A 57,293-nucleotide genomic window follows, 5' to 3' on the forward strand; every position below is an offset into this window, starting at 1 on the left:
CGGCATCCTGCTCGGCTGGGCGGCGGGCGCCTGGATGGGGCGCGGCATGACCGCGATTTACGCCGACTATTACCGCTTCCCCTTCCTATATTACCGGATCTCGACGAGCACCTTCGCGATCGCCGCGCTATTCGCCGCGGGATCGGCCGTTCTCGGCGCGCTGGGCGGCGTCAGGACCGCGATCGGCCTGACCCCGGCGATCGCCATGGCCCCGCCCCAGCCGCCGATCTACAAGACGGGCTTCCTCGAACGTGTCGGCCGGAAAGCCGGTTTCACGAGCATAGGCCATATGATCGTCCGTCATATCGGACGCTGGCCGGTGCGGTCGGGCATCACGGTATTCGGCGTCGCCCTGTCGCTCGGCCTGCTGTTCAGCACGATGCAGTTCATCGACGGAACGGACGAAATCCTCGAGGCGAATTTCTTCCGGTCGCAACATCAGGACCTGACAGTGTCGCTGATCGAACCCGGCAACGAGGAGGTGCTTCACAATCTGGCCGGCATCCCTGGTGTGCTGCGGGTCGAGGCCACGCGGGCGGCGGCGGCGCGACTGCGCAACGGCCATCGCTCGGAACGCGTGGCGATCGAAGCGACGCGGAGCGACACCAGGCTGTGGGCCCGGATCGACGGGGCGGGGCGCGCGGTCCCGCTGCCGCCCGCCGGGCTGATGCTCAGCGGACAGCTTGCGGCGAAACTCGACGTGCGCGCCGGCGACCGGATCGAGGTCGAGATACTCGAAGGGCGCCGGATACGGACGCAGATTCCGGTAGTGACGACGATCGACGAATATATCGGCGCGCGCGCCTATGCCGACAGCGCGACGCTGGAGCGCCTGATGCGCGACGATTCGCCGGTCGGTTCGGCGCTGTTGCGGATCGACCCGGCGGCGCGCGCCGACATTCTCGACGAATTGCGCGAGATGCCGGTCGTGCTCGGCGTGACCGAACGGCGCGCGACGCTCGACAAGTTCCGCGAAGTGGTCGACCGCAACACGCTCACCATGATCAGTTTCTATATCGCCTTCGCCTCGGCGATCGTGATCGGCGTCGTCTACAACAGCGCGCGGATCATCTTCTCCGAACGCGCGCGCGAACTCGCGACGCTGAGGGTGCTCGGCTATCACAAGCAGGAGGTCGCGCTGATCCTGCTTGGCCAGATCGCGCTGCTCGTCGCGCTGGCCATACCGGTTGGCTGCCTGACCGGCTATTGGTTGGGCCAGAGTCTCGCTTCGGCGTTCAGCTCGGACCTGTTCCGGCTGCCCTTTGCGCCCGCGCGGGCAACCTACGGCTTCTCGGTAATCGTGGTTCTCATTGCCGCCGCGCTGACCGCGCTGATAGTCGCCCGGCGGGTGGCCAGACTGGATATGGTACGTGTATTGAAGGCGCGAGACTGATGCTCGACACACTCAAACGCTGGCGGTGGGCGATCCTGATCGCCGCCCTGTTCGTCCTCGGCCTGGGCTACGCCTTCTGGCCCGAAGCCGTGCCGGTCGATACCGGCGACGTGACACGCGGCGCGATGACCGTCGGGATCACCGATGACGGGGTGACGCGGGTCCACGATTCCTACATCGTCTCGGCGCCGGTCAGCGGCTATGTGACGCGGATCGAGATCGAACCGGGCGATCCGGTCGTCGCGCGCGACACGGTCATCGCGCGCATGGCCGGCCGGCCCTCGACCCCGCTCGACACTCGTTCGCGTCGCGAACTTCAGAATGCGCTGGCTGCTGCCCGAGCCGCCGAACGCAGCGCCCGGGCGCAGGTCCAAAGCGCGATCGCCGCGCTCGACCTTGCCCGGCGCGAGCTGGCGCGGGCCGAAGCCCTGGCCGAGCGCGGATTCCTGCCGCAATCGCGGCTCGACGCGGCGCGCACCGAGGCCGATTCCCGCCGCGCGGCGCTTGCGGCCGCCCGGGCGAATGTCGAGCAGAGCCGTTCGGAAGTCAGCCGCATCCGCGCCTCGCTCAACGAACCGGCGGCCGGTACGCCGTCGGGCGAAGGCCCGGTCGCCGTGCGCTCGCCGATAAGCGGGACGATGCTGCGCGTGTTGCACGAGAGCGAGGGCGTCGTCGCCGAGGGCACGCCGCTCGTGGAGATCGGCGATCCCGAACAGATCGAAATCGTCGTCGACCTGCTGTCGCGCGAGGCGGTGCGCGTGCGTCCCGGCGCACCCGTCGCGATCACCCGCTGGGGTGGCGATGAGGTGCTGGCCGGGCGGATCCGCCGGATCGAGCCGTTCGGCGAGCTCAAGATCTCGGCGCTCGGCATCGAGGAACAACGGGTCAACGTCATCATCGATTTCGACGAACCGCTGGAGAACTTCGCGCGGCTTGGCCACGGCTATCAGGTCGATGCGACGATCACCGTATGGAGCCGCGAGGATGCGCTGCGCGTCCCGATCGGCGCGATCTTCCGCAGCGGGGCCGACTGGCACGTCTATCTCGTCTCTGGCGGCCGCGCGGTCGAAAGGCCGGTCGAGATCGGCCAGATCAACGACGAGCATGCCGAGATCCTGGGCGGTCTCGAAGAGGGCGACGAGGTGATCGTCAATCCCGGCAACCGCGTCGCCGATGGACGCCGGGTTACGCGCCGCAATTGACGGGCATCAACCGCGCGAACCCGATTTTCGGCCACCATCGTCGCCGCGCGGGGCTGGGAGATGAACGATGAAGGTAAAGGATGTAATGCATGACGGCGTGGCCTGGGTAGAACCGGACACGCTGCTGTCCAAAGTCGCAGTAACGATGCGCGACGAAGATGTGGGGTCGATTCCGGTCGGCGAGGATGACAGGCTTGTCGGAATGGTCACCGACCGGGATATCGCGATCCGCGCGCTTGCCGACGGCAAGGACCCGCTCCAGCTGACCGCCGGCGACGTGATGACGGACGAGATCTTCTATTGCACGGCGGACGAGGAGGTCGAGGACGCGGTGCGCATCATGGAGAATAACGAGATTCGCCGCTTGCCGGTGATCGATCACAACAAGCGGATGGTCGGCATGCTGAGCATGGGCGATGTCGCGGCGCGGGCGCCCGCATCGCTGTCAAGCGAGATGCTGAAGGCGGTATCGGCGCATCACCCTTGATCGGGGCGGCCGAACATAGCTGGCAATCTTCCATCTGCGACCGGCGTGTGATTTAGTGCGCGTGCAACGCGAGGAAACCGCACGGGTCCGGAGAGATGGGATGGATGCAGGCGAAACGGGCGATTTCTTCGCTGCGCTGATGGATCGCGCAGCCCAGAGCGATCCGGTACCTACCGCGGTCGTCCATCCCGTCGACCATCGCTCGCTGGGCGGTGCGCTCGCCGCGGCCGAAGCGGGGTTGATCGCGCCGATACTGGTTGGTCCGCGCGGCAAGATCGAGGCGGTCGAACTCGATCTCGGCACCCACCGGATCGTCGATGTACCGCACAGCCATGCCGCGGCGGCGCGCGCGGTCGCGCTCGTCCATCAGGGCGAGGCCGCCGCGCTGATGAAGGGCGCGCTGCACACCGACGAAATGCTGGCCGAGGTCATCGCGCGCGACACCGGCATCCGCACCGAGCGCCGGATCAGCCATATCTTCGTCATGCGGACGCCCGCCTATGCCAAGCCGCTGCTGATCACCGATGCGGCGATCAACGTGATGCCGGACCTGCTCGCCAAGCGCGACATCGTCCAGAATGCGATCGACATGGCGCGGGCGATCGGGATCGACGTGCCGAAGGTCGCGATCCTCTCGGCGACCGAGGAGGTCAATCCGCGGCTGCCCTCGACCATCGACGCCGCCGCGCTGTGCAAGATGGCGGACCGGGAGCAGATCGCAGGCGGCCTGCTCGACGGGCCGCTCGCCTTCGATATCGCCGTGTCGCCGGACGCGGTGGCAGCGAAGAAGCTGACGTCCGGAGTGGCGGGCGCGGCCGACATTCTCGTCGTGCCCGATCTCGTCGCGGGCAACATGCTCGCCAAGCAGCTCGACTATCTGGGCGGCGCGGACGCGTTCGGCATCGCGCTCGGCGCGCAGGTGCCGATCATCCTGACGAGCCGCGCCGACGGCGTCGAGGAGCGGAAAATATCGGCGGCACTCGCCAAGCTGGTCGCGGAGCGGGCGCGGCTTTGACCGACGTCATCCTCGTCCTCAACGCGGGTTCCTCGAGCGTCAAATTCGCGCTGTACGATTCGGCGGCGCCGAGCGAACCGTCGTTATTCGCGGGGCAGATCGAACGGATCGGCGACGATCCCAGCCTCGCAATCGGCGATACATCCCGACCTTTCGGCCAACCCGGAGACGGGCACGCGGCGCTGATCGGGCAGCTGCTCGACGCCTTGGACGATCTGGCGCCCGCCGATGTCCGGATCGTCGGCGCCGGGCACCGGGTCGTCCATGGCGGCGCCCGGTTCGACGCGCCGGTTCGCATCGACGGCGCCGTGATCGCGGAGCTGGAGGCGCTGACGCCGCTGGCGCCGCAGCATCAGCCGCACAACCTTGCCGGGATCGGGGCGATCGCCGCCGCCTATCCGGACATTCCGCAGATCGCCGCCTTCGATACCGCCTTTCACCGCACGCAATCCGAAATAGCCGAGCGCTACGCCCTGCCCCGCGACTATGCCGAGCAGGGCATGATCGCCTACGGATTTCACGGCCTATCCTACGCGTCGATCGCGCCGCGTCTGCCGGCGCTGCTCGGACCGGACGCGCGCCGGGTGGTCGTCGCGCATCTTGGCCATGGCTGCTCGATGGCGGCACTGCGCGACGGGCGCAGCGTCGCGACGACGATGGGCTTTACCGCGCTCGAAGGCCTGCCGATGGGCACCCGCTCCGGCAGCATCGATCCGGGGCTCGTGCTCCATCTCCTGTCCGAGCGCGGCATGGACGTCGAGGCCGTCCATCGCCTGCTCTACAGCGAATCCGGCCTGCTCGGCCTGTCCGGCATCAGCGGTGATATGCGCGACCTACTCGCGAGCGACGCGCCCGAGGCGCGGTTCACGGTCGACTATTTCGTCGATCGCTGCGCGCGCGCCGTGGGTTCGCTCGCTGTATCTCTGGACGGACTCGACGCGCTGGTCTTCACCGGCGGGATCGGGGAAAACGCTGCCGAAATCCGTGAGGCCGTCGCCGCCCGCCTCGCTTGGCTCGATATTCCATCGCCGCTGGCGATTGCGACGGACGAGGAAGGCGTTATCGCCGAAGCAACGGCGCGCCTGCTCTAGTGATGCATCATTAGCGGGAAGCGATCCTGGCCGAGCATCGCGCGCGTCACGCCGCCGAACACCGCCTCGCGCAGCCGCGAATGGCCATAAGCACCCATCACGATATAGGCGGCGCCAATCGCCTCTGCCTGCGCCAGCAAGCTGTCCGTCGTGCGCCCCTGCTTCTCGACTTCCGTAACCTCGACATCGAGCCCCAGCAGGTCGAAATAGGCTTTCGATTCGGCTGCGTCGAAGCCCCGCCGCATTGATTTTCCGACGCTCACCAGGTGCACGGAAACGGCGCATTTGAGCAACGCCACGGCGCCCCGGATTGTCCGGGTGGCTTCCATCGATCCGTCCCAGGCGACCATAACCGGCCCGGTCGGATCGAAATTCTCGAAACCGGACGGCACCGTCAGCACGGGCGCGCCGGCCGAAAGAGCGACTTCGCCGACAAAGGCGCGCGCGATTTCGGGATGATGGTCTTCGTCCGGCGCGCTCAGCACGATCAGGTCGGCGAGCACCGATTCCTCGACCAGCGCCTGGACCGCGCCGAGCGCGCTGCGCCGCCACGACCAGGATATGTCCGCATCCCGCAGCCGCGCTTCGATCCGGTCCTGCAAGGCGTCGGCCTGTTGCGCGGCCGCATGGACGATATCGCCGACGACCCCACCATCACCCCAGCTCGCCACCGGATAGCGATCGGAGACGAGGTTCGCGACGGTGGACGGCTGGGAACAGGTCAGGTGGCCGTCCAGCAGCCGCACGACCGTCAGCGCCGCATCGAGCCGGCTGTCCATCCCGGCGTCGCTATCGACATACAAGAGGATCGTTTTCATCTTTGCCTCCGTGGTGAGACCGTGCTTCGCCCTATCGTCATCGCTCTTCCGCCGCGTTGACGCGGATCAATGCGAACAGCGGATGCGCTTTCGCACCTAGTTCCGGTCTTCAAACTGACGCAGCACGGCGAGCACGCTGTCCGGCGTTACGCTGATGCTGTCGATACCCTGTTCGACGAGCCAGGCGGCGAATGCCGGGTCGTCGGAGGGCCGCTGCCCGCAGATACCACAGCTCCGACCATGCTGGTGCGCACCCTCGATCGCCATCATTATCAGTTTTTCGACGGCCGGATCGCGTTCGTCGAAACCCTCCGCCAAAAGGTCGGAATCGCGATCGATGCCGAGCGTCAACTGGGTCAGGTCGTTCGATCCGATCGAAAAGCCGTCGAAATGCCGGGCGAAATCGTCGACCAAGATCACATTGCTCGGGATTTCGGTCATCATGTAGATTTGCAGGCCGTTCTCGCCTCGCTTCAGGCCGTGACCGGCCATGATCTCGAGCACCTGCCGCGCTTCTTCGAGACGCCGACAAAAGGGAATCATCACGATCAGGTTGGTGAGCCCCATCGTTTCGCGTACATGGCGCAGCGCCCGGCATTCGAGCGCAAAGGCTTCCTGATAGGCCGGGTGCGCATAGCGCGCCGCGCCGCGAAAGCCGATCATCGGATTTTCCTCGGCGGGTTCGAAATCCTTGCCGCCGAGCAGCGCCGCATATTCGTTGCTCTTGAAATCGGACGTCCGCACGATGACCGGCCGGGGATAGAAGGCCGCCGCGATCGTCCCGACACCCTCGGCGAATTTGGCGATGAAGTAATCCGCGCCATCGCCATAAGGCGCGACGAGCTTGTCGATGCGCTGGCGCGTCCGTTTCCCAGTGGTCCGTTCCGGCCGGATCAGCGCCATCGGATGCACGCGAACCGCCTCCGCCATGATGAACTCGCTGCGCGCCAGGCCGACGCCGTCGACGGGCAGGCGGGCCGACTGGAAGGCGATATCGGGGTTGCCGACATTGACCATGAGTTTGACCAACGGCTTGGGGAGTTCCTTAAGGTCCACCTCGTCGACCTCGAACGGCACCGCGCCCCGATAGATGCGTCCAGTTCGCCCCTCGGCGCAAGAAATGGTGACCCGGTCGCCGTCCTTCAGGCGGTCCAGCGCATCGGTCACGCCGACGACCGCCGGTACGCCCAGTTCCCGCGCCACGATCGCGGCATGGCAGGTCCTCCCGCCGCTCTCGGTAACGATGGCGGCAGCGCGTTTGAGCACCGGTTCCCAGTCGGGCGAGGTCGCTTTGGAGACCAGCACATCCCCGTCGCCGACCTTCTCCAGATCCGCCGTCGACGCGACAGGCCGCACGATACCGCAGGCCACCGCATTGCCGACCGCCTGCCCCTCGGCCATCACTCGGCCCGTGCCGGTCAGCCGATACTGCTGAAGACGCTGCTCGGCGCGCGCATGGACGGTTTCGGGCCGCGCCTGGATGATGAAAAGTTCGCCGTCAGGGCCGTCCTTCGCCCATTCGATATCCATTGGCGTATCGGCGCCCATGGCCGCGCTGTAATGCGCCTCTACGGTCAGCGCCTGTTCGGCGAGCTCCACAATCTCGGCATCGCTGAGGCACGGGCGCTCGCGCTGTGCGTGCGTGGTGCGGCGCAGTTCGGTGCGGTCACCGCCGGCCCGCCGCGCATAGACCATGCGGCACTCCTTGGCGCCGATCCGCCGGCGCAGCACATAACGGTATCCGGCCCGCAGAGTTGGTTTGTGGACGTGAAATTCGTCGGGCTCGGCAAGTCCCTGAACGATCGCCTCGCCCAGCCCCCAAACGCCGGTCACCATCACGACATCGCGAAAGCCGGATTCGGTATCGAGCGTGAAGACCACGCCCGAAGAGGCCTGGTCGGCGCGGACCATCTTCTGGACGCCCGCGGAAAGCGCAATCTTCAGATCGGCAAGGCCATGATCGGCGCGATAGGATATCGCGCGCGCGGTGTAGAGCGACGCGAAACAGCGCTGGACCGCCCGGACGACGTCGTCCGCGCCGCTGATGTTAAGAAAGCTATCATGCTGGCCGGCGAAGGACGCTTGCGGCAGGTCTTCGGCAGTCGCGCTGCTGCGCACGGCTACCGCGACATCCCGCCCATATTGCGCTTCGAGGCCGGCATAGGCCTCGCGGATCGCCGCGGCGACCGGATCGGGCATCGGCGCGGCAAGAATCGCTTCGCGGATCGCCCGCGCCGACTTTTCAAGCTTCGATCCGCTCGGCGATCCGAGTTCTGCGAGCGTTTCCGCGATCATCGGCGCCAATCCGTTTCCGTCGACGAACAGACGGTAGGCTTCCGTGGTCGTGGCGAACCCCTGGGGCACGGAGACCCCTTTTTCGCCCAGTGCACCGATCATCTCGCCCAGCGACGCGTTCTTGCCGCCGACTTCGGCGATATCGGCCAGCCCGATCTCGGAAAATTCCCGAACCAGCGCCGCAGTCACCGGCTCACGCCACCTGATCCCGGGATGCCTGCTGGATCGCTTCGCACAATTCTGCATCGCTCACGGTGTCGAAATCGCGATAGGCTTCATCGACCATCTCGATTTCGTCGGTGCGATGAAGGCAGATGAACTCGTCGGCCAATCTCACCACTTCGCCAAGGGAGTCGTCGACACATATGGGAACGGCCAGTGTGATATCCTTGGGCCGGTGCTTGCGAAGGGCCTGCAGCACGGCCCGCATGGCGGCGGCTGGCGCCGACCCGTCATCGACCAGGATGACGTGTCGTCCCGCAACCGAATGCAATGTGCACTCGCCGATAAGCGTACGGAGCCGTTGGAGTTTCGTTTCGGCCTTTTGAAGAGCGTCTTCGAGGCAGGCCTCGCTCGCGCAGTAAGCATGCACGACGTCCTCATGCCACACGATCTCAGGCGCATCGGCATGGACGATCGCGCCCAAAGGCAGGTCCGTTTGCGCCGGCGCGGAGATCGATTCAATGATGGCGGGAACAAGCGGCGCGTCCAGCAAACGGGATACTTCGCTGGCGACCGGAATCCCGCCGCGAACCAATCCCACTACAATCGGTTTCTTTGGCCGCATACCGATCAGGCGTACCGCAAGCTGCTTGCCGGCGTCACTGCGATCGCTGAAATGTGCGTACTTCCAAAACCGCATGACTCACCTCTCACCACATCCTCGCGAATAGTATCGGACAGCCGGGGGAGAGGGATGTTGACCGGCATCAATCCACGCACATTTCCCGGAGACTAGTTTTGCAGCCTCCGCCGCCACAGGCGATCATCGGGAGACCGCCGCTGTGAGCCTCGCGCTACTCTGGACCCAGTTCCTGGCCGCCGCCCTGCTGATATTGTTTGCGGCGCCGCGGTTGACCCGCAACGCCGAAATCATAGCCGCGCGGCGGAATATCTCCGACAATTGGATAGGACTCATCCTGCTCGCTTCGGTCACGTCGCTACCCGAACTCGCGGCCGGGATCTCATCGGTCAGCGCTGCAGATGCACCTGACATCGCAGTCGGCGCGGTTTTCGGAAGCTGCGTATTCAACCTCGCCATGCTGGTGGTGCTGGATTTCGCAGTTCGTGGCGAGTCGGTCTACCGCCAAGCGCGGCAGGCGCATATCCTCTCCGCGGGCTTCGGGACGATGCTCATCGGCATTGCCGGTCTTACGCTGATGGTACGCGATCTCGGGCTGACGCTCGCCATCGGCCATGTCGGGGCGACGTCGCTTGTCATCGCACTCGTTTACATCGTCGCGACCCGCGCAATTCACAATTACGAGGCGCGTATCCGCGAACGCGCCGGCGAAGAAGTCACGAAAGCGCCGAGCCGATCGTTGCAGACGGCACAGGCGATGTTCGCGATTGCCGCGTTTGCAATCATTCTCGGCGGCTTGTGGCTTCCCGTCGTCGGCGCGAGGATCGCCGACCAGACTTTTCTCGATCGCAGCATCATGGGTACGATCTTTATTGCGGCGGCCACGTCGCTACCGGAGCTTTCGGTGTCGCTCGCGGCGCTTAGGTTGGGCTCGGTGAACATGGCCATCGCCAATCTGCTCGGCAGCAACCTGTTCAATATCCTCATCCTCGCAATCGAGGATGCCGTCTATACTGCAGGCCCGCTATTAAACACGGCCTCCAATATCCACGCGGTGACTGCCATGGCAGCCGTCATCATGTGCGGGGTCGTGATTGCGGGTCTGCTCTATCGCCCGAAGACGCGCCTGTTCAAAATGGTGGGCTGGACGAGTATCGCGCTGTTTTCGATCTATATACTGAACGTCTATCTCATCTTTTTCACGATGCGCTAGGCGCTCTCGTTATGTTTGGCCTACACGGTTCGGGCGCGGCCGGACGCCGTGCTCACACCTTGTCGGCGTAGATCAGCCGGCCCGGCCCCAGCCGATTCAATACCAGCGCGATATCGGCTTGCGAAAAGGTGAAACACCCCTCACTCCGGCCGAGCTTGCCCTGTTCGCGGATGACTTCAGGATTGGCATACCAGGCCGAATGAATCACGATCGCGCGCGCTTCGGCATTGCTGTTTTCGGGATCGAGCCCGGCCAGCCGGCGCGACGGTCCATGGCTCCCCGAATAAGCGTGCAACGTCAGATACGCGCCCGAAGAGGTCGCGTTCGACCCAGGAACGTTCGAAAAACGCTGCACCCAGCCGCTATGGGCGGGATCCGACCCGCGGCCATGCGCGACATGGAGACGCTGCGTGTCTCCGCTTTCCAGATCGACGATCGAAAAGCGCCGTTCGCGCGAATGCTCGCTGAAATCGGCAATGCCGATCACATCGCGATGGACGATTGCATCCCGATGACGCTCCATCGCTGCGCGTGCGCGTTCGATCAGACCGTCGGGTGGCGGTATCCTCACGGGCGTGCCCCGTGGCGGAGCAATTGCGACTGCCGGGATGCTTGCGGCCATCGCGCCACTTGCCGCGATAAACTGCCTGCGGGAAAAACTGGCCATCGAAAATACTCACCCTATCATGGCGAAACCGGGAATATCCGTATCCGGCGCGCAGCCGCCTATAAGTATAAGCCCGTATTTGTGCGATCGAACTGAGCGCGGAGACACCGCCGTATGAGAAAGACATTTTCAGCACTGGCCGGCCTGTTGATAGCTCTGGCCAGTCCCGTCTGGGCGCAGGACCATAGTGCCGTAGAGCCCGAAGAAACGGCGCCGGTGCTCGCGAACCACCCTTATCACGAAGCGTTGCGTGAAGCCTTTGCGCAAGAAACGGACGCCGGCCGGCGCGCGACGCTCGCCGCCAATCTGCGGCGCTGGGAGCGGATGCCAGCCGCGCTCGGCGAACGCTATCTGCTCGTCAACGCGGCGGCTTTCGAACTGACCTTGTGGGAAGGCCGGCGCGAAATGGGACGCTGGCGGGTTATCGTAGGAACACCGCGCACGCCCACCCCGATTTTCCAGGCCGAAGTTTCGGGCGTGATCTTCAACCCGTGGTGGGAGATACCGGCGAGCATCGCGGCGGAAGGCATCGCGGCGATGGTTCGCAACAGGCCGGCGGCAGCACGGCAACGCGGCTATGTCTATCAGAACGGCCGTTACCGGCAGCGGCCGGGGCCTGGCAACGCCCTTGGGTTGATGAAGCTTGTCATGCCCAATCCCTATAGCGTGTTCCTGCACGATACTTCGAACCGGACGCTTTTCGAACGCGACGTCCGGGCACTCAGCCATGGCTGCATCCGCGTGGGCGATGCGCTGGGCTTCGCGACGGAGCTGCTCGCTGCCCGACCCGACTGGAACCGGGCGCGTACCGACGAGGTCGTTGAGTCCGGCAGGACAACGCAGATCGACCTGCCGGAATCCATACCGCTCTATATCGGCTATTTCACGGCCGAACCCGGCAGCGATGGAGAGATGCGCTATTTCGAGGATATTTACGGCCGGGACAGGAGCGTGTCGGCCACGCGCCTGATCGATCGGTATCCGGCAGAGGGCGAACAGGAGTGCCGGTCCTGACCGTTGCGAGCCTCATAAAGTGGAAGGGCCTGCGGTTTGGCCGAATCTCGTTCCGCTGGGGAATATCGAGCCGGCGCCCGCAGGCCCCCACCTGATAAGTCTTCGTCTGTCGGCATCATTCCGCCAAACTCGCGCTTGGAAGAAGGGGTAGCCTTCGACTCGTCATCAGGCGGTTTCGATTATGGCGATTCGGCCGGCGGTGCGATTGATCCCGCTCAAGTCCGGCGGAATTTTATTGGGCGACCTCCTCGACCGGCCAGAGCCGACGGATGCCTTCCGGCAGACAGCTCTTGATATCGCCTATTTCGCCGGCCGAGACGTGCGCGCTGATAACCGAGAATACGGCGCGCACCGTCCCTTCGGGATCGGCGTTCGGATCGGTGTCGAATGCCGCCTCGACCGCCGCGACGAACTCATCCGCGTTTTTATGGTCCGAGCGCGGACGGGCCGGTTGCCAGCCCTCATAGTAAATGCCGCGAATGAAGATCGGGAGTTCGGCGGCGAAATGAACGGCTTCGTTGATCTGCAACCGGTCGCGCAGCACATGCAGTGCCGATCGCAGCAGCCTGTAGGCACGCTGCTTATCATCCCAGTCGAGGATATCCATCAGCTCGTCGAGCCAGATATTGGCGTCCTTGATAGCCTTGTCGAATATTCGCAGTCCCAAAGCGCTCATCACTGATCTCCTTTTCTCTCACCAGCCGGCCACGCAATTCTCTCAGGCATTGACTGGACACGTTCCTCGGGTACGCGCGGCCCCGGTCTCAGCGGGCATGCCGACGGCATCCTCCTCGATGAAGATCGTCTTCCACTGCCCGCTTTCTCCGGGGAAATTGTCGAAAATCGCGGCCACCAGATAGGGCATGATTTCGTTCAAATGGCGGTTGAGGCCGATGCTGATCGTACGGCCTTCGAACAGCGGTTGGCCGTCCGGATCAGCCGCAGCGCGAATGTCCAACCGCAGTTCGCGGACATATTGCGCGACGGTCGAGACAACCGGCGGTTCCCAGCAGCGATACCCGTACCATTGCGGACCAAAGGGCTCGCCACGGCGATAGAAGTACCGATAGGAGCATCGCGGCCACGAGGATATGACACGCGGCTGGCCCTCGCGGATACTGTAATCGATTTCGGCGACCAGCGACGCGTCCCCGGGATCGGTGACCGGTGTATAGCCGGCACGGCTCAGCTGCTCTTCGAAAAGGCTGCGATAGCTTTCGAATTCAAGACTCCGCTGGACGTCGGGATCGCTGGCTACAACGGCCACGGCCTCTCCCGTAGGCGGTGGCAGCCGGTGCAGGCGATACACGTCGCACGACACACCGGGCGTGCACCCGAGCAACGCAAAAGCGAGCAATATGAGCAGCAACACCTTGAGCAGCGTGTGTCTCGATGCGATCGTCATGAGGGGATAATGTCAGTGATCCGCGCTCACCGGATTGCGCTCGATCAAGTCCGCCGGACTCTGATTTTCGCGTACGAGCAAAAACTTTCGAATAATTGATCTCACGCAATTTCGGCGCGCGGTAAGTCCAGCAGAATGCGCTCACTGGAAAGTGTGGCCGTTCAAAGCATGAGCGGCGGGGGGATGAGTGTAATGAGTATGATGAAGGCTGCCATATTCGTCGAACCGAACCGTATCGTGATCGACGATAAACCGGTGCCGGACATCGGCCCGACCGATGCCTTGGTCAAAATATCCACGACGACAATCTGCGGCACGGATGTCCATATTCTGAAAGGCGAATATCCGGTCGAACCCGGCCTTACTGTGGGACACGAACCGGTGGGGGTCATCGCAGCGCTCGGTTCGGCGGTTAACGGATTTCGGGAGGGAGAACGGGTCATCGCGGGCGCGATCACACCATGCGGCCAGTGCTTTTCCTGCCTGGATGGACATCTTGCCCAATGCCGGGGCGAAGCGATCGGGGGGTGGCGGTTCGGCAACACGATAGACGGAGCGCAAGCCGAATATCTGCGCGTTCCCGACGCCGCAGCGAACCTGACGCGCGTTCCCGAGCATCTGAGCGACGAACATGTTCTGATGTGCCCCGACATCATGTCGACGGGATTCTCAGGCGCCGAAAGCGGCGGAATCCGGATCGGCGATACCGTGGCGGTCTTCGCCCAGGGGCCGATCGGTCTGTGCGCGACCGCCGGCGCCAAACTTTCCGGCGCGACGCGGATCATCACGGTGGAAACCGTTCCCGAGCGTATCGCGATGTCCAAGGCCATGGGCGCCGATATCGTCATCGACTTCAAGGCCGAAGATCCGATCGAGCGGATCATGGAACTGACCGACGGGCGCGGCGTCGATGTCGCTATCGAAGCGCTGGGTACGCAAGAAACCTTCGAGGGCTGTCTGCGTGTGACCAAGCCTGGCGGAACCGTATCGAGCCTGGGTGTATATTCGGGAAAACTGTCGCTGCCCGTGGATGCTTTCGCGGCCGGGCTGGGCGATCACCATATCGTGACGACCCTGTGCCCCGGCGGCAAGGAAAGGATGCGGCGGCTGATCGAGGTTGTCGCTTCGGGCCGGGTCGATCTCAAGCCCCTGGTTACGCACCGGTACAAGCTCGAAGATATCGAAGCGGCTTACGACCTGTTCGCCCATCAGCGCGACGGCGTGCTCAAGATCGCCGTTACCCCCTAATGGGTGGCGAGACTCGTTATCCGCGCAAGATCGACGATGCGGATACGGTCATGCTTTTCGATCCGTACGGCGCCGGTCTCCTTGAGCGTCCGAAACGCACGGCAAACGGTTTCCGGCGTTAGCGATAGATAGGCGGCAATGTCGGTTTGCGGCATCGGCAATATGGCGTCTTCGCGCTCGTCAAGCTGCCCGCACACATAGGCCAGAAAGGCGGATATGCGCGCCAGCGCTCCCTGCTGGCCGATCAACAGGCTGCGCATGTAGCTGGCCTCCAATTCGGGCCCGATCGCTCCGAAAACGGTTTCATCGGGATGCGCGGTACGGCGCAGTTCTTCGGTCCAGCAATCGACGGCCTTCGTCGAATAGCGAACATCGGTGACCGCCTCCGCCGTGTAGCGATACTGTCCGCCAGACGGCAGGCCGATGACGTCTCCAGCGAAGAAAAAGCCCGTAACCTGGCGTTCTCCCTCCGCGGAGAAATTCACACCGCGGACTACGCCGGCTTCGATCTTGAACAATTGCCGCGCCTCTTCGCCTTCCCAGAATAGCGCGTGGCCAAATGGGACATGTGTCGACAATATCCTGCTATCGGCAGGCTCCGGACGAAATGGAATGACATTTTCCGCGAGTTCCAGTCCCATGGCGTGTTCCCCGATATCTGAGCCGAGCCACACCAATGTGCGGTTCTCTGGGGTAACCGGGGAGTCGTGATTTATACCTACAAGCGGGCCTCGGCCGCCCATGCGCGTAAGGGCAATACGCTATGCGCCGCTCTGGATGCCGAGCCGAAGGGCTATGCGGACGATTTCGGCGAGGTTTTTCGCCCCCATCTTCGTCATGACTCGGGCACGATGAATCTCGACGGTACGGGGGCTGCAGCCGAGATTGTACGCGATCACCTTGTTCGGCTGGCCTGTCACCATTTCGCGAAACACGTCCATTTCACGCGGTGTCAGAGTATCCATCCGATCCGTTAGCTCGGTCTGTTCGGCTGTTTGTGCGCGCTCGGTCTCCCGCTGCGCAGCGGCCTTGTCGATCGCATCAATAAGCCGGGAATCGCGAAACGGTTTTTCCAGAAAATCGACCGCCCCCTTGCGGATCGCGGACACTGCCAGTTCGACATCGCCATGCCCGGTCATCATGATGACCGGCAGGTTCGGATCCCGGCGTTGAAGCTGTTCCAATATGCGCATGCCGTCGCTCTTGGGCATCCGGATATCGAGCATCACGCAATCCGCATCCGCCAGATCGGCATCGGCCAGAAACTGCTCGGCATCGTCATAGGTTTCGATCGCATGGCCAGCGAGCGCCAACCGGCTGCCGAGCGAGTCGAGTACCGCCGGATCGTCATCGATGAGGATGATCGCGGCCATCCCTTAGCTCGCGGTCGCCGCGGGAACCGCAAAACAGAGCCGGGCGCCGCCCGCTTCGCCGTCTTCCGCCCAGATCGTGCCGCCATGGGCCGTTACCACCGAACGGCAGATGGCAAGGCCGATGCCCAGCCCGTTGCTGTTGCCGCTCACGAACCGGTCGAACAGGCTGTCGCGCAGCTTGGGATCGATGCCGGCACCATTGTCCTCGACGCACACCTGGACATGCGTGTCCCGGTGCGGCTTCGCGAAAATCCGGATATACGGCGCTTCGATACCGTTCAAAGCTTCGACGGAGTTTCGGAGCAGATTGTGCAGCACCTGTTGAATCTGGACGGGCTCGACCCGAACCTCGGGCAGCGTATCCGGGATGTCCAACTCGATGGTGATCCGCCGCTTCTCACTTTCGAGCAGCGATAGATCGATCGCTTCGCTGATCAGCGGCTCGAGGGCGCAGTTCGTCTTGTCTCCCCCGGCAAAACGCACGAACCGCCGCAACGACCGTATTATGTCGCCTGTGCGCTCGGTCTGCCGGTTGGCTTTCTCGATGAAATCCTGCGCCGACGCGATATCGGGATCCTGCTCGGAAAGTTGATGGGTTGCAGCGCTCAGATACTGGTTGATAGCCGCCAGCGGCTGGTTGATCTCGTGCGCCAGGCCAGTTGCGAGCTCTCCCATGGAGGCGACGCGCGCCATATGCTGCATCGCCGTGCGCATCTCTTCTTCCCGCGCTTTCGCCCGCTCCTCGTCGGTCAGGTCATGCAAAAGGCCGACGAATAAGGGCTCTCCCCCATCCCAAACTTCCGCAACACGCAAAAATACCGGGAAAAGCGACCCATCCTTGTGTCGAGCCTGGAGTTTGCGGCCGACACCGATGATATGCGGCTCGTGGGTTTCCACGTAGCGTGCTATATAATTGTCATGCTTGGCGGCATGCGAGCTCGGCATCATGATATTGACGCTCTGTCCGATCAATTCGTCATCCCCATATCCGAACATGTCGGTGGCGGCAGAACCGATTGCCTGGATGATCCCCCGGCGGTCGATCGTAACGATCATATCGGGCGACAGCGAAAGGAGCGCATTGAGCAGCAAGTCGCGCCGTGCAAGCTCGGTTTCCGGTTCTTTGGGCGCAATCATAGCTAGCTCCAGCCGATTCAAAGCTTATCTCGAGCGAACCGACGCAATTGTCCTGAACTGCACGGTCTCGCCTACTCACAGGCCAAGCGATTGACTCCGATCAATTAGCGCACCGCCTCTTTGATACACAAATATTTGAGCCGGCAGAAGGAGCGCGTGTTGGGCGTCTCCATCTGGGCCGGTGCCGTCTATAGATGCAGGAGGCTTTTCATGAACGATGTATCCCCCGTTCCGGCATTGCGAGGCCGCCATGGTTTCCAATTGCACCCCTTTCGCAGACTCCAGGACCAGATTGATCGGCTGTTCGACGATTTCGGCGGTTTTTCGATCGCATCGGACGATCTGGCGCTTAAACCGAAGATCGATTTCCGGGAAACCGAGACGGCGTTCGAGATGACCGCCGAACTGCCGGGCGTCGGCAAGGACGACGTCGATCTGCGCGTAACCGAAGACAGTCTCAGCCTCAGGGCCGAAAAGAAAAGCGCGCGCGAGGAAAAGGATGACGACTACCAGCTCATCGAGCGGCGCTTCGGCACGTTCCAGCGCGCGATGCGGCTTCCGGCACCGGTCGATCCGGACCAGGTGGATGCGCAATTCGCGGACGGCGTCCTCACCGTGACGCTGCCGAAAAGCCCGGACGCCGAGCCGGACTCGCGAAAGGTCGACATAAAGTAGCCCGTATTGGAGCGCGGTCATGGCCCTTTGCATGATCAGCGCTCCATAGGAGGCGGCAGGCGATGATCGCGTTCCTCTCGCGACCCGGACGCGCTCACGGCTGCCGCCTTCTCTTTTTCGCCGGGTTTTGATGGCAATCAAACATCGATACGATGCGGATCAATATCGTCCACGCGTCAATAGGAGCGATCGCATAATGACCGGCAAACAGGATACCGACACGGTCGCCGCCAAGGCCCGGTCGATCATAATGGCAGGCCGGGAGAACAGCGCAGCGCGCCCGTCGGTCCACTGTTTCTTCGATGAGCCGACCTTCACGGCCAGCTATGTCATACACGATCCGAACAGCGCGAAAGCCGCCATCATCGATTCCGTTCTCGACTATGATGCGCCGTCGGGGCGCACGTCGCACGCCTCGGCAGACGCCATCATCGCCTACGTAGAAAAGCAGGGGCTGGAGGTGAAATGGCTGCTCGAAACCCATGCGCATGCCGACCACTTGTCTGCGGCTCCATATCTGCAGAAGCGGCTGGGCGGAGCGATCGCCATCGGCCGGGAAATCTTGACCGTGCAGGAAACCTTCGGCGCGCTGTTCAACGCGGGGCCCGATTTCGCCCGGGACGGATCGCAGTTCGATCGGCTCTTCGACGACGGTGATCGCATCACCTTGGGTGAAATCGACGGTGTCGTAATGCATGTGCCCGGTCACACCCCAGCCGATCTCGCCTATATATTCGGCGACGCGGCTTTTGTCGGCGATACGCTGTTCATGCCCGATTATGGGACGGCGCGCGCCGACTTTCCGGGCGGCGACGCGCACACGCTCTATCGTTCGATCCGGCGGCTGCTGGCGTTACCCGCCGAAACCCGCCTGTTTCTGTGTCATGATTACAAGGCACCCGGCCGCGACGAATTCGTCTGGGAGACGACGGTGCAGGACCAGCGCGATCATAACATCCACGTTCATAATGGCGTAACCGAGGAAGAGTTCGTCGCCATGCGCACCGCGCGCGACGAAACGCTCGCGATGCCGACGCTGATCCTGCCATCCATACAGGTCAATATGCGCGGCGGGCATCTGCCCGAACCCGAGGACAACGGCACGCGCTATCTCAAGATTCCCTTGGACGCCGTCTGACGATGATCCCCGACTATGCTATCCCGGTGCACGGATTTGTCGGCGGCCTGATGATCGGCCTTGCCGCAGCGATCATGCTGCTGGCGCTGGGACGGATCGCCGGGGTTAGCGGACTGTTGGCGCGCACGATGCGGATCGCGGACAGCGGGCCGCCGATACTGCTGGCCGGCCTGTTTGTCGCCGGCCTGCCGCTCGGCGCACTCATCGTTTCGTTGCTTGCAGGTCCGGTCGAAACCCGCTTCCCCGAATCGTCGCTCATCTTGATTGTCGGCGGGCTGGTCGTCGGTTTCGGTACGCGCCTGGGCAGCGGTTGTACCAGCGGTCACGGCGTATGCGGTCTCTCCCGTTTATCGAAACGCTCGATCGTCGCAACGCTGTGTTTCATGGGCGCGGGCTTCGCAACCGTCGCGGCAATGAATGTCACGGGACTGGGCTGGTGATCCGGACCGCGATCCTGGCACTGGCATCAGGCGCGCTGTTCGGCGCCGGACTGGCGATATCGGGGATGGCCGACCCGACGCGCGTGCGGGACTTTCTCGACCTGCTCGGCCGTTGGGACCCGACGCTCGCTTTCGTCATGGCCGGTGCGATCGTGCCGATGGCCATAGCCTGGCGGATACAGCGCCGGCTCGCCGCGCCGCTCGCCTCGACGGATTTCAGCATTCCTTCGACCGTGAAGATCGACGGCAAGCTCATTGGCGGATCGCTGTTATTCGGTGTCGGCTGGGGTATCGCCGGCCTGTGCCCCGGCCCCGCGATTGCCGGTTTGGCGCTCCGGCCGTCGGCCGCATTCATTTTCGTTGTGGCGATGATCGCGGGGATGATGGTGCACCGAAGCCTCGACCGCATGACCGCAGCATCATCCTGACGCCGGCCCGTTCCTGAATATGCGATTGGACCGTTACTTCCCGATCCTCGATTGGGGCCGGCACTATACCGGCACCACGCTGACCAGCGACCTGGTCGCCGCGATCATCGTCACCGTCATGCTGATCCCGCAAAGCCTGGCCTATGCGATGCTCGCCGGCTTGCCTCCGGTCGTGGGGCTCTACGCATCCATATTGCCGCTCGTCGCCTATGCGCTGTTCGGGACGAGCCGGACGCTGGCCGTAGGCCCGGTCGCCGTAGTCTCGCTGATGACCGGCGCCGCCGCCGGAACCGTCGCTGCTGCGGGCTCCGCTGATTATATCGCGGCTGCGCTGATCCTCGCGACGCTATCGGGCCTGTTCCTGCTCGCCATGGGGCTCATGCGCATGGGTTTTCTGGCAAATCTCTTGTCGCACCCGGTCGTGTCGGGCTTCATCACCGCCAGCGGCATCATTATCGCGACGAGCCAGCTCAAACATATTCTCGGCATCGAGGCGAGCGGGCACGCCATGCCGGAACTGCTCTTCGGTCTCTGGACGAATATCGGCCAGATCAACGGACCGACCGTGGCGATCGGCATCGCCTCGCTGCTTTTTCTGTTTTGGGTCAGGCAGGGGTTTAAACCGCTGCTGGTCCGCGTCGGATTTGCGGAGCGCCCGGCCGATCTGCTCGCCAAGGCCGGACCCGTCTTTGCCGTGATCGCAACGATCGCAGCGGTCGTCCTGTTCGAGCTGGAAGACAGTGGCGTCGATACCGTCGGCATTATCCCGACAGGCCTGCCGCCGCTCGGTGCGCCTCTGTTCGATCCCGATCTCTGGCTTGCGCTCGCGATACCCGCTTTGCTGATCAGCATCATCGGGTTCGTCGAGTCCGTCTCGATCGCCCAGACGCTGGCGGCCAAGCGCCGCCAGCGGATATCGCCCGATCAGGAGCTTGTCGGCCTGGGGGCGGCGAACATCGCGGCCGGTTTTTCGGGCGGCTATCCGGTCACCGGCGGATTTGCGCGTTCGGTCGTCAATTTCGATGCCGGGGCGGAAACGCCGGCCGCCGGCGCATTCACAGCAATCGGCATCGCGGTCGCCGCGCTGCTGCTGACGCCCTTGCTGCAGGCCCTGCCCGTCGCGACGCTCGCGGCGACGATCATCGTCGCGGTGCTGAGCCTTGTCGATTTCAAAACGCCGGTCACGACATGGCGCTACTCGAAGGCCGATTTCTCGGCGATGGCGATCACAATCGCCGGCACCCTGCTATTGGGCGTCGAGACCGGCGTAATCGCCGGAGTTGCGCTCAGCCTCGCGCTCTTCCTGTGGCGTTCGTCTAGGCCGCATGCGGCGATCATCGGCCGCGTCCCCAACACCGAACATTTCCGCAACGTCAAAAGGCACACGGTGATCACCCTGCCCCATGTCTTGATGATCCGGGTCGACGGCAGCCTCACCTATCTCAACGCACGCTGGCTCGAGGATTATGTTCTGGGTCACGTGGCCGATCGCCCCGAACTCAAACATTTCGTGCTCATGTGCTCGGCGGTGAACGAGATCGACGCCTCCGCGCTCGAAAGCCTGGAGGCGATCAACCGGCGCCTGGCCGATGCCGATGTCGAATTCCATCTGTCCGAGGTGAAAGGCCCGGTGATGGACCGGCTCAAGTCTTCGCATTTTCTCGACATGCTGACCGGCGACATATTCCTGTCGCAGGACCGCGCTTTTCGCGAACTGGCACGCCGCAACGGAGACGCCGATGTGCCGTCGGCCGATACGGATCCCAACGGACCGCGCGGCCTGATATAGCGATGTCGGGGGACGCGTTATGAAGCTCGAACACAGCCATGACCCGGCAGCGATTTCTGCGCGCCTCGCCAAGGGATCGCAGCCCTCCTATGTCCGCGATTTTGTCTATGGCGGGATCGACGGCGCCATTACGACCTTCGCCATCGTGGCCGGAGTCGTGGGCGCGGCGCTGTCCTCGAACATCATCCTGATTCTCGGCCTTGCAAACCTGCTGGCCGACGGTTTTTCGATGGCCGCGAGCAATTATAGCGGGACCAAGACGGTCATCGACAATGCAGAGCGGATCCGGGAGACCGAGGCCCGGCATATCCGGAACGATCCCGACGGCGAGCGCGAGGAGGTCCGGCAAATCCTCGCCAAGACAGGACTATCGGGATCGACGCTCGAAGACGCGGTCCAGTCGATCACCGCCGATCGGCAGCGCTGGATCGATTTCATGGTGACGGAGGAATATGGCCTGGCCCCCATCAATCCATCGCCGCTGCGCGCCGGACTGGCGACCTTCACGGCATTTGCGATTTGCGGCGCCGTTCCGCTGGCGCCATTCCTCCTTGTCGACAGCGCCCCGCTGACATTGTCGATCATCATGACCGGTATCGTGTTTTTCGCGATCGGCGCGGCGAAAAGCCGCTGGGCGCTGTCCGCCTGGTGGCGTTCGGGTCTAGAAACGCTCTTGATCGGTAGCGCGGCCGCAACGCTGGCCTTCGGCACGGGCTGGCTGTTGCGCTCCATATGGAATGTAAGCGTCTGACCCACACGCTGCCATCAATCTCCGACGCGATTCTAGGTCAGAAATTGAAGCCCGCTTCGACGCCGATGATGCGGCGTGGGCCGGGCGAGATGAAGGATCCGCCGAACTCGATCGCCGGGATTACTTCGGCCGGATATTGTTCGTCGAACAGGTTTTCGGCGAAGAACATCAGCCGCCAGCGATCGTTCTGGAAGCCGGCGCGGAAGTTGAACACGGAATAGCTGTTGCGCTGTGTCGCACTGTTGTCCGCATCGCCGACGAAGCTTGGTAGCCCGAGCGCCGAGCCCGGCAGCAGTCCGGAGAAGAGCGTCGGCGTGATCTGGTCCTGCACCGTATGGAACCAGGTCGGCCCGACGATCCGGTAATCGGCACGTACGAGGATATCGAAGTCGCGATGGATCGGCGCGACAACCTGCGTGCCGAGGTTGATCGTATAATCGGGCGTATAGGGCGATTCATTGCCGACCGTATTCGGGCGGGAACTGTTCGCCTTGATTTCCGAATCCGTCCAGTTGAACGAACCGAACACGTCCCAGCCGGGTACGATCTCGACATTGGTGTTGAACTCGACGCCCATCACCTCGACCTCGTCGATATTCGAAACGACGCGCAGCAGACCGAACGGCCCGACGAAGAATTCGAAGAACTGCATGTCGTCGATATCGGTGTAATAGCCGGCGAGATCGAAGGTCCATGGGCCGGACGACCCGCGCAGACCGACTTCGAACGCGCTCGACCGCTCGCGGTTGAACTGGTCCTGGATCAGGATGTTCGTGCCGAGGAACTGGTTGAAATTCTGGTCGACAATCGCGGCCGAACCCTGGTTGTTGAAGCCGCCCGACTTAAAGCCGATGCCCCAGGTCGCGTAGAAATTGATATCGTCGGTCAGCGCGTAGTTCAGGCTGAGCCGCGGCTGGAGCTGGTCGAAACTGGCGTCCTGCGGCTGGATCGGTCCGAAGATCTGGCCCGGGTTGATCGGGCCGCCCGTGATCGGATCGAGCACATTGGGTACGAGATTCTCGACGCTCCGTTCCTCGACATCGTAGCGCAGCGCCGCGCCGAGCGTCAGGCGGCTGGTGACCTCCGCTTCGACCGACCCGAACGCGGCGAACACGTCGGTCGAGAAATCGTCATGGAAGAGCTGCGACGTCGGATTGGCGCTACCGGGCGGATTGAAGAGCTCCTCGATAATGCCCTGGCCGAGGTCCGCACCCAGGCTGACGCCGACCTGGCGGTCGATATGAAGATAATATGCGCCGATCTGCCAGTCGATCGGCCCGTCGCTCGACGAGAGCCGGATCTCGACGCTGATATCCTCCTGATCCCGGATCTGATACTGCGTGCCGTCGCACGTCGTCGGCGAGTAGGGCCCGAAGGTCGAGCCCGTGGCCGGTGCGAAGATGAACGGTATCGGTGTCTGGCCGATGAAACCGGGCTGGTTCACCGGGAATCCCGTCAGCGCCGCCGTGCTGGCGAAACAGGCGTTGGAGACGGCCGTGGAGGTCGCGCTGATCGGCACGGGCGACAGCGCAGCGGAGATATAGCGCGCGAAATCGGCCGACGTCCCATCAGCGGTCAGGCTGTTCTCGATATTCGAATAGAGCGCCCAGGCCGTAAGCTGCATATTGCCGAAATCATGCTCGAGCTTGATCGACGCTTCGAGCGTGTCTTGCGAGTTGGTCGGCCGGATGTTGCTGTAATAGCGGAACTCATGGTCATCGACATCCTCAAAAAAAGCCGGGTTCGCGCCCGCGAAATTCGGCAGGTGGAACGCCGCGTTGAAGTTGATAGACGCGCCCCGCAGCTCGCCATAGCGAACCTTGAAGTCGAGCTCGGTATCGGGGCCGAGTTCGGCCAATAGCCGGCCATTGACGTTCCACACTTCCTGATCGTCGACGACATTGCGGTTGTTGAGGAAGATATTCTCGAAGAAGCCGTCGGTGGAGCGATAGTCGCCGGACAGAACGAAGCCGATCCCGTCGGTCAGCGGCCCGGCGATATAGCCATTGGCCTCCCATGTATTCTGGCTGCCATAGCTGCCCCGCACGCTGCCTTCCAGCACGTCAGACGGGCGCACGGTCGTGATGACGATCGCGCCGGCCGCGGCGTTGCGGCCATAGAGCGCACCCTGCGGGCCTTTGAGTATTTCGACCTGGCGAAGCGTGCCCTGGTCCTGGTTGAGCGCGGCGGTGTTCGTCCGCAGGATGCCGTCGACGACGAGCGCGACCGAGCTTTCCGCGTCGCGCGTGCCGTTGATACCGCGGATGTTGATCTGGCTGTCGCCGGCCTCGGCCGTATTGGTCACGATCGTGACGCCCGGCGTCAGGCCGATGAAATCTTCCGCGCGGCGGATATTCTGGGTTTCGAGCTGATCGCCGGTGAATACCGTGATCGATGCGGGAACATCGGCAAGCGTCTCTTCCTGGCGGCGCGCGGTCACGATGATGGGTGCATTGCCGGAATCCGTTTGCGCGCCGGCGGCGCCGGTCGTCTGCGCCTGGGCCGAGGTTGCGATGGCCATCCCCGCCGTGGCCGCGAGAAGCGTCGGTGCGATCCGGTTGAACATGATAGTCTCCCTGTATCCTTCTTATTCTTGCCGTGTCAGACGAGGACGTTGGCCCCGCTCATGTAAACGTAGACTTCCTGGAACTTGTCGCCCCTGACGCGCCAGAAATTGGTGTTGTAGAGCCGCGTGACGTCGCCATTTTCGTCGGTCAGCACGGCCTCGAACGAGGCGGCGATCCGGCCGTTCTTCTCGTCGACCGTGCAGGTGAAGTCCTTGTGCACGATGGTTTCGTAGCTGCCGAAAAACGTTTCGAACATTTCCCGGATGCCGACCTTGCCCTCGTGGATCGTGTGATCGGTCTGGATCGTGAAGAGCGCGGTGTCGTGGAAGCAGTCGAGCGTCGCGTCCATATTCTTCTGATCGACATTGCCGAAATAGGTCTTGGTCGCGAGTTCGATCAGCTCGTCGCGGTTCAATGTGCTCGGATATTGCATCGCCCTCTCCCCTATTTCAGCAGATTGTCGCCGCTCATATAGACGAACACATTCTGGAATTTGTCGCCCTTGAGGTAGAAGCGGTTGCAGTTCTGATAGACGAGCTCTTCGCCCAGCTCGTTGGGTTCGATCTCGACGGTGAACTGCGAACAGACGGCGTTTTCTTCCGGGTCGACGGTGTGGACGAAATTGCCGTGCCAGATCCGGCCGTTCGTCGAGAACAGCCCTTCGAACATGGTGCGGATGGCATCGATCCCGTCATGCCTGGTGTCCGACGTCATTTCGTGGAGCACGGCGTCGTCATGGAAACAGTCGAGCACCTGATCCATGCGCTTGTTGTCGACGCCGTCGAAATAGCGCTTGGTTACGATATCCACATAATAGGGATAAGGATTGCTCATGCCGTTATCTCCGCGTCTTTGGGCACTTCGGGCGTCGGGAAAGCCTTTTTGCTATGCGTCAGGCCGAGCTCGATGAACGTCTCGAGCATCTTGTAGGCGACGACGCCGGGGTTGATCACCGGGATCGGCAGCTTGGCGTCGAGATGCGCGGCCGACTGGTGCATCGTCGTCGAACCGAGCACGATGACATCGGCGCGATCCTCCTCGATGCAGCGCGTGGCCGCCTCCTCAAGCTTGCCGAAGATCACCTCTTCCTTGCCCGCGAGCAGTTCGGTGACGTCCGGGCGCGTATCGATCGATCGCATCGAAGCGAGCCGCTTTTCGAGGCCATATTCGGTGATCGTCTTCTCGTAGAGCGGGAACCATTCGTCCCACATGGTGAGAATGGAAAACTTCTTGCCCATCATGCAGGCCGCGTAAAAGGCGCTCTCGCCGGGGCCGGCAACCGGGATCGAGAGCCGTGAACGCAGGGCGCGCAAGCCGGAATCGCTGACCGTGTCGATCAGCACGCCGGCATAGCCCTCTTCCTCGGCCTTGATACCGGCCTGGAAAACGGTCCAGTCCATCAACAGCATGTCGTGATAGCTGTCGCCGAGCGCCGCGCCCCAGCTCACCGCCTCGAATACCGGCTCGAATCCGTCGCGGACCAGCGGCGGCGGCAATTGCTCGGCGCGATTGGCGACGCCCGCTTCGTCCATCGGGATCGGAACGATAACCTTGATGCGCTTCACGCGACCCCCTTATGCTGCCTCGTTGATCGACCAATTTGTATATCTAGCGGCCGACACCCGTTTTGTATACAATTTTCACGGAAGGGGACAAGACGGTGATGTCGAGCGCTGCGGATAAAGCCTATTCCGGGATCCGGTCTTTGATCCTCGACGGGACGCTTGCGCCGGGCGAACAGCTCAAGGAAGAGGAGCTCGCCGAGCGAATCGGCGTATCGCGCACACCGATCCGGGACGCGCTCAGGCGGCTGGAAGCCGAGTTCTTCGTCACGCGCAGCGACAGCCAGCGCAGTTTCGTCGCCGACCAGTCGGTCGAGGATATCGACGAGATCTTCACGCTACGCGCCATGTTAGAGGGCCATGCCGCGGCGCGTGCCGCCACGGTCGGCGGGCCGGCGCTAGCCGCCCGCCTGCGCGAAATTGTCGACAAGGCGGGCAATGGCGGCGATGTCGACGCCTTTCTCGATCACAATGCGGATTTCCATGCCGAGATTATCGCGGGCGCGGGATCGGACCGGCTCGCGACCATGCTGGCCAGGCTCGTCAGCCAGCCGATCGTCCATCGCACCGCGCGCGTTTACGACAAGGGCCAGTTCGAGCGCAGCCTGTTCGAGCATCGCGAGCTGGTCGACGCGATCGAGCGCGGCGATGCGGAATGGGCGCGCTCGGTGATGACGAGCCATATTCGGCGCGCCTTCCACGTGTTCGAAGAAGCGGCTCAGGCGCTCAAGCGCGAGAAATAGGCGAGCGTCTCGTCGACGCTCAGCATGTCGGCATATTTGGCCTTGAGGTCGAAGATATTGGCGTCGTGCACGGCCTGATCCCGATCGCCGCACGCCTCGGGCACGACAAGCGGGATAAAGCCGTACTGCAGCGCATCGAGCGCCGACGCGCGGACGCAACCGGAGGTCGACAGCCCGGTAATCACGCAGCAATCGACGCCCATCTCGCGCAGGGTTTCCGCGAGACCGGTATCGAAAAAGGCGCTCGGATATTGTTTCGTCACCACGCGCTCGTCTGGCGCCGGTTGCAGGGACGGCGGAAACGCACCGAGCGGACTCCCGCGATCGAACACCTTGAGCGCGTCGATCTTGCGGTAGAAATGGCCGCCATTGGCGCCGCCGGGTTCATATTCCACGTTGGTCCAGATCACGGGAATATCGGCGTCGCGCGCTGCGCGCACCAGCTTCTCGTTGACCTTCAGCTCGGCCTCAACACTCGCATAGAGCGGTGAATCTTCGTCCAGATAGGCCATGACGAAATCGATGACGAGCAGCACGGGGCGTTCCCCGAAGCCCAGGCTCTTGTTGAAACCCGCTTGCGCATAATCCGCATCCAGCGCGGTCATGGCCAGATGATCCCGCGCGTGAGATGAGCGATACATGTCATCAGGTAATCCCTTCCCGCTATAGCACCCGGCAGCCTAATCGAAGGAAGGGGACGCAACAATGGCGCGCTTGGAGCCGACCATTTCGCCGCGCCTGAGTGATCAGCACACACCTTCGCAAAGCCTTGATTTCGGGGCGTTTCGCTAGTCCCCGTCAGGCTCCTTGCGCGCTTCGGCGAGGGCCAATATCGGCAGCAACACGAAGCCGCCCACCATCGCCGCGAAGACACCGAGGGAAGCGTTGGCCCTCATGCCGAAAGCATCGGTTACGAAGAGCACCGCGGCGACGGGCATCAGCGTGCGGCTGCCCCAGCGCATCAGGAATGTTACGAGCCCGCGCTTCGGCAGCACGAAGCTGAAAGCGACGAGCGCCGCCGCCGCGACATGCAGTTTCATGCCGGAAACGAAAACGTGAAGCGCCACCCGATCGCCCGTGATTTTCTCGCCCGCACCGGCCAGGCCGAGCGAACCGAGCATCAGCAGGTTTTCCGAAATGTCCAGCATCATGGCCGCGATAATGCCGCCCCCCGCGGCCCACGCCGCAGCCGGGCAATGACTGCGAAATCCGATCGCGGCGAAGGAGGTTGCACCGGTGTAGGCTAGCGCGAACAGACCGTCGAAGAACAACGCGTAACGCAGCGCCGGTTCCGCACCGCTGAGGATTGCCGCGAAGCCCGCCGGGTCTGAAAAGACTTCGAGCGGATCCTGCGCCCCGGCGCCCGACGTGGCGATGATCACCGCCGTGCCGGCCAGGGCCAGCACTAGCGCCACGACGCTGAAGGCGGCGGCGGCGCGTAGCGATGCGGCTGGCGTCATCCTGTCCTCCTCCGGCGCAATCTTTCGCCAATGCGCGGTGTCTGACGCTATACCAGATACAGGCAGACAGGGCACTACGGAGCATGGGGGGGGGGGGATGCCCCGCGCAGCCTTTGTGCTCCCTAGATAATGCCGCGTTCTTCGAGATCGGCCCGTGTGGCCGAATCCATGCCGAGCAGCTCGCCATAGACCGCCTCGTTATGTTCGCCGAGCTCGGGCCCGACCCATTCCACCTTGCCCGGTGTCGCGGAGAGTTTCGGCGCGACATTCTGCATCACGAAATTCTCATGTTTCGGATGATCGACCTCGATCAGCGCCTCGCGCGCCTCGAACTGCGGATCGTGCAGCATTTCCGGCGCGCGATAGATATTGCCGGCGGGTACGCCATGCTCCTCGCACAGCGTGAGCACTTCAGCGCTCGTTCGCTCCTTCGTCCATTCGCCGATCAGCTCGTCGAGTTCGGCCTGGCGCTCGCCGCGCGCCATATGGCTGTTGTAGCGCGGATCATCGCCGAGTTCGGGCATGCCCATCATCGCCGCCATCCGCTTCCAGACGCTGTCCTGATTGCCCGCCACGAGCACGCTGCCGTCCTTGGTCGGATAGACGTTGGACGGCGCAACCTTGGGCAGGATCGAACCCGTCCGTTCACGGATATGCCCAGCCACCGTATATTCGGGTACGGTCGATTCCATCATCGCCAGCACGGCCTCGTAGATCGCCGAATCGACGATCTGGCCCTGCCCCGTATTGTGGCGATGGTTGAGCGCCATCATCGCACCGAGGCACGCATAGGTCGCCGCCAGCGAATCTCCGATCGACAGGCCCGCGCGGCTCGGCGGCCGGTCCGGCTCGCCGGCGATATAGCGCATGCCGCCCATCGCCTCGCCGATCCCGCCATAGCCGGCGCGCGCGGAATAAGGGCCGGTCTGCCCATAGCCCGACACGCGGATCATGATCAGCGCCTCGTTGATCGCATGCAGCGTGTCCCAGCCGAGATTCCATTTTTCCATCGTGCCGGGCCGGAAATTTTCGAGCAGGAAATCGCTCTTCGCCGCCAGTTTCTTGACGATCTCTTGGCCTTCCCTCTCGCGCAGGTTGAGCGTGATCGACTGCTTGTTGCGCGCGACGACCGAGAACCAGAGCGGGATACCCTGCCCCCAGGCGCGCATCGCGTCGCCCACCTTGGGCGGCTCGATCTTGATCACTTCGGCGCCGTGATCGGCCATCAGCTGGCCGCAGAAAGGGCCCGCGATCAGCTGGCCCATTTCGATGAGTCGCAGCCCGTCCAATGCGCCGTGCGCCATGCCCCTAATCTCCTTCAGCGATGGAACGGCTATACAAGCCGATACCCTCTTTGTATACAAAAGCGATGTCCAAAAAAGTCCGCCTGGTGGAAGTCGGCCCGCGCGACGGGTTGCAGAACGAGCCCGAGATCGTCTCGACGGCGGACAAGATCGCACTGATCGAGAAGATGTATGAAGCCGGCCTGCGCCGTTTCGAGGCGGCGAGCTTCGTCCATCCGAAACGCGTGCCGCAAATGGCCGATGCCGAGGAAGTGATCGCCGGCCTGCCCGACCATGCAGACGCCAGCTATATCGGGCTGTGCCTGAACAAGCGCGGCGTGCTCCGCGCGCTTGCGACGCGCGAGGGCGGAAAACGCGGCGTCGACGAAGTGGGCTGCGTCGTCGTTGCCAGCGACACGTTCGGGCAGAAGAATCAGGGCCAGACGATCGCCGAGGGGATTGCCGAGAACACGGACATGATCCGTTTCGCCAAGGCCGAAGGGATGATCGCGCAGGTGACGATTTCGGCGGCATTCGGCTGCCCGTTCGAGGGCGATGTGCCGCAGAGCCGCGTCGTCGACATGGCGAAGGCGATGGCGGAAGCCGAACCCGCGGAGATCGCGATCGCCGATACGATCGGAGTCGGCGTGCCGCAGCAGATGACGGATTTGGCCGGCGCGGTACGCGAAGCGATACCCGCGTCCATTCCGCTGCGCGCCCATCTGCACGACACGCGCAACACGGGCATCGCCAATGCCTGGGCGGCGGTCGAGGCCGGGATCGAGACGATCGATGCGTCGCTCGGCGGGCTGGGCGGCTGCCCGTTCGCGCCCAACGCGACCGGCAATATCGCGACCGAGGATGTCGTGTATCTGCTGGAACAATCGGGCGTCAATACCGGCGTCGATCTCGACAAGGCCATCGCCTGCAACCGCTGGTTCGCGACCGTGATGGGCCGCGAACTCCCGTCGCTCGTCGCGCGGGCCGCCTGAATTCAATGAGGGGATAAGACCATATGAGCTACCGTTTGGGCTGCGATGTCGGCGGCACCTTTACCGACCTGCTGATCATCGATGAGGAAACCGGCCATACGGTCCGAGACAAGCTCCCCTCGACGCCGCACGACCCGTCCGAAGCGGTGGTGAACGGCGCCAAGGCATTATGCGAGCGCGAGAATATCGATCCTGCGTCGCTCTCGCTCTTCCTGCATGGTACAACGGTCGCAACCAATGCGGTGCTCGAAGGCAAGATCGCCCGGGTCGGGCTGGTCGTCACCGAAGGTTATCGCGACATTCTGCAGATCGCCCGCAGCCTTGTGCCCGGCGGCCTCGCCGCCTGGATCATCTGGCCCAAGCCCGAACCGATGGCGCCGCTCGAATGCACGATCGAGGTGCCCGAACGGATCGGGGCCGACGGATCGGTTGTCCGCGAACTCGACGAGGTGGCGCTCAGGCAGCGGCTGGAGGCGTTGAAGGCCGACGAGGAGATCGAGGCGCTGACGATCTGCCTCATCAACAGCTATGTGAACGAGGCGCATGAGCGTCGCGTGGCCGAAATCTGCGCCGAGGTCTTCCCGGACCTTCCAGTGTCGGTATCCGCCGACATCCTGCCGGAAATGCAGGAATATGAGCGCGCGGTGACGACCGTAGCGAACAGCGCGGTGCGCCCGACCGTCGCCCGCTATGTCGGCAATCTCAAGGACGAGATCGCCGATTGGGGCGCGACGGCGAAGCTGAACCTGCTGCGCTCGGACGGTGGACTGATGTCAGCCGACAAGAGCAGCGCGGCGCCGGTGAACCTCCTCATGAGCGGACCTGCCGGCGGCGTCGCCGGAGCGGTCTGGGTCGCCAAGAATGCGGGCGTCGAGAATGTGCTCACGCTCGACATGGGCGGAACGTCGACCGATGTCGCGCTGATCGAGAACGGCCAGGCACGGCTCCAGCGCGAGACCTCGGTCGGCGATCTCAACGTCCGCGCCTCCTCGGTCGATGTGAAGACAGTCGGCGCGGGCGGCGGCTCGATCGCGTTTGTCCCCGAACTCACCGGCGCCTTGCGCGTCGGCCCAGAAAGCGCGGGCGCAGTGCCCGGCCCGGTCGCCTATGGCAAGGGCGGCGAGGCGCCGACCGTGACCGATGCCAATGTCGTGCTCGGTTATCTCCCCGAAGCGCTGCTGGGCGGCAGCTTCCAACTCGACCGCAAGGGCGCCGAGGCCGCGGTGCAGACGATCGCCGACGCGCTCGATATCGGCCTGATGGAGGCGGCTGCGGGTATAATCGACATCGTCAACGAGAATATGTTCGGCGCGCTCCGGCTCGTCTCCGTCCAGCAGGGCTACGACCCCCGCGATTTCGCGCTGATGGCGTTCGGCGGCGCGGGGCCGCTGCACGGCAACGCGATGGGCAAGCTGATGGGGAGCTGGCCGGTTATCATCCCGCCCTCCCCCGGCGTGCTCTGCGCCTATGGCGATGCGACGACGCGCCAGCGGGTCGAAACTCAGCGTAGCTTCAACACGCTCGCGCAGAATACGAGCGATGCCGATCTCAAGGCGCTGCTCGACGAGCTCGGCGCGCAAGTCAGCGAAGAGCTGGTAGCCGAAGGTGTGGAGCCCGGCGATGTCGAACTCAAATACGAGGTCGATATCCGCTATTCGGGCCAGGCCTTTGAAATCCCCTTGTCGATCGACCCGGACGGTTTCGCCATCGCGGCGCTGACCGGCGAATTCGATACCGAGCATGAGCGGCTCTTCACCTTCAACCTTTCCCTGCCGCACGAGCTGGTCAACATCCGCGCGGTCGCGCTCGGCAAGGCGGCCAATGTCGCGGCCGAGACGATCGAAAAAGGCGATGGCGACCCTTCCGCCGCCAAGCTGCGCGACCATGAGCTCTACATGGAGGGCGAGATGCGGCCCGCAGTGATCTACAATCGGGCCAAGCTGCGCGCGGGCGATATCGTGCCCGGTCCGGCCGTGATCACGGAAATGGATTCAACAACATTGATCTACAATGACCATGAGGCGCGCGTCGACGATCATGGCAACCTCTTGATCAACCCGGCATAAAGGAGGCGCGCGATGCCAGCCCAGATTATCGAAACCAACACCGCCCCCTTCGCCACCGTCGATGTCGACCCGGTAACACTCGACATCATGGAGAATGCGCTGCGCAATGCGCGGATCGAGATGGATGCGACGCTCGTGCGCACCGCCATGTCGCCCGGCATCCGCGAACAGGGCGACGCCTTCCCGCTGATCGCCGACCGGTCCGGCAAGATGATCGTCGGCCAGTTCGGCAGCTTCATCGACGGCTTCCTGCGCGCCTATGACGGGACGATCGAGGAAGGCGACATGATCTTCCTCTCCGATCCCTATAGCTGCGAAGGCGCGGTCAGCCACAACAACGACTGGCTCGTGCTGCTGCCCGTATTCCGCGGGGGGAGACTGGTGGCCTGGACTGCGATGTTCGGCCACCAGTCCGACATCGGCGGCAAGGTTGCCGGCTCGATCCCGATCGACAGCCGCAGCGTCTATGAGGAAGGCGTCCGCATCCCGCCCGTGAAGATTTACAAACAGGGCGAGTATAACGAAGACCTCGTCAAGCTCGTCCTCCACCAGAGCCGCAAGCCAGACTGGTGTGCGGCCGACCTCAACGCACTGATCGCCTCCTGCCGCGTCGCCGCACGCCGCGTCGACGAGATGTGCGAACGGTTCGGCGAAGACATGTTCGCCTCGGCGACGGACATGCTGCTGGAGCGAAACTACCGCGCGATGAAGGCGTTGATCGCGGAATCGATCGGCGAGGAGAAGGTCAATTTCTCCGACTATATCTGCGACGACGGCGTCGGGAACGGGCCGTACAAGATCAGCTGCACCATGTGGCGCGAGGGCGACAAGGTGATCCTCGATTTCGAGGGCACCGATCCGCAGGCGCCGAGCTCGATCAATTTCTATCTCAACGAAAACATGTTTAAGATGTTCTTCGGCATCTACATGATCATGGTCTTCGACCCGCAAATTCTGTTCAACGACGGCTTCTACGACCTGATCGAGGTTCGTATTCCCGAAGGGTCGCTGCTCAAACCGAAATATCCGGCGGCGCTCGCCGGGCGCACCCATGCGCTGGGCCGCATCTTCGATATTCTGGGCGGTCTGCTTGGCCAGAAAACGCCCGAATTCCTCAATGCAGCGGGTTTCTCGTCGAGCCCGCATCTCATGTATTCGGGCTTCGACAAGAAAGGCGAGTGGTTCCAGCTCTTCCAGATCGGGTTCGGCGGAATACCCGGCCGGCCGCTCGGCGACGGGCCGGACGGGCATTCGCTCTGGCCGGGCTTCACCAACGTGCCCAATGAGTTTCTGGAACGCTATTTTCCGCTCAGGATCGAGCGATACGAAGCACTCGCCGATAGCGGCGGAGCCGGCCTCCACCGCGGCGGTAACGGTATCAAGATGACCTATCGGTTCCTCGAACCGGGCACGGTCGCGATTCATGACGATCGCTGGTTTACTTATCCCTGGGGCGTGAATGGTGGAGAACCGGGGCAGCGGGCAACGAAGATCTTGGAACGCGCCGATGGCAGCGAAGAAGTCGTCGGCAACAAGCAGGACGGGATCGAGGTGAAGGAAGGCGACCTCCTGCACTTCATCACCTGGGGCGGCGGTGGCTGGGGCGATCCGCTCGAGCGCGATCCGGCATTGGTGTCACTCGAAATCCGCCAAGGCCTTGTCACCCCGGACGGCGCGCGCGCCTATGGCGTTGTCGCGGATGCAGGCGGCACCGTTGACGAAGCGGCTACCGAAACGCTCCGCGAAGAGATGCGCGCCGCGCGGACCGAAGGAAACAGTCCGTTCAACACCGGACCCGACATCGCCACGCTGCGCGCCAACTGCGAAGCGGAGACGGGGTTGCCGGCGCCGAAGCAACCGGTCTGGTCCACTTAGCGAGCGAGTTACAGCCAGGGCACGGCCAGTGCCGACACAAAACATGACGCGCTGCTGGGCGTCAGGATCGGCAGTATCCTGATATTGACCTCGACCGCATCTCCTCGTAACTGACTATTATTATAATAGAGGGGATGGCCATGCGGAATATGTTGGGGCTCGCGACTGCGCTCGCGTTGGGCATAGCGGCTCCCGTCGGCGGAGCAGCAGCTTCCACTGACACGCCCGCACTTTGCGCCATCAATGGCGATCCGGTTCGGCCGAGTTTCGATGATGCGATGCATGCGCGGCTCGCGGCGACGCTGCGCGACATGGTCGATCGCGGCATTGCGCCTGGCGTTGTGATGATGGTCGAGCAGGATGGCGAGCGTGTGTTTTCGTTCGCTTACGGCATGGCCGATGCCGAACACGGCCGCGAAATTGCCGAGGACACGATTTTCCGGCTCTATTCGATGACCAAGCCGGTGACGTCTGTCGTTGCGCTGCAGCTGGTATCCGAAGGCCGCCTATCGCTCGACGATCCTGTGGCGCGCTACCTTCCTGAATTCGCCGAAGCTACCGTCTATTCGGGAGACGACGGATCGGCGCCGGTCCCGCTGGACCGGCCGGTTACGATCCGCGATCTGCTGCGCCACAGCGCCGGCCTCACCTACCGGACCGCTGAGGACAATCCGGCCGGGCCGGTCTATGCGATGCGCGGCATTCCCGCCGGTCCCGGCGTCGACCAGCCGCCGGCAGACGGCAGTGCACCCGTCGCTTCGCTGGACGAACTCGTCCGGCGCGTCGCGCAGATCCCTTTGCTCCACCAGCCCGGCGCGGACTTCACCTATGGCAATGCGACCGATGTGCTCGGACGCATTATCGAAGTCGTGACCGGCGACACGCTCGGCACGGTGTTCGAGCGCCGGATATTCGATCCGCTGGATATGGCGTCGACCTACTTCCAGGTGCCAGCGGAAGATACCGGGCGGCTGTCGAGCGCCTATGTCGCGCCACCGCAATTTCCCGAACGCACGCGGGGCGTGATGGGCAGTGTACCGCTCGCCGAGCTCGGCGCGGCAACGCTCACCCCCGTCGATGACGCCGAAAACAGCATGTTTCTCGGATCGCCGACCATCGAATATGGCGGAGCCGGACTGGCCGGTACGGCTGGCGACTATCTGCGCTTCACCCAAGCCGTGCGTGAGAACCGCGTGAGGGAAGGCATGCAGCTTCTGCCGCCCGAACTCGCCACCATGATGCGCAACAACCAGCTCGCGCCAGAAGCGCGGTCCGACGATCCGACCTTGCGCGGATTGGGCTTCGGCTATGGCTTCGCTGTCCGCCTCTCCCCGACCGAGACGGCGCCCGCATTCCCGCAATGCGGCTATTTCTGGGGCGGCGCGGCCTCGACCAATTTCTGGATCGATCCGGGCTCGGGAACCTCCGGCGTATTCATGACACAGGTCTTTGGCGGCGATGTGAAGAGCTATTGGATCGAGGTGCTGCGCATTCTCTATTCTAGCGCGGAATAGCTGGCAGCGTCAGGCCGGCTGATGCGCCGCGGCCGGCAACGAGGCATCATCGCTCTTCCGTGCGTCGAGCTCGGCAATGATCGCATCGTGATGGCTGCGCGTCAGATCGTAGCGCGCGTAGAAGAGGATCGAAATCAGGGCGACGAAGCCCATAACCGGCCCTGCAACGATGCCGAGCCGAAAAACGATATCGCTCTCTATTTCGCCGGGCACCGCCTCGAACGGCAGTATGACGATGAGGTCGAGCATTACCCCCGCGATCAGATGGCCGAGCGAAACGGCCGCTTTGCCGATCAAGGCGCGGGCCGAATAGAACAGCCCCTCCTCCCTCTGACCGGTGACGATCTCATTCTGGTCGATCACGTCGCCGAGCATCGAATAGATCGCGACAGCGGCCGTGCTGATCGTGAAGGTCTGCACGCAGAAATTGCCGATCAGCAACGGCAGCAGGATGGGCGAATCGTTCGCCGGGAACAGGCCGAGCAACCGGAGGTCGACCGGCAGCTGCGCCGTAACGACCATCACCGTGAGCGCGCCTAGGAGCACCGGTTTGCGGTCGAAACGCCGCATCAGGATCGGCGAGGCGATCGCACCGGCGACAGCCGCTGGGGCAGCGAACAGGCCGAACCATCGAATATCCTCGGGCAGCAGCTCCCAGAAATAGGTGTTCACGAACACGGTGAAGGTCTCGTAGAGCCCCGTCGCGATCATGAAGAAGAAGACCCCGCCAATCAGAAAGGCGTAGTTCCCGTTTCTGAGCGCACCCAGAATGCTGCGATAGAATATCGGGATCGAGAAACGCGGCTGGCCGGGTTTGGGCTGGCTCAGCCGCGGCACCTGATCGAGCGTGCCGATCGCGCTCAGCCAGATTGCGCCGAGCAGGAAACCGCAGGCGGTAAGCACGAGCGGCATATAGGCGTCCGGATCGAGATGGCGCGGAATCTCAAGGCCTTCGGCGTTGACCGTCGTCCCGGCCAGAAAATAGCCCCAGGCAGAAAAGGCGAAGAGCGCGCCCATCGCATAGCCGAAGATCGCATTGATGCTGAACAGGCGCGAACGCTCGTTATGATCGCGTGTCAGCTCGCCGCCGAGCGCGAGGTGCGGCACGATATAGAGCGTTATCGCAAGGCGGCTGATCACCGTGAAAATGACGAGCCAGATGAACAGCAGCGTCTGGTCCGCACCGGCCGCCGCACTGTTCGTCCAGGCCTCGGGCGGATTGAAGATCAGGTAAAGCGCGATCGCCAGCGGCACCGGCGCGACGAAGAGAAACGGATGCCGCCGTCCCCAGCGCGACCGCCAGCGGTCCGAAACCACCCCCATCACCGGATCGGAAATCGCGTCGACGAGCAGCGCGAGCATGATCGCCAGGCCGATCAGCGAGTTCGAAAGCCCGATCGCCTGATTGTAGTAGATGCCGATGAAGGTGTTGAACATGCCGAGATAGAAGATCTCGCCGATAGATCCGACACCGAAGGCGAGCTTGGTGCGGAACGGCAGGATATCGCGCGGCGCTGTCATCCGTTCAGCCGTACAGCATTACGGGCGGATCGCGCAGGCTCTCGATCAGGTCGGCACGCCGCAAAAGGAACGGAGAGAAGCGCATCGCACTTCTCTCCGTCAGGTTCGCGGTCCCAGGCTCTCAGGTGGAGAGAGTGACGCACCCGGTCAAAAGCCCACCCGCAAGCTGGCACCGAAGATGCGCGGATCGAGCAGGAAGGCACTTCGGAAGCTGCCGACCAGATTCGAGTTCGTCTCGAGGAAGGTAATGCTGTCCTGGTCGAACAGATTCTTCACGAACAGCGTCAGGTCCCACTGACGGTCCTCATTGGCGATCTGGATTGATGCGTCGAACTGTTCCCAAGCACCCACGCGATCGGCAGGGACATTGAACTCGCGCGACCAGAAACCGGTCTGCGAATAGAAATCGATACGCGGCCGGACCGTCCAGCCGCCGCCAGCATCGATCGTATATTCGCCGGCGAGCTTCAGCGTACGCTCCGGCGCATTGGGCAGTTCGTTGCCCTGAATCTGGAAAAAGGCTTGGCCGCGCGCCGGATCCGACGAGAGGAAGTCCGAGCGGATCTCGGTGTCGAGCAAGCCCAGGGCCGCTTCGAACCGCAACTCGGGCACCGGTGTCCAGACCGTTTCCAGCTCGAAACCCTGGACGCGCGACGAAGGAATGTTGACGTTCGTTGCGAGCGTGCCGACGATATTGCCGACGATGAGATTGCTGTAATCGTAGCGGAACAGGGCGGCGTTGAGCGTCAGCGTATTGTCGAACAGCTCCGTCTTTGCGCCGACTTCGTAGGAATCGATGAATTCGGAATCGAAAGTCGGGTTGACCGCGTTGCCTGGGTTGAACCCGCCCGATTTGAAACCGCGCGAATAGGACGCGTAGAGATTCACATTGTCCGTCGGCTCCCATTCGATCGCCGCGCGGCCGGTGACCGCGTCGAACGATGCCGTGCCGTTGAAGGGCGGCGGCAGTACGAACGAGCCGCTCGCCGTCGTGATCTCCTTGTCGTCCTGCGTGTAGCGTAGGCCGCCGAGAATGCTGAGATTGTCGGTGAGATCGACATAGACTTCCCCGAAAACCGCGTAGGAATCGACGATTGCGTTGGTCGTATTGCCGCTGGCGATGAAGCCGAAAGTGCGGTTCGCTGGCATATAGGTATCGACGAATCCGCCGCCCGTCGCGTGCAGATAGTAGCCGCCGATCAGGAAATTGAACGGGCCGTCTAGATCCGTCGCGAGGCGAAGTTCCTGACTGAACTGTTCGCGCTCGCCGGCCGCATATTGCGCCGAGCGCCAGTCGGTCGAGCTGATCTGCTGGCCCGGGCCGAGCAGATAGGTCAGCACGCCGTTGCCCAGGCCATTGTCAGGCACGGTCAGCGGACCGAACAGAGTTGCGAAATCGCCCGGATTGAAGGCATTGGGCCGCGTGCCCTGGTCGAAATCGCGTTGCGAGCTGTTGCTGCCGTCCCGATAGCCGGTCACCGACGTTATCGTCACCGCACCGATCTCCTGGTTGATCTCGAGCGTCGCGAGGAAATCCTCGACATGCTGGGTCGGCAACACGTCGATATTCACCGTCCTGAGATCGGTCGGGTTGGCGCCGAAAGTATCGGCGCGCACGATGCCCGGCAGGAAAATATTGTCGATCGTGAAGTTGGCGGCCGGGAAATCGGTGTCGACCGAATTGGGCGAACAGCCAAAGGCCGGATCGGGCGTGCAGAGCGTTTTCACGGCGTTTGCCCGATTGCTGTCTTCCTCGAAATAGGTGAGGATCAGATCGATCGTCGTCGTGTCGCTCGGTTCGAAACGGGTGCTCGAGCGCAGTGTGTACTGATCGCGCCCGTCGATCTGGCCGCCGTCGAAAAGGTTTTCCGTGTAGCCGTCGCGCTTCAGATAGTGGGCGGCGAAACGCTGCGAGATGCCGTCAGCGATCGGAATGTTGATCGCGCCTTCGGCGCGGATGCCCTCGAAGGATTCAAGCTGCAGGCTGACATAGCCCTCGAACTCGTCGGTCGGCCGCCGGCTCACGAAGTTGATCGCGCCGCCCGTCGTATTGCGGCCAAAAAGCGTACCCTGTGGCCCGCGCAGCACCTCGATCCGCTCAAGATCGAAAAATTCGCCGAAGGTGCTTCCCTGCTGAAGGAATACGCCGTTGATGAGGATGCCGATATTGGTGTCGTTGCTGCCGCCGAAGGACTGCGAGCCGACGCCGCGGATCGTAAGATTGCGATTGGCCGAGAGGATGACGTTGGGTGCGTTGAACTGCAGATCCAGCGAATCCTCGATGCGCGCGGCTGCGAGATCGTCCGACGTCAGCGCGGTGATCGCGATCGGCACGTCCTGAATATCTTCCTCGCGCAGCTGCGCCGTAACGATGATGGGCGTGTCGGTGAGATTTGCCGATGCCGTCTCCTGCTGCGCATGAGCAACGCCCGTCGACCCCGCCCAGGCAAGCGCGCCCGCCGAAACGTACCGGAACAAGGATGTGCGGAACCCGTATGTCATATTGTCCTCCCCAACTTATTTTTGGGCAGGGTTCGCACTAATTATAAAATTAGTCAATACTCTTATAGAAAAGGTCAATAAGCATTCGGACCGACTGTTGCGCTGCTGCACTATCGGTGCAGCCCACGACGCCGTGTGCCCGGCGCTATCTACCTGAAATACAATGCGGCCGGCGCTACTGCCGATTGGCCAGCTTTTCCGCCGAGCCGACGATCATCTGAACGGTCGTGTCGACGACCCGGTCATGATCGCTCTCGTCGCGCAGAAGGATCTGCGCCGCGGACCGAGTAATGCCCATACACAGTTCGGCGATGAGGTCGCCGCTGCCCTTGGGCACGTCGAACTCCTCTTCCATGAGTTCGCCGAAGAACTTGACCGTCGCCTCGCGGCCTTTCGCCTGTTTTTTGAGCACGTCCGCTGCGACCGAGGGTTCGTTCAGCAAGCGCTGGATTAGCACGCCCTTGGCCACGAAGCGGTCGATGAAATCCAGCGTCGTGCGGCGAATCAGATCCTCGAAACTCTCATCGTCGCCGCGTTTGACCGGGCTGCCTTGGAACGCGGGATATTCGCGCACCAACAAGGTGCTCAGCAGGTTCGACCGATTGTCGAAATAGGCGTAGACGAGCGGCTTCGAGACCTCGGCCTCGCTCGCAACCCGGTCCATGCTCGCCGCGGAAACACCCTCTTCGACGACGATGCGGGCCGCCGCGTCGAGGATCAGCTCCTGCCGGTCCTCGGGCGCCATCCGGCGCCTGCGCCGGGATGCCGATTTTGCGGGGGCTGCGCCGTCACTCATAAGAAGCGTCTAACACGCGGCCCTCCGATTCCAAGTTCATTCTCCGATGCGCACCGCCCCGGCCAGTTGCGCATGGGCGGGCACGCGCACAATTGACTATTTATATAATAAAATATAGGCGAGGGGCAAATTCCATGGCGAGGGGCGTGTATGACCATGAATGACGGGAAGCCATTGGCTGGCCAGATCGCGCTTGTGACCGGAGCCACCCAGGGCATCGGCCTTGCCGTCGCGACCCGCCTCGCGCGCGACGGCGCCGATATCATCGCGCTCGATCTTCCGGGCGGCGATCATGACGCACTGGCCGAAAAGATCGCGGCATGTGGCCGTAAGGCTTATTCGGTCAAAGGCAGCGTTTCCGACGCCGACAGCTGGACTGAAGCGCTGGCGATCGTCGCCGAACGGGGCGGCAAGCTCGATATCCTCGTCAACAATGCGGGGATCGCCGGCTATCTCGGCCTGCTCGCCGACTATCCGGACGACCGGTTCGACGAGATCATGGACATCAATGTCCGCGGCGTCTTTCTCGGCCTCAAATATTGTCTGCCCGCCCTCCTCGAAGCACGGGGCAGCGTCGTCAACATCTCGTCCATCGCCGGCATAAGGGGCGGCGCGAATATCTCGGGCTATGCCGCGAGCAAACATGCCGTAATCGGGTTGACCCAGGCGGCGGCATCCGAAAATGCGATGCGCGGCGTTCGCGTCAACGCCGTATGTCCGGCGCCAATCCAGACCGATATGATCGACGAACTGGCGCGCAACCGGATGCCGGACAATCCCGAAGCTTTTGCCGAGTCCTTCCGCTCCGGCTTGCCGATGGGCCGCTATGGAGAACCGGAAGAAGTCGCCAACGTCATCGCCTTTCTCGTCGGCCCGGAAGCGAGCTTTGTGAACGGCGCAATCGTGCCGGTGGATGGCGGTGCTACGGCGCGCTGAATCCACTGTGGCGGATGGCGGCCTGATCCGCGTCTGCAACGGCGATATCGAACTCGCCGTCGAAACGCTGGGACGTCCGGACGCGCCGCCCATCATCTTCCTGCACGGCTTTCCCGAACATCGCGGGGCCTGGCGCAAGGTGGCGCAGCATCTTGCCGAAGACTATCGCTGCCTGCTGCCGGACCTGCGCGGCTATGGCGAATCCAGCCGGCCGGCCAGCGTCGAGGCCTATCGCATCGACGCACTGATCGGGGACGTCGATGCGCTGGTATCGGCATGCGGCGGACGCAAGCCTATGTTCGCCGGCCATGATTGGGGCGGCGCGCTCGCCTGGTGGTATGCAGCGGCACATGGCGACCGTCTGGACCGCCTCGTGATCGCCAACGCTCCGCACCCGGCAATTTTTCAGCAACGGCTGATCGATGACCCCGAGCAGCGCGCCGCATCGGGCTATATCGATCGCTTGCGCGCACCGGGCGCGGCGGACGCGCTGATGGAGGGTGGCCCAAAAGGCTTGTGGGACCGAATGTTCGCCGCCAATCCGGTTTTCGACGAGGCCGCGCGCGCCGAATATCTTTCCGCCTGGTCGCGCCCGGAGGCGATGGACCGGATGCTAAACTGGTACCGGGCCTCGCCATTCGTCTTACCCGAGACCGACGGCGCGCCCGTCCCCGAATGGGCTGAAGGTACTGCAATGCACGTCGATCTTCCCGTGCTCATCCTGTGGGGCATGGCGGACAGGGTTTTCCTGCCGCACCTACTCGACGGGCTCGATACCGTCGCGCCGGGTAACCGGATCGCGCGCTTCGCGGATATCGGCCACGCGATAATTCACGAAATACCGGCCCAACTCGCCGACGCCATCAAGGAGTTCGCAGAATCATGAGCATTCGTCTCCACCATATCGCTATCGCCTGCCCCGACCCCGGCGCTACCGCCGCATTTTATCGCGAGACGGCCGATCTGATCCCGGTAGATCTGACGGAGGACAGCAATGCCCAATGGTTGGCCGGCCCCAACTTCTACCTCGCACTCTACAAAGCGGATGACACGGAGCCGCTGCCCGACCGGCAGGTGTGCGACCCCGGCATCGGGCATTTCTGCCTCCAATCGGGCGACGGCAACCAGCTGTGGCGGCGCCTTGCGGATGGCGGGATGCGGTTCAACGACAAGCCCGTGGCGCTCGGCACCGGGGCGATCTACGCCTATGGCCGCGACCGCGATGCAACGCTGATCGAGGTGGAGGGCGTGCCGAAAGCCGACCCAGAAACGCCGATCTGGTTCGCCCATGTCGCGATCGTCACGCCGGACATCACGGCGCTCTCGGCCTTTTACGCGCGGTTGATCGGACGCGATCCGCACCGGACCGGGCGATTCGACAATCCGCTATTCTCCAACGTCACCGGCATGCCAGATGTCGATGTGAGCGCGGCGTGGATTAAGACGCCGAGCATCCAGCTTGAAATGTGGCAGTATCACCATCCGCCGACCGGACCGGCGTCGCCGCCCGAAAAGGACGCGACCGGCTATCGCCAGGTCGGCTTTTGCTGCGAGGATATCGACGCGGAACGCGCGCGGCTCGAAAGCCTCGGGATAACGCTCGAGCCCGGCGAAGATATCGTCGGTCATCCGGCCTTCTGGACGCGTGACCCGGACGGCAATTGGATCGCACTGATCGAGATCGCGCCGGACGCCGATCTGGCGCTCGGGCGCCTCGCCGATCCCGATGTCGTCGCGCGCCGCCTCGCGGCCTGAAGAGCGCGCTCTAAGCCTTTAGAAGTTGGCGGTTTTTATCAGCCCGCCGTCGATGCGGAGATTGGCACCGGTTGTGAAAGACGATGCCGGGCTGGCCAGAAACGCGGCGGCATTGGCGATTTCCTCCGGCGCGCCGAGGCGGCCAAGCGCTGCCATGCCGGCGGCCCGCTGATAGGCTTCGGGCTGCGCCTGCTTGATCTGGTCCCACCAGCCGCCTTCGAAATCGATCGGACCCGGCGATATCGCGTTGACGCGAATGCCTTGCGGCGCAAGCTGCACGGCCCATTGGCCGACAAGATTGACCAGCCCTGCCTTCATCGCACCGTAAGCCTCTTCATGGGGCGGTAACGCGGTGAGGATCGAGGCGATCGACGCGATAAAGATGAGCGCCGCATCATTGCCCTTGGCGAGATGCGGAACAGTCAGCGTCTTCAGCCGCACATGCTGCATTAGGTCCGTCTCGAACGTGTCCGGCCACCAGTCCGCGCTGGACGGATCGATCCGCGTCGAGACATTGCTGACCACGATGTCGATCCCGCCCATCGCTTCGGCCGAACGGGCCACCCAAGCGTCGAACGCATCGGCGTCGCGCACGTCAAGCGCTTCACCATGGGCCTCGACACCCTGCGATCGATAGCCTTCGAGCGCGCGTTCGAGATCCTCCGTACCGCGCGCACAAGTCGCGATCGCCGCGCCCTCTGCCGCGAGCGCCGTGCAGATAGCCGCGCCGATGCCGCGACTGCCACCGGAGACCAGCGCGCGTGCGCCTTTCAGACGTAAATCCATCTATCTCGCTCCTTTGTCAGGCGACTGTCTGGGTAATCTCGGGAACATGCGCATAGTCCGGCCGCTCCGGCGCTTCGCGCAGAAGGTCATATTCCGCCCGCACCTCTTCGAGGGGCCGTTCGAGCATCGTTTCGAACTTCACGAACTGGATCGAACGCGCCTTCCGGCCGTAGCCCCAGCCGTCGGTCAACGCGTCCATCGCGGGATTGATCAGCCACGGATCGAGCAGCGTCATATGCGCCGTCACGGTCGCGATGATCATCGCCGAATAGGGATAGTTCATCTGGGCAAGCTGAAACCCTTGCAAGGCCAGCTCGCCGAACGGCGTCGCCGGATAGCCGGTCAGCACATGATGAAGATCGTGCGTCTGGAAGCCGCGCAACACCTTGTACTGCATGAGCGGCGGCATCGCATCGAGCTTGCCGTCGGCTGCGAACTTTTCGTGCAGCTCGCGATAGCCGAGCGCGAGTTTCTCGGCGAGGTTGTTGGACACCATGAAATCGCGATAGGCATGGCCGAGCGATCCGGCCGGATATTGGGCCAAGTCGGCGAGATCGAGCGGCTCGGTATACCATTGTTCCTGCGCGAGCGCCGCCTGTTCGGGATGGTTCTCGATCGCCGCGACATATTTGTCGATCGCATCCTTGGGCGCAGTCGCCCACCATTCGTTGAACAGCTGATCGGTGCCATATTCGTAGAAATTGTCGACGCTGGTGAGAAATTTCTCGCCAAACTCCCGATCGACCGTAGCGGACATGGCTGATCCTCCCCGTGCTGTTCTACAGACCGGTGTTTTGACCACTATTATACGATTCGTCAATAACAATATCAGAAAGGAAGCGAGGCGGTGTACGCGATCAAGCCGGGCTAACGCCGCCAGACAGCGACATCGGCGGGCTGCAGGGTCTCGCCGCCCAGCAGTTGGCGGTCGGGATCGGACGATGCCCCAAGGCCCGCTACCGATATCGGCCGCTCCGAATAGTTGAAGGCGAACATGTGACCGGCGCACGACCGCAGCCGCAGGCCTTCGGGTAGATCGATAAGCTGTAAGCCCGCCTCACCCGCCATTCGGCCGAAGATCGCGCGCAACAGCGGCTGATCCGGCCAAGCCGCCAGGTAGCGATACGGTCCGTTGGCGAACACGATCCCGCGCCCATCCTGCAATGTCCATTCGGCTTGGATGTCGGTCTCGACATGCTCGAGCCAGCGGTGAACGGCGAACCCCTCGCCTGCTTCGGCAACTCCGTCCCGCAAGCTTTCGACGCGCACGACCTCAAGCGGCAGCAGCGCCTGCAAACCGCCGGGCGGAAGCGCGTCGGGGATCGAGAAGCTCTCCGTCTTGCTGCCGCTGCGCGGGCCGATCAGCACGGGGCAGGACAGTTGCCCGAGCCGGGCAACGAAATCGTCGGCGATAATAGGCAGGCTCGGGACAACCACCATGGCGTAACCTTCGAGACCGGCGTCCGGCGATACGATATCGATGTCGAAGCCACATTGCCTGAGCGCGCTGTACATTTCGAAGGCGAGTTCGAGATAGCGAAAGCTGCGGCCCTGTGGCTGCGTTTCGCACGTCCATGCCGCTTCGTATGAGAAAACCAGCGCGACCGGCGCCCGTGCCGCTTCGAGATCGCCGAGCGCGGCGATATCGGATGCGACCCGCCGCGCCTCGCCCGCTGCGATATCCTCGCTGCTGTCGGGGCGGAGCAGCCCGGCATGCATCTGCTCCTGCGCGAACGGCGCTTGCCGCCAGCGGAAATAGGAGACGAACTCCGCGCCATGCGCGGCCGCTTCGAGCGTCCATAGCCGAACCATGCCGGGCAGCGGGGCGGGATTGTAGCGCGCCCAGTTCACCGGGCCGGGCTGCTGCTCCATCACGCCCCAGCGGCCCGCGGTACAGCCGCGATAGAGATCATGGTGGAACGCGGCGAAATCGGGATGGCCTTGGCGGAGATAGGACTGCTTTTCCTCGGCACCGAACCAGGCCTGTTCGAGAAAGCCGAGCGGATAGCTGTCCCAGCTCGCGACATCGAGATCGCGCGACAGCGCGTGATGATCGAAATCGGTGAAGAAGCCCATGAAGTTGTGGATGATGTCGCGCCCCGGCGATATCGCGCGCAGGATATCGGCCTGAAGCGCGTTGAACGACACCACCTCGTCCGACGCGAAGCGCCGATAATCGAGCACATGCGCCGGGTTCGGCTCGGTGACCGTCAGGTTCGGCAGGTCCACCGCATCGAATGAGTCATATTCCATGCTCCAGAAAACATTGCCCCAGGCCGCGTTGAGCGCGTCGATCGTCTTGTATCTCGCGGCCAGCCATTCGCGAAAGTTCGCCTCGGCGGCCGCCGAATAGCTGCACACGGTATCGTGACAGCCATGCTCATTGTCGATCTGCCATCCGACGATCGCCGGATTGTCGCCATAGCGATCGGCGAGCGCCGTCACGATACGGCGGCATTCTTCGCGATAGCCGGGATGCGAATAGCAATAATGACGGCGCGACCCGAATGCGCGCAGGCGGCCCTGCGCGTCGACCGGCAGCATATCGGGTATCCTGTCGACGAGCCATTTGGGCGGCGTGGCCGTCGGTGTGCACAGGACCACCTCCAGCCCTTCCACCGCCAGCGCCTCGATCGCCGCGTCGAGCCATTCCCAGTCGAAGCGGCCCGGCTCGGGTTCGATCCGGCTCCAGGCGAACTCGCCGATGCGGATGCGCGCAAGGCCCATCTCGGCCATGCGCCGGGCATCGTCCGCCCAGATTTCGCGCGGCCAATGTTCGGGGAAATAGCAGCACCCAAGCTTCATCCGTCCGTCCTTTCGAGTGCGACAAGCCACGCCGTTTCGGGATGCGCGAGCGGCAGGGCAATGCCGCGCTCCACGAGCGCGCGGCCGCTCAGAACATGGCCCTCGCGCCAGCTCTCATGGTTCGCCAGATAGCGCATCGCCTTGCGTGGCCAGGGTTCGGGTAGCGTCACGCGATATCGCGCATCCGGATCGAGCCCGGCCATCCGAACCGGTGCGACGTCGTAGGTGGCCGCAACTCGCGTCTGCGCGGCGAGCGCCAGACCGCGATTTCCGGCGAGCGACAGCAGCGCCGATACGCCCTGATCGGGATGGTCGAGCCGCACCAATACGCCACCGTGCAACACGTCCCGCCAGCTCTTGTAGAGCGCAATATGGGCGCGCAGCGCTTTGCGCTCGCCGTCGGTCATCGACCCCGGATCGGCTTCCACGCCCATATGACCGAACATCGCGACCTTGGCCCGAAAATCCATCGAAAGGCGGCGCCCGGTGATCGGGTTCGGCGATGGCCCGACATGATTGCCGATCACTTCGAGCGGCAGGAACTGCGCCCAGCTCCGCACGATCCTCAGCCGTTCGATCGCATCGTTGCTGTCGCTGGCCCAGATGCGGTTGCAGCGCGAAAGAATGCCCAAATCGACGCGCCCTCCCCCGCTCGCGCAGCTTTCGATTTCCACCGCGGGGTGCGCCGCGCGCAGCCGGTCGAGCAATCGATAGAGCCCCAGCGTCTGCGCGTATCCGGCCGGTCCGTCCGCATTAGCCGCCGGAAACAGATCACGATTATGATCCCATTTGAGATAGGCGATGCGATGCGCGCCCAGCAGTGCGTCGATCCGTTCGAACAGATAGTCCGACACGGCTGCGCGCGTCAGGTCGAGCACGAGCTGGTGACGTTGCGTCCGGCGTTCGCGGCCTTCTTCATGCAGGCACCAGTCGGGATGCGCGCGATACAGATCGCTGTCGGGGCTTACCATTTCCGGTTCGACCCAGAGGCCGAAATCCATGCCGCGCGCCTCGACATAATCGATCAGTGGGTCGAGGCCGTTCGGCAGGACGTCACGGGATACTTCCCAATCGCCAAGGCTCGTCCGGTCGTTTCGCCGCCCGGCAAACCAGCCATCGTCGAGCACAAAACGCTCGACGCCCAGATCGGCCGCGTCGTCTGCGAGCGCGATCAGCTTCGCCTCGTCCATATCGAAAGCGAGCGCTTCCCAACTGTTCAGATGGACCTTGCGCGGCCCCCAGCCAGCGCGGCCGGGCAGCACCTCCTCGCGCAAATGCCGGTGGAAGAGCTGGCCGAGCGCTGTGCGGTCCTCTGCATAGGCGAAGACGGCGGCCTGCGTTTCGAACCGCTCGCCGGGGGTAAGCACGATCTCGCCGCCCTCCAGCGCTGGCCCGATGACCAGCATCGCACGGCCATCGGCATCGCTTTCGAGCACGGTATCGTAATCGCCACTCCAGCACAGATGCGCGCCGATCACAGCATCGTCATTTCCATCGCACAGCATCAGCCAGTTGCCGCCATCGAAACCCGGTTTCCCGCGCCGCGACCGGCTGACAAAGCCGCGCGGGCCGATCGCGGCGCGATGTTCCTGCATCTCGGCGGCCCAGCGGCCGGCATAGGTGATGGCTTCGTCGAACCGCCGGGGAACGGGAAGCGCGAGCGCGGCGAGCCTGTCGACGGCGATAGGCACGTCGCCATCGTTTGCGAGTGCCATTTGCGCGCGCACCGCGTCACCGGCTTCTATTGACCATTCGATCTGAGCCTGGAGTCCGGTTGCCGCATCTTCGAGCGCGATAGCCAGCTTCCGTCCATCGGCTTCATGGCGCATTGGCCGGAAATCGGTGGGCACGCGCTGCGCGCCATCACGCACAGCCACCGCAACCGGCCCCGCATCGCCATGCTTGGGTTCGGGCAGCAGCCCGCCGACCGGAGGAGAATCGGGTTGCGATTCATGCGCGCCGTACAGCCCGGAGCGATGCAGCGCGTGAAGCTGTTCGTGCGCATCCAGCTTGGGGCCCAGATAGACGAGATCCGCATATTCGCCCGGCACGACAGCCACCACCACCGTGATCGTGTCGCCGTCGAGGCGCAGATATTCGGTCTCCCCTGCCATGCATTCCCCTAGAAGGCCGACTGCGCCGTCTGTCAAACCGGATCGCTTGCGGCGGCGCGCGTCTTGGTCTCTAAAGCCGCATTCAGCGGGGGAATTTCGTACATGCTCGGCACCAACCCGACGGCCAGCGGCGTCCAGATCATCGTCTGCATCGCGCTCACGGCTCTGGTCGGTCTCGCCACCTGGCTCAAGATTCGCCGCGCCAAGCATGACGGATCGAGTAAGGATGTCTTTCTCGCCGGCGGCGGGCTGAGCTGGCTGTTCGTCGCCGGGTCGATCACGCTGACCAATCTCTCGACCGACCAGCTTGTCGGCATGAACGGGAACCAGATGCTGCTGCTTGCGTGGTGGGAGATTTGCGGCTTTTTCGGGCTACTGATCCTGGCCTTCGTCTTCGTGCCGATCTATTATCGCAACAATTGCACGACCGTCACCGAGCTGCTCGAAAAGCGCTATGGCGGACGCAGCATCCGGACGCTCATCTCCGCGCTGTTCCTGTTCGGCAATATCCTGATCTATCTGCCCGCCGCGCTTTATTCGGGCGGGCTGTTCATGCAGTCGCTGTTCGGCAGCACGATGCCGATCCTGTTTTTCGCCGGCATTCTCGCTGTCATCTCGGCCGCCTATACGATTTTCGGCGGCCTACGCGCGGTCGCGGTGATGGACACTTACTCCGGCATAGGCATTCTCGGGCTGGCCGTGCTGATCGTGATCCTCGCGCTGGCGGCAGTCGACTGGGACATCGTGAGCGATGTGCCGATGGAGCGGCTGAGCATGATCGGTGGGCCGGATTCGCCGATCCCCTTCCATACGCTGTTCACGGGGATGATCTTCATCCAGATATTCTACTGGTCGACGAACCAGAATATCACCCAGCGCGCTATGGCCGCGCCGACTGTGAAGGAGGCCCAGAAAGGCGTGATGGCGGCGGCGATCGTCCGCATCCTTATCGTGCCGCCCATCGTCGTGATCCCCGGCGTGGTCGCTTACAAGCTGTTCGGCGATATCGGCGACGCGGCCTATGGACGGCTTGTCGCCGAAGTGCTGCCCGCCTGGCTGTCGGGCGCATTCGCCGCGATGGTTGCCGCCGCGGTCATCACGACATTCAGCGCGGTGCTGAACAGCTCGGTCGCACTCTATTCGGTCGATTTCCACGAGCAGTTCATCGGCGAGGTCAACGATCACTGGAAGCTCGCCGCCGCCGTTTCCGTCCTGCTTACGGTCGTCGCGATCATGCTGGTGCCGCTCTATCAGAATGCCGAAAGCATCATCAATCTGCTGCAGCAGCTGAACGGCCTGCTCTCGATGCCGATCCTGTCGGCCTTTGTCGCGGGCTTGCTGTTTCGCAACGTCGCGGCGCCGGCGGCCATCGGCGGAGTTATCTGGGGCGTGCTGCTCTACGGCCTCTACACCTTCCGGCTGGAACCGGCCGGCATCATCACCATGCACTATATCGATTTCATGGTCGTCACCCTGGCGACATCGGTGATTGCAGCGCTATTGACCAATCGCATAATACTGGGCAATCGCGCCGAGTTCTTCCTTTCACCCAAGGCCGCCGCCTGATGCCTGTCGATCCCGCCAAGCCGCATCGCCGCCGCAATCCGCTGAGCGGAGGGTGGGTGCTGGTATCGCCGCACCGTCTCGACCGGCCATGGCAAGGTGCGGACGAACCGCCGCAGCCACCCCCGCCGAGCCATGATCCCGAATGCTATCTCTGCCCGGGCAATGTCCGCAAGAATGGCGCGCGCAATCCCGATTATGACGGGGTTTATGTGTTCGATAACGATTTCAGCGCGTTGACGGATAATCCGGATAGCGCATCTGAAAGCGATCCGCTGTTCATGGCCGAGGAAACCGGCGGCGCCTGCCGGGTGCTGTGCTTCTCGCCCGACCATGGAAAGACGCTGCCTGAACTCTCCGAAGCGCAGATACGCCGCATCATCGACACTTGGTGCGAAGAGAGCCGCGTACTCGGCGCAAGATATCCGAGCGTCCAGATTTTCGAGAATAAGGGCGCGATGATGGGCTGCTCCAACCCGCACCCGCACGGCCAGATCTGGGCGAGCGCGCATGTGCCGGACGAAGTGCTGGCCGAGGACCGCAACCAGGCCGCATTCGCGAAAGAGCATGGCGCACCGATGCTGCTCGCGCTGGCCGAACGCGAACAGGCCGATGGCGTCCGCACCGTGGTCGAAACGGCGCATTGGCTCGCCATCGTGCCCTATTGGGCGAGCTGGCCGTTCGAAACGCTGCTCCTCCCCCGGTTCCCTATCCAGCGCATGCCGGAGCTGGACGACAAACAGCGCGACGATCTCGCACGCGCCTTGCGCGAATTGACCGCGCGCAACGACAATCTGTTCCGCACCAGCTTTCCCTATTCGATGGGCTGGCATGGCGCGCCGTTCGGGCAGTCGGACGTCGCGCACTGGCAGCTCCACGCACATTTCTATCCGCCGCTGCTCCGCTCGGCATCGGTCCGGAAATTCATGGTCGGCTATGAAATGCTCGCCGAGCCGCAGCGCGACCTTACCCCGGAAAGCGCGGCGGAAATGCTGCGCGCGGTCGATGGCCGGCATTATCGGGAGGAGCGGTGAACCGGCGCGAAGCCTTGATCGAACGGGTAAGCGCCGCTTTCGAGCAAGCGTACGGCCATCCCCCCGCGCACATCGTCGGCGCGCCGGGCCGGGTCAATCTCATCGGCGAGCATTGCGACTATAATGACGGGCTCGTCCTGCCATGCGCGATCGACCGGGAGACGTTGATCGCAATCGGCGACAGCGATGACGGGCACATCCGGTCCTTCGCCGCGGACTTCGACGGTGAGAGCGATGCGTTCGCGACCGGCGCGCCCATCGAGCGCACCGAGCGCGATTGGCAGAATCACATCCGCGGAGTGGCACATTTCCTCCAGCAGCAGGGCGTGGGCTTGCGCGCGTCAAAGCTGGCAATTGCCGGGGATGTGCCGATCGGCGCGGGACTCTCCTCATCGGCATCGCTCGGGGTGGCGACGGGCCTGGCTCTGACGCAGCTATCCGGCGTTACGGTCGATCCTGTCGATCTCGCACGCGCCGCGCAGATGGCCGAAATCGAATATGTCGGCTGTGCCTGCGGCATCATGGACCAGATGGCTTCGGCCTGCGGCGAGGCTGGCTCCGCACTGCTGATCGATTGCCGAACGCTCGAAACCCGGCCGGTGCCGATCGCCGACGATCTCGCTATTGTCATTATCGATTCGGGCATCCGCAGGACGCTGACGAACAGCCGGTTCAACGAACGCCGCGCCGAATGCGAGGCGGCGGCGCGCCACTATGGCGTCCCGGCGTTGCGCGATCTCGATGTCGACACGCTCGCCCGCAACCGCCACGATATGGATGAAACACTGTTCCGCCGCGCGCGTCATGTCGTCACGGAAATCGCTCGTGTGGAGACAGCAATCCCGGCGCTGGCGGCCGGCGATCTGCCGGCCCTGTCTCGCCTGATGGGCCAGTCGCACCGCTCGCTGCGCGACGATTTCGAAGTCTCGCTCCCGGCAATCGACAAGCTGGTGTCGATGATCGCGGAAGTCATTGGCAATCGAGGCGGTGCTCGTATGACCGGCGCCGGCTTTGGCGGCTGCCTGGTGGCGATTACGGCCGCAGACATGGCGGATGCCGTCATCGATTGCGTCGAAAACCGTTACAACAGGAGCGCAGACATCGCAGCCTCGGCCGGAAATTTTCGGCCATCGGCCGGCGCGCATCTGATATGCTAGCGACGATGCGGGCAATTCGTCGATGAACGAGGCTCGCGATAACCGCTGCCAGACCGGGATCCGATATGACCGATAGTCCGCCCATTTCGCAGAATCCGGACATCCGCTTTCTCGGTAAGCTGCTCGGCGACGTCATCCGCGCCTATGGCGGCGACCGGCTTTTCCAGCGCACCGAATATATCCGCGCGGCATCCGTCGACCGCCATCGCGGGATCGAGGGGTCGGACGCGATAGATCCCGGGCTCGATGCGCTGACGCTCGACGAAACGCTCGATTTCGTGCGCGGCTTCATGCTCTTTTCGATGCTCGCCAATCTCGCCGAAGACCGGCAGGCGCTGCTCGCGGATAACGATATCGATGTAAGCGCGGCGCTCGACAGGCTCGCCGATAGCGGCATTGCGCGCGAGACGGTCGCCGCCATGCTCGAAGACGCGCTGATCGTCCCCGTGCTCACCGCACATCCGACCGAGGTCCGCCGCAAGAGCGTGATCGACCACCGCAATCGTATCGCGGAGCTGATGAAGCTGCGCGATCGCGGCCGGACCGAAACGCCGCAGGGCGACGATATCGAGGATTCGATCGTCCGGCAGATCGCGCTACTCTGGCAGACACGGCCGCTGCGGCTCGATCGGTTGTTCGTCGCCGACGAGGTGGAGAACGCGCTTTCCTATCTACGCAACGTATTCCTGCAGATCCTTCCGGGGCTCTACAACCGCTGGGAACAGGCGCTCGGCGCGCGCCCGCGCAGCTTCTTCCGGCTCGGCAGCTGGATCGGCGGCGATCGCGACGGCAATCCCTATGTGACGGCGGAATCGCTGGAACTGGCGCTCCGGCGCTCGGCGGAAACCGCGATCTCGACCTATCTGGACGAGCTCCACGCGCTCGGCGCGGAACTGTCCATTTCGTCTGGCTTTTCCGACGTCGACGAGGACGTTCTCGCGCTAGCCGAGGCGAGCGGCGACGAGGCACCGAGCCGAAAGGACGAACCCTATCGGCGCGCGCTTTCCGGCATCTATGCCCGGCTCGCCGCAACCTATGAGCTGCTCACCGGAAGCACGCCCGCGCGGCCCGCGCATATCAGTGGCGCCCCTTATCCCGGCCCCGACGCGTTCAACGCCGACCTGCGGACCATCGCGCGGGCACTCGCGAGCACGGGCGGCGAGACGCTGGCGTCCAGCGGCGCGCTCGGCCGGCTCATCCGCGCGGTGCGCACCTTCGGCTTTCATCTCGCCACGCTCGACCTGCGCCAGAACAGCGCCGTGCATGCGCGCACGGTCGCGGAGTTGCTAGCCGAGGCGGGCGTCGAAACCGATTACGAGGCGCTGGACGAGGAGGCACGAATTGCCCTGCTCCGGCGCGAACTCGCCTCGCCCCGTCCGCTCCGCGTGCCGCATGCCGATTATTCCGACGAAACCGCCAAGGAGCTGGCGATCATCGCGGCGGCGGCACAGGCGCATCGCCGCTACGGCCCCGAATGCATCACCAACTATATCGTATCGATGACCGAGACGGTCTCGGACCTTCTCGAAGTCCACATCCTGCTCAAGGAGGCCGGGCTGTACCGGGCCGGCGAACAGCCGCACGCCGCGATCATGGCGGTGCCCCTATTCGAAACGATCGGCGATCTGGATCATGCGGCCGGGATCATGCGCGACTATTTCGCGCTGCCCGAGATCGCGGCGCTCGTGGCCGCGCGCGGCCATCAGGAAGTGATGATAGGCTATTCCGATTCCAACAAGGATGGCGGCTATCTGACGTCGGGCTGGGTCCTGAGCCGGGCGAGCGAGTCGCTGGCGCCGGTGTTCGAAGAAGCCGGTGCGGCGATGCAGCTGTTCCACGGCCGGGGCGGATCGGTCGGGCGCGGCGGCGGATCGGCCTTCGCCGCGATCCGGGGGCAGCCGGCCGGCACCGTGAACGGCCGCATCCGGATCACCGAACAGGGCGAAGTGATCGCCGCCAAATATGGTACGCCTGACGCGGCTGCGGCGAATATCGACTCCATGGTTTCGGCGACCCTGCTCGCAACGCTCGAACCCGAAACGATCGCGCCGCGCGACAAGCAGCGTTTCTCCGCCGCAATGGACGAACTTTCGGCCACCGCCTTCCGGGCCTATCGATCGCTGGTCTACGAGACCGACGGCTTCACGCGTTTCTTCCGGGAAATGACGCCGATCGCCGAAATCGCCGCGCTCAAGATCGGTTCGCGCCCCGCCAGCCGCAAAACGTCGGACGCGATAGAGGATCTGCGCGCCATCCCCTGGGTCTTCTCCTGGAGCCAGGCGCGCGTGATGCTGCCCGGCTGGTACGGCGTCGGCCATGCGCTGGGCGATTTTGAAGACACGGCGCTGCTGCGCGAAATGGCCGAGCATTGGCCGTTCCTCAAAATGACGCTTGGGAATATGGAGATGGTGTTGGCGAAATCCGACATGGGTATCGCCGAACGCTACGCCGATCTGGTCGAGGACCGGAATCTCGCATCCACCATCTTCGGCGATATCCGGGACGGGTGGCGCCGCACGCACGACGCCCTGCTCGACATCACCGGCCAGTCGCGGCTGCTTGAGAAGACGCCGAAGCTCGACACGTCGATCCGCCTGCGCCTGCCCTATATCGAACCGCTGAACCTGTTGCAGATCGAATTGCTCAAGCGCCATCGCAGCGGCGAAGACGATCCGCGTGTGGCCGAAGGTATCCAGCTCTCGATCAACGCCATCGCGACCGCACTGCGAAACAGCGGGTGATGGGCAGACGGCCTCCACGCGCATGAATGCCCTTTATGTCGATTGCCGGCTTCGATAGACAATTCTGCGAACTCAGCAGATTCCCAGACCCGGCAAGGATTCCCGACATATGAATTTCGACTTTTCCGAAGACCAGAAGTTCCTGCGCGAAGAAGCGCGGAAATTTCTCGCCGCAAAATGTACGACCGCGCATGTCCGCGAAGTGCTCGATGACGAGGCGAAGAGCCATCACGAGGGTCTCTGGACGGAAATCGTCGAGATGGGCTGGCTGGGCACCGCGATCTCTGAAGAGCATGGCGGGCTCGGCCTCGGCATGCTCGAACTGTGCGTGATCGCGGAGGAACTGGGGCGGGCGCTGGCGCCAGTGCCCTTCGCCTCGACCGCCTATTTCTTCGCCGAAGCCGTGAAGCTCGCCGGTTCGGACGAACAGAAGGCAGCGCTGCTCCCAAAGGTGGCGGACGGATCGGTCATTGGTTGCATCGCGGCTTCGGAAGGTTCCGGCGCTGTCGATGCCGCCAAGCTTTCGACCAGTTTCGCCGACGGCAAGCTCAGCGGCACCAAAGTGCCCGTTACCGATGGCGATATCGCGACCCATGCGGTCGTGCTCGCGAAGGACGGCAGCAGTGCGAGCCTAGTTATCGTCGATCTGACCGGCGACGGCGTCACGCGCAGCGCGCTGTCGACGATCGAGCCGACGCGCAGCCATGCCGAAATCACGTTCGACGGCGCGCCTGCCGAACTGCTCGGCGGATCGGGCGAAGGCGAAAGCCTCTACAATGAGATCATGAACCGCGCCGCCGTGCTGCTGGCCTTCGAACAGATTGGCGGTGCCTCGCGCTGCCTCGAAATGGCCAATGAGTACGCCAAGGAACGCCATGCCTTTGGCCGGCCGATTGGCGGTAACCAGGCGATCAAGCACAAGCTCGCCGATATGTATGTGAAGAACGAGGTCGGCCGCTCCAACGCCTATTATGGCGCCTGGGCGCTTTCGACCGGGGCGGCGGAGCTGCCCGAAGCGGCGGCCGCCGCGCGGCTTGCCGCGAGCGACGCCTATTGGTTCGCGTCGAAGGAAAACATCCAGACGCATGGCGGCATGGGCTTTACCTGGGAGGTCGATTGCCACCTCTTCTATCGCCGCGC

The 57,293-nt window shown here is 63.3% G+C and carries 50 protein-coding genes (1 of these 50 running past the window's edge); 27 read left to right on the forward strand and 23 right to left on the reverse strand.

The window, feature by feature from the left end:
• The 5 genes from ACTS1Z_RS15880 to ACTS1Z_RS15900 form a co-directional block, all read left to right on the forward strand.
• Positions 1–1,393: ABC transporter permease (locus tag ACTS1Z_RS15880; RefSeq protein WP_442625456.1), on the forward strand; the 1,393-nt coding region annotated here is incomplete at its 5' end.
• Entirely contained in the window at positions 1,393–2,595 is a 1,203-nt protein-coding gene (locus tag ACTS1Z_RS15885) for an efflux RND transporter periplasmic adaptor subunit (protein WP_442625457.1), read from the forward strand. The genes ACTS1Z_RS15880 and ACTS1Z_RS15885, both read left to right, overlap by 1 nt.
• Before the next feature lie 67 nt (positions 2,596–2,662).
• Entirely contained in the window at positions 2,663–3,082 is a 420-nt protein-coding gene (locus tag ACTS1Z_RS15890) for a CBS domain-containing protein (protein ID WP_442625458.1), read from the forward strand.
• Positions 3,083–3,182: 100 nt separating this feature from the next.
• Complete coding sequence (locus tag ACTS1Z_RS15895; RefSeq protein WP_442625459.1) at positions 3,183–4,097, forward strand: bifunctional enoyl-CoA hydratase/phosphate acetyltransferase; 915 nt, start codon at positions 3,183–3,185, stop codon at positions 4,095–4,097.
• Positions 4,094–5,188, forward strand: a complete 1,095-nt coding sequence (locus ACTS1Z_RS15900; protein ID WP_442625460.1) for an acetate/propionate family kinase — start codon at positions 4,094–4,096, stop codon at positions 5,186–5,188. The genes ACTS1Z_RS15895 and ACTS1Z_RS15900 overlap by 4 nt, the downstream gene beginning before the upstream one ends.
• Here the strand turns inward: ACTS1Z_RS15900 and ACTS1Z_RS15905 are convergent.
• From ACTS1Z_RS15905 to ACTS1Z_RS15915, 3 genes are all read right to left on the reverse strand, one after another.
• A complete protein-coding gene (locus tag ACTS1Z_RS15905; protein WP_442625461.1) occupies positions 5,185–6,006 on the reverse strand; it encodes a universal stress protein in 822 nt (273 codons plus the stop codon). The genes ACTS1Z_RS15900 and ACTS1Z_RS15905 overlap by 4 nt on opposite strands.
• A gap of 96 nt (positions 6,007–6,102) precedes the next feature.
• Complete coding sequence (gene ppsA / locus ACTS1Z_RS15910) at positions 6,103–8,490, reverse strand: phosphoenolpyruvate synthase (RefSeq protein WP_442625462.1); 2,388 nt, start codon at positions 8,488–8,490, stop codon at positions 6,103–6,105.
• A 4-nt stretch (positions 8,491–8,494) separates the two neighbouring features.
• On the reverse strand, positions 8,495–9,163 hold the full coding sequence (locus tag ACTS1Z_RS15915) for a phosphoribosyltransferase (RefSeq protein ID WP_442625463.1): 669 nt from the start codon (positions 9,161–9,163) through the stop codon (positions 8,495–8,497).
• 142 nt (positions 9,164–9,305) lie between these two features.
• Between ACTS1Z_RS15915 and ACTS1Z_RS15920 the strand changes: the two genes are divergently transcribed.
• Positions 9,306–10,316, forward strand: a complete 1,011-nt coding sequence (locus ACTS1Z_RS15920) for a sodium:calcium antiporter (protein ID WP_442625464.1) — start codon at positions 9,306–9,308, stop codon at positions 10,314–10,316.
• A 52-nt stretch (positions 10,317–10,368) separates the two neighbouring features.
• On the opposite strand, the gene ACTS1Z_RS15925 is transcribed toward ACTS1Z_RS15920, so the two are convergent.
• Positions 10,369–10,887, reverse strand: a complete 519-nt coding sequence (locus ACTS1Z_RS15925; RefSeq protein WP_442625465.1) for a murein L,D-transpeptidase catalytic domain family protein — start codon at positions 10,885–10,887, stop codon at positions 10,369–10,371.
• Positions 10,888–11,097: 210 nt separating this feature from the next.
• Between ACTS1Z_RS15925 and ACTS1Z_RS15930 the strand changes: the two genes are divergently transcribed.
• Complete coding sequence (locus ACTS1Z_RS15930; protein WP_442625466.1) at positions 11,098–11,997, forward strand: L,D-transpeptidase family protein; 900 nt, start codon at positions 11,098–11,100, stop codon at positions 11,995–11,997.
• Between the two features lie 232 nt (positions 11,998–12,229).
• Here ACTS1Z_RS15930 and ACTS1Z_RS15935 read toward each other — a convergent pair whose 3' ends face one another.
• Both ACTS1Z_RS15935 and ACTS1Z_RS15940 read right to left on the reverse strand, forming a co-directional pair.
• Positions 12,230–12,673 (reverse strand): DUF2267 domain-containing protein, encoded by a 444-nt coding sequence (locus ACTS1Z_RS15935; protein ID WP_442625467.1) that lies wholly within the window; start codon positions 12,671–12,673, stop codon positions 12,230–12,232.
• Positions 12,674–12,715: 42 nt separating this feature from the next.
• Positions 12,716–13,402, reverse strand: a complete 687-nt coding sequence (locus tag ACTS1Z_RS15940) for a DUF4136 domain-containing protein (protein ID WP_442625468.1) — start codon at positions 13,400–13,402, stop codon at positions 12,716–12,718.
• A gap of 192 nt (positions 13,403–13,594) precedes the next feature.
• On the opposite strand from ACTS1Z_RS15940, the gene ACTS1Z_RS15945 reads away from it, so the two are divergent.
• Positions 13,595–14,650, forward strand: coding sequence for an NAD(P)-dependent alcohol dehydrogenase (locus ACTS1Z_RS15945; RefSeq protein ID WP_442625469.1), 1,056 nt, complete (start codon positions 13,595–13,597; stop codon positions 14,648–14,650).
• Here the strand turns inward: ACTS1Z_RS15945 and ACTS1Z_RS15950 are convergent.
• The 3 genes from ACTS1Z_RS15950 to ACTS1Z_RS15960 form a co-directional block, all read right to left on the reverse strand.
• Entirely contained in the window at positions 14,647–15,291 is a 645-nt protein-coding gene (locus tag ACTS1Z_RS15950) for a Crp/Fnr family transcriptional regulator (protein ID WP_442625470.1), read from the reverse strand. The two genes, ACTS1Z_RS15945 and ACTS1Z_RS15950, sit on opposite strands and share 4 nt — an antisense overlap.
• A 120-nt stretch (positions 15,292–15,411) precedes the next feature.
• Positions 15,412–16,023: a response regulator transcription factor gene (locus tag ACTS1Z_RS15955; RefSeq protein ID WP_442625471.1), complete on the reverse strand. Its 612-nt coding sequence runs from the start codon at positions 16,021–16,023 to the stop codon at positions 15,412–15,414.
• Between the two features lie 3 nt (positions 16,024–16,026).
• Complete coding sequence (locus tag ACTS1Z_RS15960; RefSeq protein WP_442625472.1) at positions 16,027–17,160, reverse strand: PAS domain-containing sensor histidine kinase; 1,134 nt, start codon at positions 17,158–17,160, stop codon at positions 16,027–16,029.
• Between the two features lie 210 nt (positions 17,161–17,370).
• Between ACTS1Z_RS15960 and ACTS1Z_RS15965 the strand changes: the two genes are divergently transcribed.
• The 6 genes from ACTS1Z_RS15965 (at position 17,371) to ACTS1Z_RS15990 (ending at position 22,381) form a co-directional block, all read left to right on the forward strand.
• On the forward strand, positions 17,371–17,835 hold the full coding sequence (locus tag ACTS1Z_RS15965) for an Hsp20/alpha crystallin family protein (RefSeq protein ID WP_442625473.1): 465 nt from the start codon (positions 17,371–17,373) through the stop codon (positions 17,833–17,835).
• A gap of 250 nt (positions 17,836–18,085) precedes the next feature.
• Positions 18,086–18,973: an MBL fold metallo-hydrolase gene (locus tag ACTS1Z_RS15970; protein ID WP_442625511.1), complete on the forward strand. Its 888-nt coding sequence runs from the start codon at positions 18,086–18,088 to the stop codon at positions 18,971–18,973.
• A gap of 2 nt (positions 18,974–18,975) precedes the next feature.
• Entirely contained in the window at positions 18,976–19,413 is a 438-nt protein-coding gene (locus tag ACTS1Z_RS15975) for a YeeE/YedE family protein (protein ID WP_442625474.1), read from the forward strand.
• Positions 19,413–19,841, forward strand: a complete 429-nt coding sequence (locus tag ACTS1Z_RS15980; protein ID WP_442625512.1) for a DUF6691 family protein — start codon at positions 19,413–19,415, stop codon at positions 19,839–19,841. Before ACTS1Z_RS15975 ends, ACTS1Z_RS15980 begins: the two co-directional genes overlap by 1 nt.
• A gap of 19 nt (positions 19,842–19,860) precedes the next feature.
• Positions 19,861–21,630 (forward strand): SulP family inorganic anion transporter, encoded by a 1,770-nt coding sequence (locus ACTS1Z_RS15985; protein WP_442625475.1) that lies wholly within the window; start codon positions 19,861–19,863, stop codon positions 21,628–21,630.
• A gap of 19 nt (positions 21,631–21,649) precedes the next feature.
• Positions 21,650–22,381, forward strand: coding sequence for a VIT1/CCC1 transporter family protein (locus tag ACTS1Z_RS15990; RefSeq protein WP_442625476.1), 732 nt, complete (start codon positions 21,650–21,652; stop codon positions 22,379–22,381).
• A gap of 37 nt (positions 22,382–22,418) precedes the next feature.
• Here the strand turns inward: ACTS1Z_RS15990 and ACTS1Z_RS15995 are convergent, their stop codons facing one another.
• The 4 genes from ACTS1Z_RS15995 to ACTS1Z_RS16010 are packed head-to-tail and all read right to left on the reverse strand — an operon-like array spanning position 22,419 to position 26,513.
• Positions 22,419–24,947: a TonB-dependent receptor gene (locus tag ACTS1Z_RS15995; protein WP_442625477.1), complete on the reverse strand. Its 2,529-nt coding sequence runs from the start codon at positions 24,945–24,947 to the stop codon at positions 22,419–22,421.
• Between the two features lie 35 nt (positions 24,948–24,982).
• A complete protein-coding gene (locus ACTS1Z_RS16000; protein WP_442625478.1) occupies positions 24,983–25,381 on the reverse strand; it encodes a nuclear transport factor 2 family protein in 399 nt (132 codons plus the stop codon).
• 11 nt (positions 25,382–25,392) lie between these two features.
• Positions 25,393–25,782 (reverse strand): nuclear transport factor 2 family protein, encoded by a 390-nt coding sequence (locus tag ACTS1Z_RS16005; RefSeq protein ID WP_442625479.1) that lies wholly within the window; start codon positions 25,780–25,782, stop codon positions 25,393–25,395.
• Positions 25,779–26,513, reverse strand: a complete 735-nt coding sequence (locus ACTS1Z_RS16010) for an aspartate/glutamate racemase family protein (protein WP_442625480.1) — start codon at positions 26,511–26,513, stop codon at positions 25,779–25,781. The genes ACTS1Z_RS16005 and ACTS1Z_RS16010 overlap by 4 nt, the downstream gene beginning before the upstream one ends.
• Before the next feature lie 98 nt (positions 26,514–26,611).
• On the opposite strand from ACTS1Z_RS16010, the gene ACTS1Z_RS16015 reads away from it, so the two are divergent.
• A complete protein-coding gene (locus tag ACTS1Z_RS16015; RefSeq protein WP_442625481.1) occupies positions 26,612–27,253 on the forward strand; it encodes a GntR family transcriptional regulator in 642 nt (213 codons plus the stop codon).
• Here the strand turns inward: ACTS1Z_RS16015 and ACTS1Z_RS16020 are convergent.
• The 3 genes from ACTS1Z_RS16020 to ACTS1Z_RS16030 form a co-directional block, all read right to left on the reverse strand.
• Positions 27,229–27,858 carry an isochorismatase family protein gene (locus ACTS1Z_RS16020; protein WP_442625482.1) on the reverse strand — a complete coding sequence of 210 codons (630 nt, stop codon included), beginning with the start codon at positions 27,856–27,858 and terminating at the stop codon, positions 27,229–27,231. The genes ACTS1Z_RS16015 and ACTS1Z_RS16020 overlap by 25 nt on opposite strands.
• A gap of 183 nt (positions 27,859–28,041) precedes the next feature.
• Positions 28,042–28,713 carry a hypothetical protein gene (locus ACTS1Z_RS16025; protein ID WP_442625483.1) on the reverse strand — a complete coding sequence of 224 codons (672 nt, stop codon included), beginning with the start codon at positions 28,711–28,713 and terminating at the stop codon, positions 28,042–28,044.
• Between the two features lie 122 nt (positions 28,714–28,835).
• On the reverse strand, positions 28,836–30,017 hold the full coding sequence (locus tag ACTS1Z_RS16030) for a CaiB/BaiF CoA transferase family protein (protein WP_442625484.1): 1,182 nt from the start codon (positions 30,015–30,017) through the stop codon (positions 28,836–28,838).
• Positions 30,018–30,082: 65 nt separating this feature from the next.
• Between ACTS1Z_RS16030 and ACTS1Z_RS16035 the strand changes: the two genes are divergently transcribed.
• From ACTS1Z_RS16035 to ACTS1Z_RS16050, 4 genes are all read left to right on the forward strand, one after another.
• On the forward strand, positions 30,083–30,988 hold the full coding sequence (locus ACTS1Z_RS16035; protein WP_442625485.1) for a hydroxymethylglutaryl-CoA lyase: 906 nt from the start codon (positions 30,083–30,085) through the stop codon (positions 30,986–30,988).
• 23 nt (positions 30,989–31,011) lie between these two features.
• Positions 31,012–33,054, forward strand: coding sequence for a hydantoinase/oxoprolinase family protein (locus ACTS1Z_RS16040; RefSeq protein ID WP_442625486.1), 2,043 nt, complete (start codon positions 31,012–31,014; stop codon positions 33,052–33,054).
• A gap of 12 nt (positions 33,055–33,066) precedes the next feature.
• The gene (locus ACTS1Z_RS16045) at positions 33,067–34,929 is read left to right on the forward strand and encodes a hydantoinase B/oxoprolinase family protein (RefSeq protein ID WP_442625487.1); all 1,863 of its coding nucleotides are present in this window, start codon (positions 33,067–33,069) and stop codon (positions 34,927–34,929) included.
• A 140-nt stretch (positions 34,930–35,069) separates the two neighbouring features.
• Positions 35,070–36,443 carry a serine hydrolase domain-containing protein gene (locus ACTS1Z_RS16050; RefSeq protein WP_442625488.1) on the forward strand — a complete coding sequence of 458 codons (1,374 nt, stop codon included), beginning with the start codon at positions 35,070–35,072 and terminating at the stop codon, positions 36,441–36,443.
• Between the two features lie 9 nt (positions 36,444–36,452).
• Here ACTS1Z_RS16050 and ACTS1Z_RS16055 read toward each other — a convergent pair whose 3' ends face one another.
• The 3 genes from ACTS1Z_RS16055 to ACTS1Z_RS16065 all read right to left on the reverse strand — a co-directional run bounded on the left by ACTS1Z_RS16055 (position 36,453) and on the right by ACTS1Z_RS16065 (position 41,211).
• Positions 36,453–37,964 (reverse strand): MFS transporter, encoded by a 1,512-nt coding sequence (locus tag ACTS1Z_RS16055; protein ID WP_442625489.1) that lies wholly within the window; start codon positions 37,962–37,964, stop codon positions 36,453–36,455.
• 147 nt (positions 37,965–38,111) lie between these two features.
• Positions 38,112–40,466, reverse strand: a complete 2,355-nt coding sequence (locus ACTS1Z_RS16060; protein WP_442625490.1) for a TonB-dependent receptor — start codon at positions 40,464–40,466, stop codon at positions 38,112–38,114.
• Between the two features lie 175 nt (positions 40,467–40,641).
• Entirely contained in the window at positions 40,642–41,211 is a 570-nt protein-coding gene (locus tag ACTS1Z_RS16065) for a TetR/AcrR family transcriptional regulator (RefSeq protein ID WP_442625491.1), read from the reverse strand.
• A 201-nt stretch (positions 41,212–41,412) separates the two neighbouring features.
• Between ACTS1Z_RS16065 and ACTS1Z_RS16070 the strand changes: the two genes are divergently transcribed.
• Genes ACTS1Z_RS16070 through ACTS1Z_RS16080 form a run of 3 tightly spaced genes read left to right on the forward strand, consistent with a single transcriptional unit; the run spans position 41,413 to position 43,953 of the window.
• Positions 41,413–42,198, forward strand: a complete 786-nt coding sequence (locus ACTS1Z_RS16070; RefSeq protein WP_442625492.1) for an SDR family NAD(P)-dependent oxidoreductase — start codon at positions 41,413–41,415, stop codon at positions 42,196–42,198.
• Positions 42,182–43,084: an alpha/beta fold hydrolase gene (locus ACTS1Z_RS16075; protein WP_442625493.1), complete on the forward strand. Its 903-nt coding sequence runs from the start codon at positions 42,182–42,184 to the stop codon at positions 43,082–43,084. Before ACTS1Z_RS16070 ends, ACTS1Z_RS16075 begins: the two co-directional genes overlap by 17 nt.
• Entirely contained in the window at positions 43,081–43,953 is an 873-nt protein-coding gene (locus ACTS1Z_RS16080; protein WP_442625494.1) for a VOC family protein, read from the forward strand. Before ACTS1Z_RS16075 ends, ACTS1Z_RS16080 begins: the two co-directional genes overlap by 4 nt.
• An 18-nt stretch (positions 43,954–43,971) precedes the next feature.
• Here ACTS1Z_RS16080 and ACTS1Z_RS16085 read toward each other — a convergent pair whose 3' ends face one another.
• The 4 genes from ACTS1Z_RS16085 to ACTS1Z_RS16100 form a co-directional block, all read right to left on the reverse strand.
• Complete coding sequence (locus tag ACTS1Z_RS16085; protein ID WP_442625495.1) at positions 43,972–44,739, reverse strand: SDR family NAD(P)-dependent oxidoreductase; 768 nt, start codon at positions 44,737–44,739, stop codon at positions 43,972–43,974.
• Between the two features lie 16 nt (positions 44,740–44,755).
• Entirely contained in the window at positions 44,756–45,496 is a 741-nt protein-coding gene (locus tag ACTS1Z_RS16090) for a Coq4 family protein (RefSeq protein ID WP_442625496.1), read from the reverse strand.
• 110 nt (positions 45,497–45,606) lie between these two features.
• Positions 45,607–47,544: a beta-galactosidase gene (locus tag ACTS1Z_RS16095; RefSeq protein ID WP_442625497.1), complete on the reverse strand. Its 1,938-nt coding sequence runs from the start codon at positions 47,542–47,544 to the stop codon at positions 45,607–45,609.
• A complete protein-coding gene (locus tag ACTS1Z_RS16100; protein WP_442625498.1) occupies positions 47,541–49,658 on the reverse strand; it encodes an alpha-galactosidase in 2,118 nt (705 codons plus the stop codon). Before ACTS1Z_RS16100 ends, ACTS1Z_RS16095 begins: the two co-directional genes overlap by 4 nt.
• A gap of 102 nt (positions 49,659–49,760) precedes the next feature.
• Between ACTS1Z_RS16100 and ACTS1Z_RS16105 the strand changes: the two genes are divergently transcribed.
• From ACTS1Z_RS16105 to ACTS1Z_RS16125, 5 genes are all read left to right on the forward strand, one after another.
• On the forward strand, positions 49,761–51,224 hold the full coding sequence (locus ACTS1Z_RS16105; protein WP_442625499.1) for a sodium:solute symporter family transporter: 1,464 nt from the start codon (positions 49,761–49,763) through the stop codon (positions 51,222–51,224).
• A complete protein-coding gene (locus tag ACTS1Z_RS16110; protein WP_442625500.1) occupies positions 51,224–52,255 on the forward strand; it encodes a UDP-glucose--hexose-1-phosphate uridylyltransferase in 1,032 nt (343 codons plus the stop codon). The genes ACTS1Z_RS16105 and ACTS1Z_RS16110 overlap by 1 nt, the downstream gene beginning before the upstream one ends.
• The gene (galK, locus tag ACTS1Z_RS16115; RefSeq protein ID WP_442625501.1) at positions 52,252–53,412 is read left to right on the forward strand and encodes a galactokinase; all 1,161 of its coding nucleotides are present in this window, start codon (positions 52,252–52,254) and stop codon (positions 53,410–53,412) included. Before ACTS1Z_RS16110 ends, galK begins: the two co-directional genes overlap by 4 nt.
• 65 nt (positions 53,413–53,477) lie before the next feature.
• Positions 53,478–56,153, forward strand: coding sequence for a phosphoenolpyruvate carboxylase (ppc, locus tag ACTS1Z_RS16120; RefSeq protein WP_442625502.1), 2,676 nt, complete (start codon positions 53,478–53,480; stop codon positions 56,151–56,153).
• A gap of 109 nt (positions 56,154–56,262) precedes the next feature.
• On the forward strand, positions 56,263–57,293 hold the 5' portion of the coding sequence (locus ACTS1Z_RS16125) for an acyl-CoA dehydrogenase family protein (RefSeq protein ID WP_442625503.1). Its footprint extends 85 nt past the window's final position; only the first 1,031 of its 1,116 coding nucleotides appear in the window; it begins with the start codon at positions 56,263–56,265; its stop codon lies beyond the right edge, outside the window.

The organism is Parasphingopyxis sp. (assembly GCF_052168295.1).
Taxonomy (GTDB): Bacteria; Pseudomonadota; Alphaproteobacteria; order Sphingomonadales; family Sphingomonadaceae; genus Parasphingopyxis.

Bases quoted from the DNA above. Each gene is read 5' to 3' on its own strand.
- ACTS1Z_RS16015 (WP_442625481.1), top strand. From the start codon at position 26,612: ATGTCGAGCGCTGCGGATAAAGCCTATTCCGGGATCCGGTCTTTGATC.
- ACTS1Z_RS15890 (WP_442625458.1), top strand. From the start codon at position 2,663: ATGAAGGTAAAGGATGTAATGCATGACGGCGTGGCCTGGGTAGAACCG.
- ACTS1Z_RS15885 (WP_442625457.1), top strand. From the start codon at position 1,393: ATGCTCGACACACTCAAACGCTGGCGGTGGGCGATCCTGATCGCCGCC.
- ACTS1Z_RS16110 (WP_442625500.1), top strand. From the start codon at position 51,224: ATGCCTGTCGATCCCGCCAAGCCGCATCGCCGCCGCAATCCGCTGAGC.
- ACTS1Z_RS15990 (WP_442625476.1), top strand. From the start codon at position 21,650: ATGAAGCTCGAACACAGCCATGACCCGGCAGCGATTTCTGCGCGCCTC.
- ACTS1Z_RS15935 (WP_442625467.1), bottom strand. From the start codon at position 12,673: ATGAGCGCTTTGGGACTGCGAATATTCGACAAGGCTATCAAGGACGCC.
- ACTS1Z_RS15940 (WP_442625468.1), bottom strand. From the start codon at position 13,402: ATGACGATCGCATCGAGACACACGCTGCTCAAGGTGTTGCTGCTCATA.
- ACTS1Z_RS16005 (WP_442625479.1), bottom strand. From the start codon at position 25,782: ATGAGCAATCCTTATCCCTATTATGTGGATATCGTAACCAAGCGCTAT.
- ACTS1Z_RS15930 (WP_442625466.1), top strand. From the start codon at position 11,098: ATGAGAAAGACATTTTCAGCACTGGCCGGCCTGTTGATAGCTCTGGCC.
- ACTS1Z_RS15915 (WP_442625463.1), bottom strand. From the start codon at position 9,163: ATGCGGTTTTGGAAGTACGCACATTTCAGCGATCGCAGTGACGCCGGC.
- ppc (WP_442625502.1), top strand. From the start codon at position 53,478: ATGACCGATAGTCCGCCCATTTCGCAGAATCCGGACATCCGCTTTCTC.
- ACTS1Z_RS15895 (WP_442625459.1), top strand. From the start codon at position 3,183: ATGGATGCAGGCGAAACGGGCGATTTCTTCGCTGCGCTGATGGATCGC.
- ACTS1Z_RS16020 (WP_442625482.1), bottom strand. From the start codon at position 27,858: ATGACCGCGCTGGATGCGGATTATGCGCAAGCGGGTTTCAACAAGAGC.
- ACTS1Z_RS16100 (WP_442625498.1), bottom strand. From the start codon at position 49,658: ATGGCAGGGGAGACCGAATATCTGCGCCTCGACGGCGACACGATCACG.
- ACTS1Z_RS15970 (WP_442625511.1), top strand. From the start codon at position 18,086: ATGGCAGGCCGGGAGAACAGCGCAGCGCGCCCGTCGGTCCACTGTTTC.
- ACTS1Z_RS16105 (WP_442625499.1), top strand. From the start codon at position 49,761: ATGCTCGGCACCAACCCGACGGCCAGCGGCGTCCAGATCATCGTCTGC.
- ACTS1Z_RS16025 (WP_442625483.1), bottom strand. From the start codon at position 28,713: ATGACGCCAGCCGCATCGCTACGCGCCGCCGCCGCCTTCAGCGTCGTG.
- ACTS1Z_RS16000 (WP_442625478.1), bottom strand. From the start codon at position 25,381: ATGCAATATCCGAGCACATTGAACCGCGACGAGCTGATCGAACTCGCG.
- ACTS1Z_RS16085 (WP_442625495.1), bottom strand. From the start codon at position 44,739: ATGGATTTACGTCTGAAAGGCGCACGCGCGCTGGTCTCCGGTGGCAGT.
- ACTS1Z_RS15905 (WP_442625461.1), bottom strand. From the start codon at position 6,006: ATGAAAACGATCCTCTTGTATGTCGATAGCGACGCCGGGATGGACAGC.
- ACTS1Z_RS15985 (WP_442625475.1), top strand. From the start codon at position 19,861: ATGCGATTGGACCGTTACTTCCCGATCCTCGATTGGGGCCGGCACTAT.
- ACTS1Z_RS15945 (WP_442625469.1), top strand. From the start codon at position 13,595: ATGAGTATGATGAAGGCTGCCATATTCGTCGAACCGAACCGTATCGTG.
- ACTS1Z_RS15950 (WP_442625470.1), bottom strand. From the start codon at position 15,291: ATGGGACTGGAACTCGCGGAAAATGTCATTCCATTTCGTCCGGAGCCT.
- ACTS1Z_RS15995 (WP_442625477.1), bottom strand. From the start codon at position 24,947: ATGTTCAACCGGATCGCACCGACGCTTCTCGCGGCCACGGCGGGGATG.
- ACTS1Z_RS16080 (WP_442625494.1), top strand. From the start codon at position 43,081: ATGAGCATTCGTCTCCACCATATCGCTATCGCCTGCCCCGACCCCGGC.
- ACTS1Z_RS16055 (WP_442625489.1), bottom strand. From the start codon at position 37,964: ATGACAGCGCCGCGCGATATCCTGCCGTTCCGCACCAAGCTCGCCTTC.
- ACTS1Z_RS15965 (WP_442625473.1), top strand. From the start codon at position 17,371: ATGAACGATGTATCCCCCGTTCCGGCATTGCGAGGCCGCCATGGTTTC.
- ACTS1Z_RS16035 (WP_442625485.1), top strand. From the start codon at position 30,083: ATGTCCAAAAAAGTCCGCCTGGTGGAAGTCGGCCCGCGCGACGGGTTG.
- ACTS1Z_RS16060 (WP_442625490.1), bottom strand. From the start codon at position 40,466: ATGACATACGGGTTCCGCACATCCTTGTTCCGGTACGTTTCGGCGGGC.
- ACTS1Z_RS16030 (WP_442625484.1), bottom strand. From the start codon at position 30,017: ATGGCGCACGGCGCATTGGACGGGCTGCGACTCATCGAAATGGGCCAG.
- ACTS1Z_RS16065 (WP_442625491.1), bottom strand. From the start codon at position 41,211: ATGGCGCCCGAGGACCGGCAGGAGCTGATCCTCGACGCGGCGGCCCGC.
- ACTS1Z_RS15975 (WP_442625474.1), top strand. From the start codon at position 18,976: ATGATCCCCGACTATGCTATCCCGGTGCACGGATTTGTCGGCGGCCTG.
- ACTS1Z_RS15960 (WP_442625472.1), bottom strand. From the start codon at position 17,160: ATGATTGCGCCCAAAGAACCGGAAACCGAGCTTGCACGGCGCGACTTG.
- ACTS1Z_RS16040 (WP_442625486.1), top strand. From the start codon at position 31,012: ATGAGCTACCGTTTGGGCTGCGATGTCGGCGGCACCTTTACCGACCTG.
- ACTS1Z_RS16050 (WP_442625488.1), top strand. From the start codon at position 35,070: ATGCGGAATATGTTGGGGCTCGCGACTGCGCTCGCGTTGGGCATAGCG.
- ACTS1Z_RS16090 (WP_442625496.1), bottom strand. From the start codon at position 45,496: ATGTCCGCTACGGTCGATCGGGAGTTTGGCGAGAAATTTCTCACCAGC.
- ACTS1Z_RS15955 (WP_442625471.1), bottom strand. From the start codon at position 16,023: ATGGCCGCGATCATCCTCATCGATGACGATCCGGCGGTACTCGACTCG.
- ACTS1Z_RS16045 (WP_442625487.1), top strand. From the start codon at position 33,067: ATGCCAGCCCAGATTATCGAAACCAACACCGCCCCCTTCGCCACCGTC.
- ACTS1Z_RS16095 (WP_442625497.1), bottom strand. From the start codon at position 47,544: ATGAAGCTTGGGTGCTGCTATTTCCCCGAACATTGGCCGCGCGAAATC.
- ACTS1Z_RS16070 (WP_442625492.1), top strand. From the start codon at position 41,413: ATGACCATGAATGACGGGAAGCCATTGGCTGGCCAGATCGCGCTTGTG.